General features: G+C 65.9%; 52 protein-coding genes and 1 CRISPR repeat array (1 of these 53 only partly in view). Of the genes, 18 read left to right on the top strand and 34 right to left on the bottom strand.

The genetic code is table 11. From position 1 onward, the window contains the following. Window positions 1-361 precede the first annotated feature (361 nt). From B5G02_RS01430 to B5G02_RS01440, 3 genes are read left to right on the top strand one after another with little or no spacing between them, the layout of a single operon-like run. Window positions 362-673 carry a glutaredoxin family protein gene (locus B5G02_RS01430; protein ID WP_094334896.1) on the top strand — a complete coding sequence of 104 codons (312 nt, stop codon included), beginning with the start codon at window positions 362-364 and terminating at the stop codon, window positions 671-673. Window positions 674-685: 12 nt separating this feature from the next. Then, the gene (locus B5G02_RS01435; RefSeq protein ID WP_094334897.1) at window positions 686-976 is read left to right on the top strand and encodes a GNAT family N-acetyltransferase; all 291 of its coding nucleotides are present in this window, start codon (window positions 686-688) and stop codon (window positions 974-976) included. 48 nt (window positions 977-1,024) lie between these two features. Beyond that, a complete protein-coding gene (locus B5G02_RS01440; protein ID WP_094334898.1) occupies window positions 1,025-1,441 on the top strand; it encodes a holo-ACP synthase in 417 nt (138 codons plus the stop codon). Between the two features lie 135 nt (window positions 1,442-1,576). Next, window positions 1,577-6,344: direct repeats of the CRISPR family, unit length 29 nt; unit sequence GGGATCATCCCCGCGTGTGCGGGGAGCAC. A 68-nt stretch (window positions 6,345-6,412) separates the two neighbouring features. On the opposite strand, the gene cas2e is transcribed toward B5G02_RS01440, so the two are convergent. The 12 genes from cas2e to rplJ form a co-directional block, all read right to left on the bottom strand. After that, complete coding sequence (gene cas2e / locus B5G02_RS01445; RefSeq protein ID WP_019239666.1) at window positions 6,413-6,772, bottom strand: type I-E CRISPR-associated endoribonuclease Cas2e; 360 nt, start codon at window positions 6,770-6,772, stop codon at window positions 6,413-6,415. Continuing rightward, entirely contained in the window at window positions 6,772-7,773 is a 1,002-nt protein-coding gene (cas1e, locus tag B5G02_RS01450) for a type I-E CRISPR-associated endonuclease Cas1e (RefSeq protein WP_019239667.1), read from the bottom strand. The genes cas2e and cas1e overlap by 1 nt, the downstream gene beginning before the upstream one ends. Next, window positions 7,766-8,467: a type I-E CRISPR-associated protein Cas6/Cse3/CasE gene (gene cas6e / locus B5G02_RS01455; protein WP_094334899.1), complete on the bottom strand. Its 702-nt coding sequence runs from the start codon at window positions 8,465-8,467 to the stop codon at window positions 7,766-7,768. Before cas6e ends, cas1e begins: the two co-directional genes overlap by 8 nt. 8 nt (window positions 8,468-8,475) lie before the next feature. Then, a complete protein-coding gene (gene cas5e, locus B5G02_RS01460; protein WP_094334900.1) occupies window positions 8,476-9,216 on the bottom strand; it encodes a type I-E CRISPR-associated protein Cas5/CasD in 741 nt (246 codons plus the stop codon). Window positions 9,217-9,218: 2 nt separating this feature from the next. Then, window positions 9,219-10,352: a type I-E CRISPR-associated protein Cas7/Cse4/CasC gene (gene cas7e, locus B5G02_RS01465; RefSeq protein ID WP_019239670.1), complete on the bottom strand. Its 1,134-nt coding sequence runs from the start codon at window positions 10,350-10,352 to the stop codon at window positions 9,219-9,221. Between the two features lie 10 nt (window positions 10,353-10,362). After that, complete coding sequence (casB, locus tag B5G02_RS01470) at window positions 10,363-11,019, bottom strand: type I-E CRISPR-associated protein Cse2/CasB (RefSeq protein ID WP_019239671.1); 657 nt, start codon at window positions 11,017-11,019, stop codon at window positions 10,363-10,365. Window positions 11,020-11,034: 15 nt separating this feature from the next. Further along, window positions 11,035-12,666, bottom strand: coding sequence for a type I-E CRISPR-associated protein Cse1/CasA (casA, locus tag B5G02_RS01475; RefSeq protein ID WP_019239672.1), 1,632 nt, complete (start codon window positions 12,664-12,666; stop codon window positions 11,035-11,037). Between the two features lie 209 nt (window positions 12,667-12,875). Next, on the bottom strand, window positions 12,876-15,965 hold the full coding sequence (locus B5G02_RS01480; RefSeq protein ID WP_094334901.1) for a CRISPR-associated helicase/endonuclease Cas3: 3,090 nt from the start codon (window positions 15,963-15,965) through the stop codon (window positions 12,876-12,878). A gap of 37 nt (window positions 15,966-16,002) precedes the next feature. Next, on the bottom strand, window positions 16,003-16,629 hold the full coding sequence (locus B5G02_RS01485) for a 3'-5' exonuclease (protein WP_094334902.1): 627 nt from the start codon (window positions 16,627-16,629) through the stop codon (window positions 16,003-16,005). Between the two features lie 338 nt (window positions 16,630-16,967). Continuing rightward, on the bottom strand, window positions 16,968-18,554 hold the full coding sequence (gene guaA / locus B5G02_RS01490) for a glutamine-hydrolyzing GMP synthase (RefSeq protein WP_094334903.1): 1,587 nt from the start codon (window positions 18,552-18,554) through the stop codon (window positions 16,968-16,970). Window positions 18,555-19,095: 541 nt separating this feature from the next. Continuing rightward, window positions 19,096-19,476: a 50S ribosomal protein L7/L12 gene (gene rplL / locus B5G02_RS01495; RefSeq protein WP_019239679.1), complete on the bottom strand. Its 381-nt coding sequence runs from the start codon at window positions 19,474-19,476 to the stop codon at window positions 19,096-19,098. Between the two features lie 102 nt (window positions 19,477-19,578). After that, window positions 19,579-20,100: a 50S ribosomal protein L10 gene (rplJ, locus tag B5G02_RS01500; RefSeq protein ID WP_094334904.1), complete on the bottom strand. Its 522-nt coding sequence runs from the start codon at window positions 20,098-20,100 to the stop codon at window positions 19,579-19,581. A 370-nt stretch (window positions 20,101-20,470) separates the two neighbouring features. Between rplJ and B5G02_RS01505 the strand changes: the two genes are divergently transcribed. The 3 genes from B5G02_RS01505 (at window position 20,471) to B5G02_RS01515 (ending at window position 23,957) form a co-directional block, all read left to right on the top strand. Next, window positions 20,471-22,273, top strand: a complete 1,803-nt coding sequence (locus B5G02_RS01505; protein WP_094334905.1) for an ABC transporter ATP-binding protein — start codon at window positions 20,471-20,473, stop codon at window positions 22,271-22,273. Window positions 22,274-22,503: 230 nt separating this feature from the next. Further along, window positions 22,504-23,229, top strand: a complete 726-nt coding sequence (locus B5G02_RS01510) for a helix-turn-helix transcriptional regulator (protein ID WP_094334906.1) — start codon at window positions 22,504-22,506, stop codon at window positions 23,227-23,229. Continuing rightward, window positions 23,226-23,957, top strand: a complete 732-nt coding sequence (locus B5G02_RS01515; protein ID WP_094334907.1) for a hypothetical protein — start codon at window positions 23,226-23,228, stop codon at window positions 23,955-23,957. The genes B5G02_RS01510 and B5G02_RS01515 overlap by 4 nt, the downstream gene beginning before the upstream one ends. 70 nt (window positions 23,958-24,027) lie before the next feature. Here B5G02_RS01515 and B5G02_RS01520 read toward each other — a convergent pair whose 3' ends face one another. From B5G02_RS01520 to B5G02_RS01530, 3 genes are all read right to left on the bottom strand, one after another. Further along, window positions 24,028-24,453, bottom strand: a complete 426-nt coding sequence (locus B5G02_RS01520) for a type II toxin-antitoxin system VapC family toxin (protein ID WP_094334908.1) — start codon at window positions 24,451-24,453, stop codon at window positions 24,028-24,030. Beyond that, window positions 24,446-24,736: a type II toxin-antitoxin system prevent-host-death family antitoxin gene (locus tag B5G02_RS01525; RefSeq protein WP_094334909.1), complete on the bottom strand. Its 291-nt coding sequence runs from the start codon at window positions 24,734-24,736 to the stop codon at window positions 24,446-24,448. The genes B5G02_RS01520 and B5G02_RS01525 overlap by 8 nt, the downstream gene beginning before the upstream one ends. 106 nt (window positions 24,737-24,842) lie before the next feature. Further along, window positions 24,843-25,394, bottom strand: a complete 552-nt coding sequence (locus B5G02_RS01530) for a uracil-DNA glycosylase family protein (RefSeq protein WP_094334910.1) — start codon at window positions 25,392-25,394, stop codon at window positions 24,843-24,845. A 123-nt stretch (window positions 25,395-25,517) separates the two neighbouring features. Between B5G02_RS01530 and B5G02_RS01535 the strand changes: the two genes are divergently transcribed. Next, a complete protein-coding gene (locus B5G02_RS01535; protein WP_094334911.1) occupies window positions 25,518-26,051 on the top strand; it encodes a cysteine hydrolase family protein in 534 nt (177 codons plus the stop codon). Window positions 26,052-26,106: 55 nt separating this feature from the next. Here B5G02_RS01535 and feoB read toward each other — a convergent pair whose 3' ends face one another. Further along, the gene (feoB, locus tag B5G02_RS01540; protein WP_094334912.1) at window positions 26,107-28,467 is read right to left on the bottom strand and encodes a ferrous iron transport protein B; all 2,361 of its coding nucleotides are present in this window, start codon (window positions 28,465-28,467) and stop codon (window positions 26,107-26,109) included. A gap of 216 nt (window positions 28,468-28,683) precedes the next feature. Here feoB and B5G02_RS01545 point away from each other — a divergent pair, with 216 nt between their 5' ends. The 8 genes from B5G02_RS01545 (at window position 28,684) to B5G02_RS01580 (ending at window position 37,870) form a co-directional block, all read left to right on the top strand. Next, window positions 28,684-30,036, top strand: coding sequence for an FtsX-like permease family protein (locus tag B5G02_RS01545; RefSeq protein WP_094334913.1), 1,353 nt, complete (start codon window positions 28,684-28,686; stop codon window positions 30,034-30,036). Between the two features lie 125 nt (window positions 30,037-30,161). After that, window positions 30,162-31,601, top strand: a complete 1,440-nt coding sequence (asnS, locus tag B5G02_RS01550; protein ID WP_094334914.1) for an asparagine--tRNA ligase — start codon at window positions 30,162-30,164, stop codon at window positions 31,599-31,601. A 174-nt stretch (window positions 31,602-31,775) separates the two neighbouring features. Next, window positions 31,776-32,753 (top strand): helix-turn-helix domain-containing protein, encoded by a 978-nt coding sequence (locus B5G02_RS01555; RefSeq protein WP_241146123.1) that lies wholly within the window; start codon window positions 31,776-31,778, stop codon window positions 32,751-32,753. 132 nt (window positions 32,754-32,885) lie between these two features. After that, window positions 32,886-33,899: an ABC transporter substrate-binding protein gene (locus B5G02_RS01560; protein WP_094334915.1), complete on the top strand. Its 1,014-nt coding sequence runs from the start codon at window positions 32,886-32,888 to the stop codon at window positions 33,897-33,899. 60 nt (window positions 33,900-33,959) lie between these two features. Beyond that, complete coding sequence (locus tag B5G02_RS01565; protein WP_094334916.1) at window positions 33,960-34,985, top strand: ABC transporter substrate-binding protein; 1,026 nt, start codon at window positions 33,960-33,962, stop codon at window positions 34,983-34,985. 304 nt (window positions 34,986-35,289) lie between these two features. Then, entirely contained in the window at window positions 35,290-36,246 is a 957-nt protein-coding gene (locus B5G02_RS01570) for an ABC transporter permease (RefSeq protein WP_019239692.1), read from the top strand. A 3-nt stretch (window positions 36,247-36,249) separates the two neighbouring features. Further along, window positions 36,250-37,044, top strand: coding sequence for an ABC transporter ATP-binding protein (locus tag B5G02_RS01575; protein WP_094334917.1), 795 nt, complete (start codon window positions 36,250-36,252; stop codon window positions 37,042-37,044). A 106-nt stretch (window positions 37,045-37,150) separates the two neighbouring features. Next, window positions 37,151-37,870 (top strand): DNA alkylation repair protein, encoded by a 720-nt coding sequence (locus B5G02_RS01580; RefSeq protein ID WP_094334918.1) that lies wholly within the window; start codon window positions 37,151-37,153, stop codon window positions 37,868-37,870. 37 nt (window positions 37,871-37,907) lie between these two features. Here B5G02_RS01580 and B5G02_RS01585 read toward each other — a convergent pair whose 3' ends face one another. The 5 genes from B5G02_RS01585 to B5G02_RS01605 form a co-directional block, all read right to left on the bottom strand. Further along, on the bottom strand, window positions 37,908-38,201 hold the full coding sequence (locus B5G02_RS01585) for a zf-TFIIB domain-containing protein (protein WP_094334919.1): 294 nt from the start codon (window positions 38,199-38,201) through the stop codon (window positions 37,908-37,910). Window positions 38,202-38,323: 122 nt separating this feature from the next. Further along, on the bottom strand, window positions 38,324-38,920 hold the full coding sequence (locus tag B5G02_RS01590; RefSeq protein ID WP_094334920.1) for a hypothetical protein: 597 nt from the start codon (window positions 38,918-38,920) through the stop codon (window positions 38,324-38,326). 144 nt (window positions 38,921-39,064) lie between these two features. Continuing rightward, complete coding sequence (locus B5G02_RS01595; RefSeq protein ID WP_094334921.1) at window positions 39,065-40,420, bottom strand: M18 family aminopeptidase; 1,356 nt, start codon at window positions 40,418-40,420, stop codon at window positions 39,065-39,067. Between the two features lie 26 nt (window positions 40,421-40,446). Next, a complete protein-coding gene (locus B5G02_RS01600) occupies window positions 40,447-40,863 on the bottom strand; it encodes a peptide deformylase (protein WP_094334922.1) in 417 nt (138 codons plus the stop codon). A gap of 159 nt (window positions 40,864-41,022) precedes the next feature. Next, window positions 41,023-43,590, bottom strand: a complete 2,568-nt coding sequence (locus tag B5G02_RS01605) for an excinuclease ABC subunit A (RefSeq protein WP_094334923.1) — start codon at window positions 43,588-43,590, stop codon at window positions 41,023-41,025. A gap of 186 nt (window positions 43,591-43,776) precedes the next feature. Here B5G02_RS01605 and B5G02_RS01610 point away from each other — a divergent pair, with 186 nt between their 5' ends. The 3 genes from B5G02_RS01610 to B5G02_RS01620 all read left to right on the top strand — a co-directional run bounded on the left by B5G02_RS01610 (window position 43,777) and on the right by B5G02_RS01620 (window position 45,248). Further along, window positions 43,777-44,577 carry a mechanosensitive ion channel family protein gene (locus B5G02_RS01610; RefSeq protein WP_094334924.1) on the top strand — a complete coding sequence of 267 codons (801 nt, stop codon included), beginning with the start codon at window positions 43,777-43,779 and terminating at the stop codon, window positions 44,575-44,577. 87 nt (window positions 44,578-44,664) lie between these two features. Beyond that, window positions 44,665-44,958, top strand: coding sequence for a type II toxin-antitoxin system Phd/YefM family antitoxin (locus B5G02_RS01615; protein WP_094334925.1), 294 nt, complete (start codon window positions 44,665-44,667; stop codon window positions 44,956-44,958). Beyond that, window positions 44,955-45,248, top strand: a complete 294-nt coding sequence (locus B5G02_RS01620) for a hypothetical protein (RefSeq protein ID WP_094334926.1) — start codon at window positions 44,955-44,957, stop codon at window positions 45,246-45,248. Before B5G02_RS01615 ends, B5G02_RS01620 begins: the two co-directional genes overlap by 4 nt. Window positions 45,249-45,527: 279 nt before the next feature. Here B5G02_RS01620 and B5G02_RS01630 read toward each other — a convergent pair whose 3' ends face one another. The 13 genes from B5G02_RS01630 to secE all read right to left on the bottom strand — a co-directional run. Next, the gene (locus B5G02_RS01630; RefSeq protein WP_094334928.1) at window positions 45,528-45,797 is read right to left on the bottom strand and encodes an NADP oxidoreductase; all 270 of its coding nucleotides are present in this window, start codon (window positions 45,795-45,797) and stop codon (window positions 45,528-45,530) included. A 5-nt stretch (window positions 45,798-45,802) separates the two neighbouring features. Continuing rightward, entirely contained in the window at window positions 45,803-46,063 is a 261-nt protein-coding gene (locus B5G02_RS01635; RefSeq protein ID WP_094334929.1) for a hypothetical protein, read from the bottom strand. A 154-nt stretch (window positions 46,064-46,217) separates the two neighbouring features. Further along, on the bottom strand, window positions 46,218-47,327 hold the full coding sequence (gene leuB / locus B5G02_RS01640) for a 3-isopropylmalate dehydrogenase (RefSeq protein ID WP_094334930.1): 1,110 nt from the start codon (window positions 47,325-47,327) through the stop codon (window positions 46,218-46,220). Between the two features lie 88 nt (window positions 47,328-47,415). After that, a complete protein-coding gene (locus B5G02_RS01645; RefSeq protein WP_094334931.1) occupies window positions 47,416-47,925 on the bottom strand; it encodes a 3-isopropylmalate dehydratase small subunit in 510 nt (169 codons plus the stop codon). A 107-nt stretch (window positions 47,926-48,032) separates the two neighbouring features. Next, on the bottom strand, window positions 48,033-49,298 hold the full coding sequence (leuC, locus tag B5G02_RS01650) for a 3-isopropylmalate dehydratase large subunit (protein WP_164476330.1): 1,266 nt from the start codon (window positions 49,296-49,298) through the stop codon (window positions 48,033-48,035). 351 nt (window positions 49,299-49,649) lie between these two features. Then, entirely contained in the window at window positions 49,650-51,173 is a 1,524-nt protein-coding gene (locus B5G02_RS01655) for a 2-isopropylmalate synthase (RefSeq protein ID WP_019239709.1), read from the bottom strand. Between the two features lie 390 nt (window positions 51,174-51,563). Further along, window positions 51,564-52,754: a permease prefix domain 1-containing protein gene (locus tag B5G02_RS01660; protein ID WP_143758268.1), complete on the bottom strand. Its 1,191-nt coding sequence runs from the start codon at window positions 52,752-52,754 to the stop codon at window positions 51,564-51,566. Continuing rightward, a complete protein-coding gene (locus B5G02_RS01665; protein ID WP_094334934.1) occupies window positions 52,751-53,101 on the bottom strand; it encodes a PadR family transcriptional regulator in 351 nt (116 codons plus the stop codon). Before B5G02_RS01665 ends, B5G02_RS01660 begins: the two co-directional genes overlap by 4 nt. Window positions 53,102-53,358: 257 nt before the next feature. Then, on the bottom strand, window positions 53,359-54,237 hold the full coding sequence (locus B5G02_RS01670) for a hypothetical protein (RefSeq protein ID WP_241146124.1): 879 nt from the start codon (window positions 54,235-54,237) through the stop codon (window positions 53,359-53,361). A gap of 568 nt (window positions 54,238-54,805) precedes the next feature. Further along, the gene (gene rplA, locus B5G02_RS01675; RefSeq protein WP_094334936.1) at window positions 54,806-55,513 is read right to left on the bottom strand and encodes a 50S ribosomal protein L1; all 708 of its coding nucleotides are present in this window, start codon (window positions 55,511-55,513) and stop codon (window positions 54,806-54,808) included. Between the two features lie 103 nt (window positions 55,514-55,616). Beyond that, a complete protein-coding gene (gene rplK, locus B5G02_RS01680) occupies window positions 55,617-56,045 on the bottom strand; it encodes a 50S ribosomal protein L11 (RefSeq protein WP_019239713.1) in 429 nt (142 codons plus the stop codon). A gap of 123 nt (window positions 56,046-56,168) precedes the next feature. Beyond that, the gene (nusG, locus tag B5G02_RS01685; RefSeq protein ID WP_094334937.1) at window positions 56,169-56,705 is read right to left on the bottom strand and encodes a transcription termination/antitermination protein NusG; all 537 of its coding nucleotides are present in this window, start codon (window positions 56,703-56,705) and stop codon (window positions 56,169-56,171) included. Between the two features lie 3 nt (window positions 56,706-56,708). Continuing rightward, on the bottom strand, window positions 56,709-57,015 hold the 3' portion of the coding sequence (gene secE, locus B5G02_RS01690) for a preprotein translocase subunit SecE (protein ID WP_094334938.1). 110 nt of this gene lie beyond the right edge of the window; 307 of the gene's 417 nt are visible here — the last part of the coding sequence; its start codon lies beyond the right edge, outside the window; its stop codon occupies window positions 56,709-56,711.

Consider the following 57,015-nt stretch of genomic DNA (forward strand, 5'->3'; position numbering starts at 1 on the left):
GGTTGGGGGCGTGGGGCGGGCGGTGGGCTGCGGCGGCGGTGGGCTGCGGCGGGCGCTTCGCGTGTCGACCGCAATGCCACGCTTCGGGCACAAAACTGTCAACTTTACGCATGAAGCACCCTCGGCAAGGAGCTTCGCGCCTAAAGTTGACAAGTTTAGGCACGTGAATTGGCAGGCGACTCATCCGGAACGGGTTCATCCGCGTTGGAGTGCGACGAATCTCGCAAGCCGCTCAAGCTCGCTGGCAGCAGCCGCCCGTTTCGACGCGCCTCGTGCTTACCAACGGCAGAATTGGGGACAAGAGAGGCAACATATTCTCCAGCGGAGGCGCTCCACGCCCCGCATTCCGAAAGGAGCCGTCATGGCAACCACCTACGAGCTCTATATCATGCCGACCTGCCCCTACTGCCGCAAGGTGCTCCTCTATATGAGCCAGCACGACATCGAGCTGCCGCTGCGCGACATCACGGCCGACGCCGAGGCGCGCGCCACGCTCGAACGCGTGGGCGGCAAGGTGCAGGTGCCGTGCCTGTTCATCGACGGCGCGCCCATGTACGAGTCGGACGACATCATCGCGTACCTGGGCAAGGAGTTCGCCGACGGTGCGGCGCCGAGCGTGTCGCCCGAGGAGCAGGCGGAGCTCGATAACGGCGCGGCCTGCCCCATCTTCTAGAGGAGGACGGTCATGGACGAGCAGCGCGAACCGCAGTTCACCGTCGAGGAGAACGCCATCCGCCTTCTCGGGGATGACGGAAAGGCGATCGCCGAGGTCACCTTCCCCGCGTGCGGCGAGGGCGTCGTAGATATCGACCATACCTTCGTGGACCCGAGCCTGCGCGGGCTGGGCATGGCCGGCAAGCTCATGGACGCGTGCGCGCACGAGCTCGAGCGCACCGGCCGGCGTGCGCGTCCCACCTGCAGCTATGCCGTGCGCTGGTTCGAGAAGCATCCCGAATGGGAGCGCATCCTCGCCTAGGCTGCCCGGATGGCCTCGCTCGCCGTACAATAGCGTCGGAAGTGTTGGATGGCTGAGGCGAGCGAGGTTGTCATGGACGGAGCCGGCACGTCCCGCGGCATCGGGGTCGACGCGGTCACTATCAGCGAGATCGGGCGTCTCGACCGCGAGGCGGACGGATTCACCGCGCGGACGTTCACGGCGCGCGAGCAGGCCGAGGCCGCGGAGCGGGGTGCGGGGCGTGCCTCGTATCTGGCGGGCAGGTTCGCGGCGAAGGAAGCCGTGTTCAAAGCGCTCGCGCATCTGACGGAGGCAGGCACGTTCGATTTGAGACTGGTCGAGACGCTCGCCGCGGACGACGGCAGCCCCCACGTGCAGATGACGCCCGAGCTCGCGCGCATCTGCGAGCAGGCCGGCGTGCGCCATATATTAGTGAGCATCAGCAACGAAGCCGACCTCGCGATTGCGTTTGCGGTGGTGGTTTGAGGATGACGGGGCTGCGATAAGGGGTTGCTCCGTACGCGTGGGCAGTGCTGAAATATAGGAGCGCTCGAACTCCTATCCGAAACGGGAATGGGATTCGAGCGCTTTTTAGATTACATCCCATTTTTTTCTTTTTTACGAACCATCCTCGCGTGCGCGGGGAGCACTCATCGTGCACCTTCTGAATGTCGTAGTCGAAGGGATCATTCCCGCATGCGCGGGGAGCACTCGGCGACCTCCTCAGCCGTCTCGGTGTCGTACGGATCATCCCCGCATACGCGGGGAACACCAAGAGACGAAGCGCAAGGTCTTCTGCAACGTGGGATCATCCCCACGTGCGCGGGGAGCACATGATCTTCTGGTACATGCGCGTCCCCGCGCCAGGATCATCCCCGCATAAGCGGGGAGCACGACTCCTACATCCAGGTGACGGAGATCAACACGGGATCATCCCCGCATACGCGGGGAGCACACCAACCCCAAGAACTCCGGCGTGGCCAAGGCGGGATCATCCCCACGTGCGCGGGGAGCACTCCGCCGCGTACTCGCGGTACGGCATGCGGATGGGATCATCCCCGCGTGCGCGGGGAGCACGACAGCCCGGAGATTACCCAGCTTGACTTCCCGGAATCATCCCCGCGTGCGCGGGGAGCACGGCTCGCCATCCGGGTAGTTCGGGTTCGGCGGGGGATCATCCCCGCGTGAGCGGGAAGCACGCACGACGGCGTATCCCCACGGGGTCGGTACCGGGGTCATCCCCGCGTGTGCGGGGAGCACAGCGTGAGCGTCACCGCCGCCGTGCGCACGTCGGGATCATCCCCGCGTGTGCGGGGAGCACCTGTAGTCTGCGCTGATTGAGTTATCGGTGTAGGGATCATCCCCGCGTGCGCGGGGAGCACCGGGTCTTCCCGGTCACGACCGCGCCGCAAGCGGGATCATCCCCGCGTGTGCGGGGAGCACGGACGCAGGGGCAGAAGCGAAACGACCTCGTCGGGATCATCCCCGCGTGCGCGGGGAGCACCCGTCCGGCGGCGTCTTCGCCATCGACCTAGACGTGGATCATCCCCGCGTGCGCGGGGAGCACGTGTTCACGATGCGACCGCCGCGGTTCCGCACGGGATCATCCCCGCGTGCGCGGGGAGCACAAAGCGGAGACGATGGGGGTGAGCCCGGGTCTGGGATCATCCCCGCGTGCGCGGGGAGCACCTCTCCGCGTACGCGCGTATCTCCGCCGCCGTGGGATCATCCCCTCAAGCAGTCGGGCTCGCCGTCGAACCGGGGATCATCCCCGCGTGCGCGGGGAGCACGAGGAGCCGTATCCCATCGTCTCCGCCACGGCGGGATCATCCCCGCGTGCGCGGGGAGCACCATGATCGCGCGCTTCAGGCTGTCGTGCTGCCGGGATCATCCCCGCGTGCGCGGGGAGCACAAGGCCGTCGGCGGCGACGTGAGGGCGGCTGAGGGATCATCCCCGCGTGCGCGGGGAGCACCTCGTTCGGCATGTCTCGGTCGTTAGAGGTGTGGGATCATCCCCGCGTGCGCGGGGAGCACCCGGCCATCCATGCGCAGAAGCCGGGCATGTAGGGATCATCCCCGCGTGCGCGGGGAGCACTCGACGAAGCACTCGTATCGCGGAGCACCCCTGGGATCATCCCCGCGTGCGCGGGGAGCACTCGAAAACAACGTTATAGCCCACTACCAGCTTGGGATCATCCCCGCGTGTGCGGGGAGCACAGGATGATGGCGTTGTCGTCTTCGACCTTGTAGGGATCATCCCCGCGTGCGCGGGGAGCACGAGTACATCGAGAACGAGGAGCGGCAGGGGCTGGGATCATCCCCGCGTGCGCGGGGAGCACGGTGAGCGAGGACGGCGGCGAGACGTGGGAGCGGGATCATCCCCGCGTGCGCGGGGAGCACATCTAGCAGCGATTTAACGCGTTGCCCTACGTGGGATCATCCCCGCGTGCGCGGGGAGCACGCCATGATGGCCTCGGCCGAGAACGCCTGGTAGGGATCATCCCCGCGTGTGCGGGGAGCACAACTTCATATTGTTCAAGTGCCGTTTTCCTTGAGGATCATCCCCGCGTGTGCGGGGAGCACAAAGCACGAAAGAGCTCATGGGCGTCTGGATTGGGATCATCCCCGCGTGTGCGGGGAGCACTCGGCTTTATCTGGAATCAAATGCGATTGCTCGGGATCATCCCCGCGTGTGCGGGGAGCACTTTCCGGATCCATGCGTTCGATTCCGGTGACCGGGATCATCCCCGCGTGTGCGGGGAGCACTATATCGGAGGGCATGAATTCTTCCTGGCATGGGGATCATCCCCGCGTGTGCGGGGAGCACGTCTGCGAACTGCATGCGACCGACTGCTTATGGGGATCATCCCCGCGTGTGCGGGGAGCACCTCCTTATTGGCCATTTTCATCGCCCGCGTTAAGGATCATCCCCGCGTGTGCGGGGAGCACTTACGGTAGTAATCTTTCAACTCCATTTCGCTGGGATCATCCCCGCGTGTGCGGGGAGCACAATATACGCATCACGACGCGCGGCGGTCGTGTAGGATCATCCCCGCGTGTGCGGGGAGCACGCGTCGCGCTCGTCGATGACACGTGCCTTCATGGGATCATCCCCGCGTGTGCGGGGAGCACTGGAGGCACGGCAAGGTCGAGGTCGGCGTGAAGGGATCATCCCCGCGTGTGCGGGGAGCACCTTGCGCCCCATATCGCGCATACCCGTCTGGGAGGATCATCCCCGCGTGTGCGGGGAGCACGAGCTCCGGCACATCCCGGAGGAGGGCGCGCTGGGATCATCCCCGCGTGTGCGGGGAGCACGCGTGGTATTCGCGCAGTTTTCGCGTGATGGTGGGATCATCCCCGCGTGTGCGGGGAGCACTCACCGAGCGGCCAGTTTCCGCCGAGGATTAGGGGATCATCCCCGCGTGTGCGGGGAGCACGAGCGAGCAGATACGAGGAGGTCGCGCGATCGGGGATCATCCCCGCGTGTGCGGGGAGCACCTCTTGCCCAGGCTTTCACGCTCGTCAAGAAGGGGATCATCCCCGCGTGTGCGGGGAGCACGCGCTCCCAACTGTCGGGGCGCTCGTGGGTGAGGGATCATCCCCGCGTGTGCGGGGAGCACAAGGCGGAGATGATGGGCGCGAGCCCGGGGCTGGGATCATCCCCGCGTGTGCGGGGAGCACAGGGTGGCACCACCGGAGATGAGTCCTAGGATGGGATCATCCCCGCGTGTGCGGGGAGCACGACTTTGCGACTACACCCTCGTGATACTCGTAGGGATCATCCCCGCGTGTGCGGGGAGCACCATTCGTAATACTTACGCCACTCACGGAGGTAGGGATCATCCCCGCGTGTGCGGGGAGCACTTTCGCTTCACGTCTGCATCTCACCTCAACCGGGGATCATCCCCGCGTGTGCGGGGAGCACAAACTGATGAAACGCGCTTAAACTGCTACACTGGGATCATCCCCGCGTGTGCGGGGAGCACGAGATTGATTCAGAAGAGCTTACCGAAGCGGCGGGATCATCCCCGCGTGTGCGGGGAGCACCTGCAGGTGACGGCCTGGGGACTGGAGCCCTTGGGATCATCCCCGCGTGTGCGGGGAGCACGCCTGCGCGTCGCTGGAACGGCTCGCCGAGCAGGGATCATCCCCGCGTGTGCGGGGAGCACTTACCGTGCCTCTCGCTGCGGCAGCTGCCGGAGGGATCATCCCCGCGTGTGCGGGGAGCACGCCATGAGCGGCTGCTCGATGGCGTCGGCGAGGGGATCATCCCCGCGTGTGCGGGGAGCACTGCGTGACGTCGGTGACGACGCGAGAGCGCCAGGGATCATCCCCGCGTGTGCGGGGAGCACGCCATGAGCGGCTGCTCGATGGCGTCGGCGAGGGGATCATCCCCGCGTGTGCGGGGAGCACTACGCCGTCATGGTGACGGTCGCCTGCGTCGCGGGATCATCCCCGCGTGTGCGGGGAGCACCCCCGGTTCACGGTGAAGCTCACCGTGCCCATGGGATCATCCCCGCGTGTGCGGGGAGCACTGCGCCTGCGACTGCTCGCTGCCGTCCGGGTGGGGATCATCCCCGCGTGTGCGGGGAGCACCCGGGCAGATAACCGCCCAGCAGGCGGCGCAGGGGATCATCCCCGCGTGTGCGGGGAGCACACGCTACCCGACTCCTTCAGCTCCGTGTCGAGGGGATCATCCCCGCGTGTGCGGGGAGCACACGGCGAGCTTGGAGCCGGATGCGTCCGCCTCGGGATCATCCCCGCGTGTGCGGGGAGCACATGGGGCTCACCGGAGCCGACGCGAGCGCCGGGGGATCATCCCCGCGTGTGCGGGGAGCACGACATCGCCGACGCGGACGACCTCGTGTGGGAGGGATCATCCCCGCGTGTGCGGGGAGCACCAGGGCGCGGCTACGGCGGCGGTGGCCGATGTGGGATCATCCCCGCGTGTGCGGGGAGCACTACTACATATCCACTGACCGGGCTCTGGTCGGGGGATCATCCCCGCGTGTGCGGGGAGCACGCGGAGTCGAACCCGGCGCGGGCGAGCAGGTCGGGATCATCCCCGCGTGTGCGGGGAGCACCCGAACGACGCGACCTACGTCGGCGTCTTCGAGGGATCATCCCCGCGTGTGCGGGGAGCACGCGTAGCTCGTCGGCTCGACGCCGAGGTACCGGGGATCATCCCCGCGTGTGCGGGGAGCACTCGCGCGTGCCGTCGGCGTAGGAGCCTAGGGTGGGATCATCCCCGCGTGTGCGGGGAGCACCAGGGAACGTCTGCGCGCCGCCAGCCGCTCGTGGGATCATCCCCGCGTGTGCGGGGAGCACGAACACCGCATCGAAGAGCGAGCGCACGAACGGGGATCATCCCCGCGTGTGCGGGGAGCACACTTCGATACCTGCTAACATCGCGGGGCGCCTCAGTATTCCGCTTCATTATATCGAGCGAAGTTTGGGTCAACCGCGATACTTACGCGCCCTCCGATACTTCGAAGCGCTGCTCCAACCCGATGGCAAAGACCCCATCAGCGTCGCATCATCGGTGCCGGCGGGACGTTTGATGAGTCTCACCCCATCGCAATCCACCGGTTTCCAGTCGGGTTGGAACACCTCGAACTCAAGGTGCTGCTCATTACGTGCGCTATAAACCATGATCGCTCTGCCAGATTTCATGAGGGAGCACACACGGAGCCAAAGCCGCGTCCGCACCCGCGCGGACAGCCTCCCTACAAACACCCCGGGAGCAATCTCAAGCAACCATCGAGTCAAATCACCGCGCACGCCCGTCGGACAGGCAGTCAGCACCATCACGACCATCACGCATCACCCTCCGCAGCGTCTGCATATAGCGTGCCCGCCGCAACCTCGCCGAGCTTCTCGTCCCACAACCACAGCTCGTCAGATTCATCGGCATCAGCTTCCCCATCCTCTTCCATGAGCAAATGGGTGATATCAGATACCATGCGCTTCATGATGGAAAGGTCATACAGGGCGTCCCGCATATTCTTTCGCGTCGCCGCACCGATATCATCAGGCTTCGCAGCCGTCGTGCGAAATGCCACGGGAATCGAAAGCTCGGCCTTATATAGGTCTGCGATGTCGTATACAAACGAGCGCTCATGACCCGTATGAACGAATCCCAAACCGGGAGAGCAGCCCAGCGCGACGATGACCGCATGGGTGATTCCATATAAGCATGCGTGGGCGGCAGAAAGCGCCTTGTTGATCTCCGAGCCGGTATCGTAATCGTCGGGATCGAAGTCGCGCCGCTTCCACTCGACACCCGTCTCCTTTGACCAGTGCCCGTACACCTTGCGCACACGCGCTCCTTCGCGGCCGCGTAGCTGCTGCATAGCGAGAGAGCTCACGTCCTCGTCTGGGAAGCGCATCTGATACATCCGTCGCGCGACGGCCAAGCGCGTCCTCGTATTCGAAACAAGACGGGCCTGGCGCACGAGCAGGCGACTCGAATGGGTGAGCGGGCGTCCCGATGCATACATCCTCACACCGCGTTCGCCCACCCATACCACGCTCGCGCCATTCTCCCCTATCGTCGCCATAGCCTTATGAGAGATGGTAGTGCCCGGGCCCAGCATCAATACGCCGAGCGTGGCAACCGGGACGCGTATCGTTCCCTCATCGTCGGTGATGGCGATAGCGTTCTCCGCTTGGTTTACCACGCAGTGCTCGAAATACAGAAACGAAATGCGCTCGTCCGCGCGAACGAGGTCCGCCAGAACGGGAGGGACGGTGGACGGGGTCGCACCGCCCCCTGCGGCAGCGTCACTCAAGCGCGTGTCGTCGGTTCCGTCATGCATGGCAGGATTCCCCCGCGGGCGCGATCGTCATGAGACCGCACCCGAAGCCGCGCGCACGCCCCAGGCCGAACCCGAGCACATGCCGGAACGCCTCGGCATCGGTCACCTCGAGCACGCCATCGAACTGGGCGGTCGTAAGCGTGACCACGCCTTCCTTCCGCTTGAACACCTCGCGTTTCCGATGCGACACGACAAGCCGATCAAAGCCCTCTTCCGTTTGCGCGATGCGGAACCCATGGGCTTCGGCACGGTCGAGCAGCCAGGATCGCTGCTGGGCCTCGGTCACATGGCCTTGGATCGTTCCGACGACGCCTTCGCGGGCGCGCGTCCCCTTATCGACGAACACCTTGCGCGCCGGATTCGCCTTGAGCCTGAACTGCCAAAGCTGCCCGGAGGCGATGCGCTCGAGCACGGGAGCGTACGCCTTGGTAACCCATGAGGGGCTCCCCGGCATCCCCGCCTGCTCGCAGATATGCGTGAGGTCGGGACGGTCCGGGCTCAGCACATAGAGCCACGCCTCGTCCACGGCGCCGGGCACCTCATCCAAGCGCCAGAGGATCCTTCCCCGATCCGTCGTCCGTGCAGCTTCGGGCGGAAAGGCCCGCTCGACCGCGGCATGAATCCGATACGGCGAGCTTGCGAACGCGATGGCATCCATGCGCGATAGGCTCAAGGTAACTCGTGATAGGTACATGGTTCACCTCATTCCATCCATCCCAGCGGATCGTGCTCGGGTACCGGCACGCCACCTCGAGAGCGGGGCGCATCCTCGATAGGCTCCCCGGCATCGGATGCATCCGCATCCGGATTGGGCACCCGCAAGCGGACGACCGGCCGGCACGCATAACGCCGTCCAGAAGCGCTAAAGGTCAGCGGATAGTCCGCCCAGCTCTCACAGAGCTCGCCATCGCGCGCATCCGCAACCACCTCAAGCGAGGCCACACCGGAATGGCGCGCTTTATAGTGCTCGGAAGCCGCCCAAGGTGCCACCGAGAGCACTGCGCGCACGTCATCGGCATCGGAATCGATACCCAGGCACAGCGGCATATCAGCCGGACACGATCGCCTTCCCAGGTATAGGGGGCGACGAGGCAGCCTGAGCGCGGCTTCGATGCGTCGCAGCAGCTCATCCGATCCTCCCAGCGCCGCCAGGAAGCATGCATCCGCTAGGTAGTAGCGATTGGACAGCGGCATGGGCTTGCCCTGCAAAGGCCGCTCCGTTTGGAAATCGCGCATGAGCTGTCCGGGCTGCTCGACGCGGACGGCCAATTCAAGCTGCGCCAAATCATCGACCGGGTCTTCACGCGTCCGGCCGAGCGCGGAGGCGATCAACCCGACGATGCCGCTCTTCGTGGGCTCACGCCTCGTCGTCCTGCGCGCGAAGCGCGAGGAGTCGCCCCACGATTGCATAGGGCCGGCAAGGCGGAGCAGAAGCACCGACATGATCACTCCTTCGGCGCGAGCGCGGCGCCGACGGCTGCGCGCACTGCGTCCATGAGGGCATCGAAGGACACGCCCGCTCCGAAATAATCCAAGCTCGCAGGATCGATGCCGTAGGAAACATGCCAGCTCTGTGCCGCCGGCCGAGCATAGGCCGCCTCAACATCGCGGGCGCACGAGGCGAGGCGATCAGCTGCGATCTGCGTGATGGACCGGTCGCGCTCGGCATACACGGGACACTCGAAAGCAGAGGCGAGGTTGATCGGCTGGTCCTCGCGCAAGGAGACGGCAACCGCATTCGGCAGGGTGCGATTCGCAAACGTGTTTTGCTTGCCCGAAGGCATCGAGGTGACGAACGCCTCGACGAATGCAGCCACGCCGGCCGCTGCGGCCTCGGCGCTCTCGAGCTGCTCCGCAAGCGCATCGATGTTCACGGTCGCATACCGGTAAAGGGTCGAGGAATTGAAGCTCACCGTGCCCAGCATCCCCGCGCCTGCGTTGTCATCGGAAGCGCAATCGTCCACGGCTGTGAAGTAGTCGTACTCCTGCGAGATCTCGTTGACCGAGATGGCATGGGCAACCTGCGCGCACGCATCGACGTTAAGGTCCGTGGCGTCGGCGAGCATACGGCCGAACAGCGCGATGTCCACCGCCTGGATCCCCTTGAACACCTGCTGGACGGCCTTCTTCGCCTTCGCGTCGACCTTCTTGGGGTCAACGCCCTCATCCGCCCAGGCAATCGCGATGTCGGCAAGGTCATCGAGCTCGCGGTTAGCGATGAACACCAGGTAGCTCGTCGCCAGCGTTCCTTCATCGGTGCCCTTGCGGTCGGTCTCGGTAGATTTGATACCCGTGGCATCCAGCACCGCCCGGGCGAAATCCTCCGCTCGATCCGCAAGGTCCTCGCGCTTGGCGGCGATGCGCTCGGCTATAAGCGGAACGACGAACTTGGTGCGGACGCCGAGCTGGCCTTCGGGCAAGAGACTCGGGAACATCTCGCGCATGGCACGCTTCCAAGCCTGGCTCGAGACGCGTGCGCGCAGCGCACCGCCGTACACGGCGGTCTTGGGGCTCCCGGTATCGTCGCGGTTGATGTTGCTGGGCGGAACGCTCTCCAACGCATAGATATCAAGATACATGAAGTACCTCCTAGTTCTGGTTGTTTTCGGATGTGCCGGCCATTGAATCCGCAGGGGCATCGTCGGGTTCTGCGGTGAAATAATCCTTCGACCAGCGCATGAACACGTCGCTGCGGGCGCTTGGGATTTGCAGGAGATACAGGTCGCACGCGAGAAGGAAGTAGTCGACCTGAACGGCTTTATCCCGCATGAGCATGATGAGGGCGCGCATGTGATGCTCGATGCCGTCGAGGTCGCGAGCGCTCTCGATAGCAGCCATCCGACGGCGCACTCCCTTCGCTTTCTCCCTGTCGTATTCAATGCGCCGGCAAGACCAACCAAAAGAACGCCGCCGCTTGCGGGATGCTCCGGGAGCTTCCGTCATTGCCATCGGAACGGTCCGGGACTGCTGATGGTAGGCATAGAGTCGCAGGGACGCCGCGATTGCCCCGAGCGCCCTGGCCTCATCCACCCCGGATAGCCCGAGGTCGCAGATGCCTTCGAACAAATCCTCTCCTACAGAGATCCAAGATGCGCCCCCGGGCATTCCAAGGCGACGCAGGCGCGCGAGCGTAGCGCGAGCCTGCGCGGCACCGGCTCCCTTATTCACATACGCGCGTTGAAGGTTGACGATCTTTCTCTGCACGAACAGCGCTACCTTGTTCGCGCGTTCATAGAGCGATGACATATCCGCCCTCCTTTCTCATGCAAGTGCCTGCGCAAGGTCGCGCTCGAACCACATCAGTGCCCTGCCTGCAGACACCTCATCGCGCTCTGCAAAGTACGAGATATGACGGCGGGAAACGTATGCCTGAGCAAGTTTTCTCAGAATCCCGCGTGCCTCTGCGCGCCACGCCTCGCAATATGCCGCGACATCGCGATCGGGGAAATCCGCGATGCGTCGACGGTACAACGCGTCCAAAGCGTCGTAGGCGCGTTCCCTCATATCGTCTTTGGTTGCCTGGGCGGCGGCGTCTGAGAACGTCTCGTAACGACGCCTGTCGCCCTGGGTGCGTTCGATGTTCTGGGCAAATTTCACGAAGGCGCCGACGGCGATGTCGGTCTGACGAATCAACTCGAGCATGTTGGTCAATGCCTCGGAATCCTTGCGCATGAGCGTCGCGCGCAGGTCGACCGTATCGGTCATGGCGTCGTCGACGACGCTGCTTTGCGTGCCGTATTTGACCCCCTGGCACACGATGCGGAGCTTGAACCGCCAATCATCCGCATGTTGAACGTCCTGCACCTCCCCCATCCAGCGGATGACCCCGGGGCGTAGTCGCTCCTCCTCCGCAACCGCCAACAAGCTCGGCAGGTTGCGCCACAGCGCGCGAGCGGTATCGAGGGCAGCAGGCATGAGCGGAACGGTTGCCGTACCGAGTTTTTTCTGCTGCTGCTTGCTTTCCCGCCAGCCCGTCATCATCTCGAAGCGCTGCTTGTTCGCGGGAACCAGCACGTCACCGTAGCTGATGATGACGCCGCGAACGAATGCCCCGCTCTCGTCTGGCACGAGACGGATTCTGCGACTCTGCCAGGTAAGCAGGTCGATGGGGCCGGTCGGCTCGCGTTGGCATGTATCGGGTGACGGAACCTCACGCTCCCAGGGAGCGAAGTCATCGCTCGCAGTGACGGACACGTTGCTCAGAAACAGCACCCAGTTAAGCACAAGCGTTTCGAAAAGGCTTTTTCCCTCTAGGTAGACGCCGCCCAACGCACCGCACCAGCCCGTGCCCAAAGCGCCCTTGGGGGCATAGGCCTTGCCGCTCTTGGCCGACGTATTGCCCTCGACAGGTGTCTTGATCCCTGCTTTATCGAGCGCCTGAGCCACCACGAGATACCGCGCCGCAAGATCAAACGGAAGGGCATCGAGGTGCTCGGCGCTCCGCATGGAGAATAGGAACTTCTCCGGCTTGGGAACATCGATCATGCATTCGCTCACGGGGTCGCATTCCTTTTTGCCACCCATATAGACAAGGTGGGGAACCTGGTAGAACGGATGCTCGTCATCGAACAGGTCGAACTCATGGGGAAAGTCGACGAGGTACCCATCTATGCGATCTGCCGGAAACGCGCCGCCCTCCCACAACTCTCGCCAGATGCGCCGCTTCTCTTCCTCCCCCATGTGTTCAGGAATCTCGTAGATGCAGTAGACGAGCGCGAGCAGCAGACGGAGAAGCGCTATGTTCTCCCCCGGGATCTCTCCCGAGATACGCCGGATGCGATGCGCTTCGCACAGGGCGTTTCGTATCGATACGGTCGCCTGGGTACCGTCTATGCGTTCGACGGGAATCCATGGCTCGGTTCGTAGGTCGTACTTCGTAGTTATCTGATCCATTCGTTCCTCCTTTCCATACTGACCATAGCTTCATGTTTCGAAACCCCCACATACGTGGGGAACAGCCTTGAGATCTTCTCCTTTCAAGGTCCAACTCGCCGGATGGCGAACACACGCCTGCGGGGCAATTCCGTGATGAACTGAAATTGCATCCGCGGTGCGATTCTAGAATAGAACGATTTTTTAAACTGAAAAGAGAAATAGATAAATCATCGGTGAGCGGTCGATAATCCTTCCTCTCTGGTGTATCTCAACCGCTGATCGAGCAGCGTTGCCTCGAACGCACCCGGCTCGTCATCACGCTCATCCAGAGCCAATACCAGGCGACCCGCGAGTACGGGAACCTCCTGCCAGGCTGCGACCCACCGCTCGCAACCGTCTTCCAGCTCTTCGATGAGCTGATCGAGCTGCTGAGGACGACAGAGCGAGAGCGGCAGCCGCACCGCGCACTGTGCCAGCACGAACGCAAGCGGCCAGTCGGGCTCGTACATCGTGGGCAGCTCCTCGCCACGTGCAACCCCGCTGCGCTCGTCGCCAATCCACGGAAGCAGGCTCACGCCAGCACCCTCACGGCGCACGAGCAGCACCTCGACGGTCTCCTGGGTATCACGAACCGCGCGCTGTCCGACATCCTCGTTCAGCCGATCTTTGGATCCATCCTCGATCGCACGTGCGAAGAGGCTTGTGAGGGTCTTGCCATCGCGGATGAGCTGCTTGGCCGAAGGTAGCAGGTAGATCTCGGCGCGCAGCTTCTTATCCTCGATCATGCGTTGACGTTGGGCGCACGCCTCCTCGTATCGAAGTTGCCAGCTCAGGGGAATCATCGCTGCTACCTTTGGGGAGTAGGCTGTGTGCACCAGCCGCGCGATATCGCCCGGTAGAGAAATCTCTGCCGCTGCTGCCCGGTCGCACAGGTGCATCAACGCCAGTGTTTCCATAAGAGAGGCAGCGTCGTATACGCGCGTGATGCCGGTAGCGAACGCCGGACCCTCCTCGCCTGCGCGCTCGACACCGCGAATGAAACACTGCGCGTGCCGCAAGCGAGCGGGCCGGTCACACTCCCCGGAACCGCGGGCATGCCGGTGAACCCTGCCCAGGCGCTGCAGCAGGAGATCGACGGGGGCGACGTCGGTAACGAGCAGATCGAAATCGATATCGAGCGACTGCTCGAGCACCTGCGTGCCCACCACGATCAGGCGCTTGGGGCGCCGACCGTTGGCGCGTGTCGCATCCGGTCCGAGCATGCTGCGGAGGCGGCTCTCGTTCTCCATCCGGTCGAGATCCATGAAGCGTGCATGGGTGAGCACGACCTCATCCACCCCAAAGCGCTCCTTCACGGCTCGGTACACAGCTTGAGCACGGGTAACGGTATCGCACACAACGCCCGCCACGCCGCCATCGCCGAGTTCTCGTTCAAGCAGCGAGGTGAGCTCTTCGATGTCGTCGGAAAGCAGCGCGACGTCCACCACCGTTTCCCGGGATGAAGGCGAGCAGGCGCGCTGCTCCACCCGCGACGCAGACGCAATCGTGAGAAGCGGGTAGGAATCGTCCCCGGTATGTACAGAAGACACAGGCGCCGCCGATGCCAAGCGCTTTTCACGAGCGCGCGCAGCACGGGAACGCCCTCCACGGGGCAACGAGGCAAGCAGGCTGGCACCGTCCGCAGAAGATGCGAGCGGCACCCGCCGCGCTTCACGGCCATTGCGATACGCTGCAACGAGATCATCGCGCACATGGGGCGGCAGCGTTGCCGAAAGCAGGATGACCGGACAGCCCCATGCGCCGAGCCACTCGAGGACGCGCTGTAGATATTGCTGCATGTAGCTGTCGTATGCGTGGCACTCATCTATAACGACCACCTTGCTCGCCAGGGCGAGGTGCCTCATGGCAAGATGACGCATTTCAAGCGCGCCCATGAGCACCTGGTCGATGGTGCAGACCACGAAGTTCGCCAGCATGCCTTTCTTGCGTCCCTGCATCCAATCGGACACGATGACGAGCCCGTCGCCCGCGGGGCTGTCCTCCGCGGTCAAACACGTGGAGCTCGGTATGTGGCGCATGCGAGAGAAGCGCACGATCCCCTGATACTCCTCATTGAGCCGCGCCTTACCGTGCGCAAGATAGATGCTGGTGGGATCATGCGTCGGCATGCGCTCCAGCCAACGATGGACACGGCCGAACATGGCATCCGTCGTCGCCATGGTGGGAAGTGCCACACATACCCCGCCGCACCCGAAGCGCGCTCCCATGATCTCCGCCGCAGCGAGCGCCGCCTCGGTCTTCCCTTCGCCCATGGGCGCCTCGATCACCAAAAGAGATGGTTCCTCCATCTGCTCGGCAATCTCCATCGCTGCTCGCTGAATGGAGCGCGGATCCGCACCATCCGGCAAACCGAACCGGGTGCGGAACCATTCGTCAGACGCCTTCGGCTGTTCGCCGCCCCAGCTTGGCGAAAGGCACAGTGACCGCCAAGCATGTTCGGCGCGCATTTCGAGTGCCGCATCATCCCAGGCCGCCGGGGCGCCAGCCCGCGCGCCCCCGCTCGAAAGCGATGGGATGAGGGGGAACAGATCCTGGTTGCTCGCTATCCAATCCGCCATGATGACAAGCCCGCATGCCACCGACTCCGTTGGGACGTCCCATGAAAACGTCTTGAGCGCTAAAGCATCCGCTGCGGTGACGCGAGCCATGCTGAGAGCATAATCGAGCAGCTCGGACTGGACGGAACGCCATGCTTGCCCAGATGCGTCGGGTGTATTGCCCATCGCCCGCGTATCGTCAAACGCCTCTCCGACACGCCGTCGCTCAGGCACGTTCCCGTGGTGCGCCCCCACAATCGAGCCCAGGGCATCCGCCGGCTCAAACGGCCAAGCAAACACAGTCTCGAGGTAACGGTCGACGAGCACCTGACCGGCGATGGGGTGGGTGGGTCGACGTGCCGATGATAGGGTTGGGTCGATATAGAGTCCCGCCTTTTCCGGCCTCCACGAGAGGCTCAGGAGCTCCCCATCGTTGCTACGTCCGCAAGGTTTCGCCTGGAAGATAGGGGTCGCCTTCCCGATGTCATGTGCACCAGCAAGAAAGACGAGGCACTTGCGGGCAAGCTCCTCGTTACCGCCGCACCGACGCGCAAAGAGGCTCCGGGCGCTCTTCGACAACCAACCATCCCACAGCCGTGCCATGGTACGCGCTGCATCGCTGGCATGTATGAAGAGCGGCAGCCACGCTTCCTCTTCGTCGGGCGCTGCCTTCGCCCAAAGCGAGTGCGCCCGCCTTGAGAGTTTCGCGACCGCATCCATGGGCTTATCCTTTCCCTGCCATGAAGAAGACATCGCGCTACCTCCGCTTCGCAAATCGCTCGACGATGTTGAGATACGAGCAGGCAGAAGATGAAACCGGCGATCCGCCGCCGCGCTCCAGCATTGACCAGAAACACCACAACGTTGCCTGCGCATCTTCCAGCGCGTCGTGGGCGCGGCCATGGAAGCTGTAATAACGCGCGCAGTATTCGAGGGAGACCCATGCATATCTCCGTCGAACCGGATCCCAACGACCAGCCACGGGAGCGAACTCCCTCATGACATCGAACGTGGGGACAGACTCGTGCAAGATTCCTGCAGCACGCAGAAAGGCGAGGTCGAAGCTGACGTTATATCCGACAACGAGGCGCGCACCCGCAAAATAAGATTGAAGCTTTCGAGCAAAATGCGTCAGAGGCGGGCAACCTGCTACGGTAGCCGGGGTGATGCCATGAACTCTCTGCGCGGCAGGCCAGTCCACATGCCGTTCAGGCCGTATGTAATGGGATGCCAGAACCTCTCCGTCTCCCCGGATGATCCCGATTTGCACGATCTCATCGTGTGAAGGATCGACCCCGGTGGTCTCGACATCGACGCAGAGGATCTTTTCCGGCGGCATCGTACGTAGGCTTGAGATATCCCCTGATTCGTACCATCGCGCCATCGTCTCTCCTCCCGTGTACCCCTGACAGTGCAACCATACCAGTGGGTGCGGACAAAAAGCGACCGGGAATGCTTTTGCGGGAATTTGTCTGCTGAGCAACGGGTTCGTCAAATCCGCGCTGTGGCGCAAGCAGTTCGCAGCAGATGGATTCACCCGACACGCACTCTTTTCGGTGCACAGAGAAGGTGAACAGGTCTCCCATCAGATGCAATGGGAGACCTTGTCACGGTCTTATACATTCTGAGATGCGAGCTTGCCCATCGCCGATCGGTCGGCGGTGAAAATGACACGAATCTTCATTGTACGGAGTGCTTAAGTAGCGGATTCCGCGCGATGATTTACTCCCACTCGATCGTCGCGGGGGGCTTCGACGTTATGTCGTACGCCACGCGGTTCACACCGGGAACCTCCGCCACGATGCGGCCGGAGATGCGCGCCAGCACATCGTACGGCAGCTTCGCCCAGTCGGCGGTCATCGCGTCGCTCGACTCGACGGCGCGCAGGATCACCGGACGCGCGTACGTGCGCTCGTCGCCCATCACGCCCACGCTCTTGATATCCGGCAGCACGGCGAAGTACTGCCAGCAGCTGTGCTCGCTGTTCCGCTCGCCGGTCGCCTCGAACAGGCGCTGGTTGTACGCGTCCAGCTCCTCGCGCACGATCGCGTCGGCGTTCTTCAGGATCTCAAGCTTCTCCGGGCTCACCGCGCCGATGATGCGAATCGCCAGACCCGGGCCCGGGAACGGCTGGCGGTACACGATGTGCTCCGGCAGCCCGAGCGCCAGACCCAGCTCGCGCACCTCGTCCTTGAAGAAGTGGTCGAGCGGCTCGATGAGGTCGAAGTGCACGCCCTCGGGGAACGGGATCAGGTTGTGGTGGCTCTTGATGGTCGACGCCTTGCCGCCCGTCTTGCGCGCGCCGCTCTCGATGATGTCGGGGTAGATCGTGCCCTGCGCCAGGTACTTCACCGGACGGCCGTCGCGCTCGAGCTCCTGCGCGACCGCAAAGAACTCCTTCCAGAACTGCGTGCCGATGATCCGGCGCTTCTCCTCCGGCTCGGTCACGCCGTCGAGCAGCGCGGCATAGCGCTCCTCGGCATGCACGTGCACGAAGTCGACGTCGAACTGCTTGGTGAAGACCTCCTCGACCTGCTCCGGCTCGCCTTTGCGCAGCAGGCCGTGGTTGATGAACACGCAGGTCATCTGCCGCCCGATCGCGCGCGCCCCAAGCGCCGCGACCACGCTCGAATCCACGCCGCCCGAAAGCGCCAGGATCACGCGGTCCTCGCCCACGCGCTCGCGGATCTGCGCGGTCATGGACTCCACGAGGTTGTCCATCGTCCAATCGGGCTCGAGCCCGCAGATGTCGAAGAGGAAGTTCGAGAGGATCTGCTGGCCGTACTCCGTGTGGCGCACCTCGGGATGGAACTGCGTGGAGTAGAGCTTGCGCTCCGGGCACTCCATGCTCGCCACGGGGCAGACCTCGGTGCGCGACGTCACGGTGAAGCCCTCGGGCACGCGGCTCACCGCATCGCGATGGCTCATCCACACCGTCTGCGTGAGCGGCGTGGCGTTGAACAGCGCACTCTCACGTTCGCGCTCGATGGTCGCCGGGCCGTACTCGCCCACCTCGGAGTGAGCCACCTCGCCGCCGAGCGTCACGGCCATGATCTGGTGACCGTAGCAGAAGCCCAGCACGGGGATGCCGAGCTCGAGGACGCCGGGATCGATGGACGGCGCGTCCTCCGCATATACCGACGCCGGGCCGCCGGACAGAATGATCGCCGAGGGCTCGAGCGCGCGCACCTCGTCCGCGGTGATGTCGCACGGGACGATCTCCGAGTAGACGTGCAGGTCACGCACGCGGCGGGCGATGAGCTGGCCGTATTGTGCACCGAAATCGAATACGAGAACCTTCTGCGGCATGGAGCTCCCTCTCTCGTGTACCGGGCAAGCGCTGCGCGGCGCGCCCCGCAAGGCGCCTGCGCGCGGTCGAAACCCACCCCCAGCATCCGTTTTCATCGTTGACCATGATACACACGGATGCGCCCCCGCGTCGCGCGCGCGGGACATTCCCCATAAAGTCCGGCAAGGGGCGTTTTTCGCGCCGCGCGAACACTTTTTCGATGCGCGCAGACAAAAGTGGTGGAGAAATTCAGATATGCACGATTGGAAGCCCCTGAACGGCGGTCATTGAGCGATTGGTACCGCAAAACCAGGCGAGCTTCCCACGTTTTCCCAGGATTCGCTGCGCGACCCAAGTCGTTACACCCGCCATCCGCGGCCGGCATCGTGCATATCTGAATTTTTCCACCACTATCGGGCGAAATCCGATGCAAAACCGCTCCGTCGGGGGACGCGACGCCACCGCGTCCCGCCCGTCAGGCATGAAAAAAGGGCGAGACCCGGAACAGGTCTCGCCCTTCGGCGTCAAGCGCAAGCTCGCAGGCGCGTGGCCTGCAGCGAACTACTTGAGGGAGACGGCAGCGCCGGCCTCCTCGAGCTTCGCCTTGGCGGCCTCGGCGTCCTCCTTCTTGGCACCCTCGAGAATGGGGGTCGGAGCAGCCTCGACCTTGGCCTTGGCGTCCTTGAGGCCGAGGTCGGTGAGCTCACGGACAACCTTGATGACGGCGATCTTGTTGTCGCCGAAGCCCTCGAGCACGACGTCGAACTCAGACTTCTCCTCCTCGGCGGGAGCAGCGCCAGCGGCGGGGCCGGCCACGACGGCGGCGGGGGCGGCGGCGGAGACGCCGAAGGTGTCCTCGATCATCTTGACGAGCTCGGAAGCCTCGAGCAGGGTCATTTCCTTAAGAGCCTCAATGATCTCTTCGTTGGTAAGCTTAGCCATGGTAAGCAATCCTTTCGGTTGCCGTGCCGGTGGGCACGGTAATGAACGTATCAGGCGGCACGCGAGCGCGCCGGGGTGCGCGGCAGAACCGCGCGCGCTGCGCTACGCAGCCTTCTGCTCCGAGATCTGCTGGACGGTACGGGCGAGACCGCTCGAAACGCCGTTGACGCAGACCGCGATATCGCGGGCGAAGCCGTTGATGAGGCCAGCGATCTGACCAAGGAGCTGATCCTTCGTGGGCAGATCGGCGATAGCGTTGACCTCTTCGGCCGAAACCGCCTTGCCCTCGGAGATACCGCCCTTGATCTCGAGGACGCCCTTGGACTTCGTAGCGAACTCCTTGAGCGCCTTCGCGGGCTCCACCGGATCCTGCGAATAGAACACATAGGCGAGCGGGCCGACGAGGATCTCGTCGATCTCCGGCTGCTCCTGGTTCTTAAGCGCAAGACGGGTGAGGTTGTTCTTATAGACCTTCATCTCGGCGCCGACCTCGCGAAGCTGGTGACGCAGCTCCTGCGCCTGCTTCACGGTAAGGCCGTTGTAGCCGACGACGAACACGCCGTTGCTATCTGCGATGTGAGACTCGATCTCGGCAACCTTGTCGATCTTGTACTGCTGTGGCATCTGGTACACCTCCTCGTTGCTTTTCCCAGGCACGACCCGCTTTAAGACCTGCGGGGATGTCTTGGAAAAGAAAACCCCCGCGCTGCTTCGAGCGACGGGGGCGAGAAGACATGAGAGCTATCTGCTCACCACCTCGGCTGGCGGGTTTCCCCATTGAGCCTTGGGCGCGTCTTGCGGCGAGCCCGTGGCACCGGCTGTCTCTGGCAGCGGATTCGTGCGTGAACCAGCGACTAGTATGCCGCGTGACGGTCGGGGCGTCAAGCGCGCACGAAAGCTCCACGTCAAATTACCCCGGGGGTATTTTTACCGCGTATGTAAAATAACCCCTGGGGTAAATTTGCAACGTTGCAGTCATCTGAAAGGAACAGCCGTGGCCTCCCCCTCCTCGCATGGCACACCGTCCGTCACGCACCGCGCGCTCCACTACTTCTGGGGCGTCACGTGCATCCAGCTACCCATGTTCGCGCTCGATGTCGCCGCGACCCTGGGCTATGTGTTCTTCCTCACCTTCGCCAACCCGCTCATCGTCGGCGCGATCGTCGACCGCGTGGGCGCGGGCGGGGTCGCCGCGGAGGACGTGTTGCCCGTGTTTGGCCCCTACATCGCGGCCCTCGTCGCCGTGAACATCGCCGGCCAGGTCTGCAGCAAGCTGCAGGACTACGCCTGCGCGAAGCTCGAGATCCGCGCCGGCTACGAGCTCGGGCGCCTGGCCTTCGACACGCTCTCGAACCAGTCGATGACCTTCCACACCAACCGCTTCGGCGGCGCGCTCGTGAGCTCCACGCAGAAGTTCATCTCCGCCTACAGCCTGCTCATGGACAACTTCACCTACTCGGCGCTGCCCACCGCCTCGACCGCCGTGCTCACCATATGCATGCTCGCGCCGCTCGCCCCCGCCTTCGTGGCCGTCCTCGTCGTGGTGCTCGCCGCCTACGTCGCCATCGTCTTCAAGCTCTACCGCAAGATCCTGCCCATCAACGCGGCGGCGAGCGCGGCGCAGAACCGCCTCTCGGGCGAGCTTTCGGATTCCATCACGAACATCCTCGCCGTGAAGACCGCCGGTCGCGAGGCCTACGAGCAGGGGCTCTTCGAGCAGGCGAACCAGGAGGTGCGCGCGGCGGACAGCAAGCGCATGCGCCGCACGGTGAAGACCGGCGCCGTGACGAGCTCGCTCATCGTGTGCATGATGGGGCTCGCGGCGGTGTTCATCGCCGGCGGCAACGCGTGGTTCGGCATCTCCGCCGGCACGCTCGTCATGATGTTCACCTACACCAATTCGCTCACCGGCCGCTTCAACATGCTCTCCCAGATGTTCCAGCAGATCAACCGCTCCTTCGGCGAGGCGCACGACCTCACCGTCGCGCTCGACGAGCCGCGCCTGGTGGCCGACGACCCCGACGCCCCCGCGCTTGAGGTGCCCGCGGGCGCGATCGACTTCGTGGACGTCGATTTCCACTACGCGGACGCGAGCGCCCAGGACGCGGTGTTCCGCGATTTCAACCTGCACATCCCCGCCGGCCAGCGCGTGGGCCTCGTCGGGCGCTCCGGCAGCGGCAAGACGACGCTCACCACCCTCTTGCTGCGCCTCGCGGACCTCACGGGCGGCAGCATCCTCATCGACGGGCAGGACATCGCCCACGTGAGCCAGGTGAGCCTGCGCCAGCACATCGCGTACGTGCCGCAGGAGCCACTCCTTTTCCACCGCACGGTGCGCGAGAACATCGCCTACGGCCGGCCGGACGCCACCGAAGACGAGATCCTGCGCGCCGCGCGCGAGGCCAACGCGCTCGAGTTCATCGAGCGGCTGCCTCGCGGCCTCGATACGCAGGTGGGCGAGCGCGGCGTGAAGCTCTCCGGCGGGCAGCGCCAGCGCATCGCCATCGCGCGCGCCATCCTCATGGACGCGCCGATCCTCGTGCTCGACGAGGCCACGAGCGCGCTCGACTCCGAGAGCGAGAAGCTCATCCAGGACGCGCTCGAGAACCTCATGCGCGGCCGCACGTCGCTCGTCATCGCGCACCGGCTCTCGACCGTGGCGGCGCTCGACCGCATCGTGGTCATCCGCGACGGCGAGATCGTCGAGGACGGCCGCCACGCGGACCTCGTGGACGCCGGGGGCGAGTACGCGCAGCTGTGGAGCCGGCAGTCCGGCGCGTTTTTGGGCAACGAGTAGCCGAGCACGGGCGGGGTGGACGAACGTCGCGGCGGGCGGGCTCGCCGGCAAGCCTGGTAGCATGCACGGGGCAAGCCACGTGCAGCTGCCGAAATCCGCAGCTCGCAGGCCGTGCAACCGCCGGTTGCGGAATTGCCAGCCGAAGATGGTGGTCGGCACGGCACCAATCGCTAGACTGGGAGCTGCACAATTCCAGGCACACCGCATCCGGCAACGCGAAGGGAGCCGCCATGAGCACCACGATCGCCCAGCGCTTGTATGAGCTCCGCCGCGCGCACGGCATCAGCCAGGAGGATCTCGCCCGCAAGCTCGGCGTGAGCCGGCAGGCGGTGTCGAAATGGGAGTGCGGGGAGTCCGTCCCCGGCACCGACAACCTCATCGCGCTCGCGCGGCTCTACGGCGTGGAGCTCGACGCGCTCCTGGGTATCGGGCGGGATGCTGAATCCGGCGGCGAGGCGCCCGCGCCGGCAGCGTCGAGCTCGGACGACGTTGCGAAGGGGCCGAACGCAGCGGATGGGCCTGCCGAACCTCCCGCGTCGCCCAACCGCCGGCGCGCGCTCATCGCCATCGCCTGCGGGGCGCTCGCGGTGCTCCTCGCCCTGATCCTGCTGTACTGCGTGCGCGCGAACACACCGGACTACATCGTCATCGAGGGAACCGTCGTAGCGAGCGACGGCGTCTTCGGCGATTTCGTCGTCGATATGGGATACACCGAGCAGTTCCCATCGCGCTATATCGTCTGCAGCGCCGACAGCACGACCACCTACGATTACAACGTGCCCGACGAGCCGGTGAATGCGGGCGGTGCGGATGAGTCCGTACCGGCGTCGCGCGAGCCCATTGAGCTGCAGGAGGGCTGGAGGGTGAGCGTATCCTTCGACGTGCGCGGCGGGGTGGAATGGCCCCAGGCACGCAACCTCGCCGACTCAATCCAGATCGAAACGGAGCTAGCATGAGCACGGAGCATGCACGCACGACGGTACGGGCGCCGCAGCGCATCGCGCTCGTGAGCCTCCCGGCAAACGCCTCCGCTGCAGGCCTCGTGCTCGACGATTTCCGGGCGGCGCTCATTGCCTACGCGCGCCTCTCGAGCACGGACCCCCAAGCGGCGGCACACCCTCCCCTCCTGCACGTCGACGTCGCACGCGAGGACGAACGGAACGTGGGAGACGGGGAAGACCCCGTGCACCCAGCCACAGCGCTCGCCACCTGCGACGCCGTCGTCGCGGTGTATGCACCGGGCAATGCGGAACCGCCCCGCAAGCCCGCGGCACAGACGCTCGGAGCCGCGCTCACCCAGCTCGCCGCACGCGGGCGCCTCATGCCGGAGACGCGCATCTACGGCATCGCCTGCGCCGCGCGCGCGGATGGCGCGGACGGCGTGCATGCCCTCGACGACGCAGCTCGCGCCTGCGCCCAGGCATCGCTTGCATGGTGCGGCGGCACCGTCATCACCGACGCCGGGCTCATCCCGCGCCTCATGCGCGCCCCGCGCCTCGGCATGTGGCGAAGACCCGTCTCCCGCGCCATCGACCGCCTCGTCGCTGCCGTGCGCATGGGCTGCGCGCTCGATGAACTCGACACCCTGCTCGGCGTCGACCCGGCACATGCGAGCGGCGACGCCATCACCGTCGCCTCCCCGCACCCGCTCTGGCGCGCCGTGGCACCACACCTCCCGCGGTAATCGCGCCCAAGCGCTGAGCCCCCCCCCCGGCAAAAATGTCAGCGCGCCCCAAGCCGAACAACAGCGGCGGTCACAGCATCCGCTGCAAGAACTCCCGCGCCGTCATGCTCGGCACCGTTGACGAACCATACGCCTCCCGATCACGCGTGACGATGGCCGCTGCCGAGAGCACCTCAGCGGTGGCGCGCACGATGCCGTCCTCCAAATCGGGCTCGTCCGAGGCGAACGCCCGGTCGAGCACCTCTCCGGTGAGCTCGACGACGGTCATGATCTGCCTGAACGCGTCCAACCGATCGCGCGCCTGTTCCTCGCGGCGCGCTCCGAAGTGCCGGCACAGGATGTAGTACGCGTCCTTGATGCTCGCCGCGAGGATGGTTGGCTCGTATACATCGGACTCGAGGAGCTGCTCGAGCAGGTCGACGGCATCGAGATGCCGCTCGTGCGCGGGGCTCAGGTAATCGAGGATGATGTTGGTGTCCAAGACGACGCTAGCCAAAGCGCTTCACCCGCTCCTCCGCCAGCATCTCCGCATCCGAGACGTCCGCATCCCACGCGGAATCTGCCTCCACATCCCGTTCGATGCGCTCCGTGAGCGCCCGGAATCGCGCCAGCCGGTCGCGCCGCGCCATCGCCTCGGCGCTCGCTGGCTGGATGACGACCCATGGCTTGCCGTTCTTCAGCACGGGAAGCGCCGCGCCCGAGCGATTGACCTCCGCGGTCAGCTCGCTGAACCGGTTCTTGGCCTCGCGCGTGCCGACGGGCTCGAGCAACGTATCCATGTCGCCCTCCTTCGTAAAGAGCTACATTGTACCATTTGTAGCTACTTTTTTCTGAAATAGACATCACGAGAGGTATAGGCACCCGTTTAGTCCCGTACTTGTTCGGTCAGAGATACGCCCCCAGCGCCTCGCCCCAACGCGCGGTGAGGCGCTCCAGGCTCCACGCGGCGTTCGCCGGGCTCGTCGAGGGGAGCGCCTGCGCCTCGATGCCCGTGCGCTCCTGCAGGTAGCGCTTGTACAGCCGCGCCGCCGTCCCGCCGTTGCATAGCACCGCGCGCAGCGGGGCGACTGCGGTCACCCGCTCGATGCGAGCGGGAACCACGTTGCGGATGCTCGCGTCGCTCGACCCCTTGATGTCGCAGCTCTCAATCACGTCCCAGAGCGCGATGCCGTGGCGCAGCAGGAGCGCGCGCTTCGCCTCGATCGACGCGGCGAGCGTCGCGCGGCCGCCGTCGCCCGGCAGCGCCTCCCCCTCGTTCGGCGGCACCGGCTCGCCCGTGCACGCCGCGATCACGCGCCAGAAGCGGTTCTGCGGGTTGCCGTAGTAGAACGCGTTCGCGCGCGACAGCACCGACGGGAACGACCCGAGCACAAGCAGGCGCGACCGCTCGTCGAACACCGGCTCGAACCCGTGCGAAATATGCTGGTAACCCGCCATGCCCTCTGCTCCCATCCGATCGGCTCTGATGCATAATCGTGACCAGATTATTATGCGCCGCAGCGAGCCCGCCCGCTACGGGCACGCCCGACGCGCGCACCGCTCAACGGCTTGGGAGGAATCATGGCAAACCGGTATCTCATCGTGATCGATATGCAGAACGACTTCGTCGACGGCGCGCTCGGGACGCCCGAGGCGCAGGCCATCGCGCCCGCGCTCGTGGACGCCGCCCGCGCGTTCGACGGCGAGCTCATCTTCACGCTCGACACGCACGGCGAAAACTACCTTGCCACCCAGGAGGGCGAGCACCTGCCCGTCCCCCATTGCATCAAGGGCACGCCGGGCTGGGAGCTCATCCCCGCGCTCGCCGAGCTCCAGCGCGAGCGGCAGGCGCGCGCCTTCGAGAAGCCCACGTTCGGCTCGACGGCGCTCGCGCACTACCTCGCCCGCCGCAATGCCGAGGAACCCATCGAATCCATCGAGCTCGTGGGCGTGTGCACCGACATCTGCGTGGTGTCGAACGCACTCCTCATCAAGGCCGCGCTGCCCGAGGTGCCCGTCTCCGTCGACCCCGCCCTCTGCGCCGGCGTCACGCCCGAGGCACATGAGGCCGCCCTCGCCACGATGCGCAGCTGCCAGGTGGAGCTGCTCGGCTAGGCCGCCCGCGCCCGTGATAAAAAGGTGTCAGACACCTTTTTATCACACCGTTTTATCAGGCCAAGCCGAACATCAGCCCGATCGCGTGCACGATGAACGCCACGACCCACGCCACGCCGCACTGCATGAGCACCACGGCGAACATCATGCGCGTGCCGAGCTCGTTGCGCACGGCGGAGACGGCCGCCACGCAGGGCGTGTAGAGCAGGACGAACGTGAGGAACGTGTAGGCCGTAAGCGGCGTGAAGAGCGTCGAGAGCGCGGCGACCGAGCCTCCCATGAGCACGGTGAGCGTCGCCGCGACGTTCTCCTTCGCGCCGAAGCCGGCCACGATCGCCGCCGCGGCGATCCAGCTCCCGAACCCGAGCGGCGCGAAGATGGGCGCGATGGCGGTGCCGAGCATCGCGAGCATGCTCTGTGCCTGGTCGGTCACCACGTCGAGGCGGATATCGAACGTCTGCAGGAACCAGATGACCACGCTCGCGGCGAAGATGATGGTGAACGCCTTGGTCACGAAGCCCTTCGCCTTGTCCCACGCGAGCATGATCGTCGTCTTGGCGCTCGGCAGGCGGTAGTTGGGCAGCTCCATGACGAACGGCACGGGGTCGCCCTTGAACGCCGTGCCCTTGAGCACGAGCGCCACGAGCACGCCCACCACCATGCCCATGAGGTAGAGCGAGATCATCACGAGCGCGGCATGGTGGGGGAAGAACGCGGCCGAGAACAGCGCGTACACCGGCAGCTTCGCCGAGCAGCTCATGAACGGCGTGAGCATGACGGTCATCTTGCGGTCGTGCTCGGAGGGCAGCGTCCGCGTGGCCATGATGGCGGGCACGCTGCAGCCGAACCCGATGAGCATGGGCACGAAGCTCCGCCCGGAAAGCCCCAGCTTGCGCAGGATCTTGTCCATCACGAAGGCCACGCGCGCCATGTAGCCGGAGTCCTCGAGGATGGAGAGCAACAGGAACAGCACCACGATGATGGGCAGAAACGAGAGCACGCTGCCCACGCCCGCGAAGATGCCGTCGATCACGAGCGAATGCACCACGGGGTTGAGGCCGAACGCCGTGAGCGCCTGGTCGGCCATGCCGGTGACCGCCTCGATGCCGAGCTCGAGCAGATCGGAGAGGCGCTGCCCCACAGCGTCGAAGGTGATCCAGAACACGAGCGCCATGATGAGGATGAACACCGGGATGGCGGTGTACTTGCCCGTGAGGATGCGGTCGGCGGCCACGGAGCGCAGGTGCTCGCGGCTCTCGTGCGGCTTCACCACGCTCGCGCCGCAGACGCGCTCGATGAAGCTGAAGCGCATGTCGGCGAGGGCCGCCATGCGGTCGGTGCCCGCCTCCTCCTCCATCTGCTGGATGATGTGCTCCACCGCGTCAAGCTCGTTCTGCTCGAGCGCGAGCGCCTCGATGACCAGGTGGTCGCCCTCGATGAGCTTGGTCGCGGCGAAGCGCACGGGAATGTTCGCGGCCTCCGCGTGGTCGCTGATGAGCTCGATGAGGCCGTGGATGCAGCGGTGGAGCGCGCCGCCGTCCGGGCCGTCGGGCGAGCAGAAGTCGACGCGGCCGGGATGCTCGCGATAGCGCGCCACGTGCAGGGCGTGTTCCACGAGCTCGCCGATGCCCTCGTTCTTGGCCGCGGCGATGGGCACCACGGGGATGCCGAGCGCGGCCTCGAGCGCGTTCACGTCGATGGTGCCGCCGTTTTGCGTGAGCTCGTCCATCATGTTGAGCGCGAGCACCATCGGCCGGTCGAGCTCCATGAGCTGGAGCGTGAGGTAGAGGTTGCGCTCGATGTTCGTGGCGTCCACGATGTCGATGATCGCGCTGGGGTCGTTCTGGAGGATGAACTGGCGGCTCACGACCTCCTCGCTCGTGTAGGGGCTGAGCGAGTAGATGCCCGGCAGGTCGGTGATGGTAGCGTTGGGATGGCCCTTGATCTGGCCGTCCTTGCGGTCCACGGTGACGCCGGGGAAGTTGCCCACGTGCTGGTTCGAGCCGGTAAGCTGGTTGAAGAGGGTCGTCTTGCCGCAGTTCTGGTTGCCGGCGAGCGCGAAGAGGATCGGCGCGGACTCCGGCAGCGGCGCGGCGCCCTCGCGGCGCGGGCGGGCGGGTTCCTCGCCGAGCGCCGGGTGCGCGGTCGAGGTGGCCTCGGGGTTCTTGCGCGGGCAGTTGTGCGCGTCGTGCACGTCGGTGACCGCGATGCGTGCCGCGTCGGCGCGGCGCAGGGTGAGCTCGTAGCCGCGCAGGCGGATCTCGAGCGGGTCTCCCATGGGCGCGTACTTCATCATGGTCACTTCGGTGCCGGGCGTGAGCCCCATATCGAAGATGTGCTGGCGCAGCGACGAATCGTCCGACTCGACCGACTCGATGATCGCGTCCTTACCTATCTCAAGCTCGTCGAGCTTCATGCGAAATCTCCTCTGGTGCGCCTCCGGGGCGGTCGAAATGTTGACCGCAGTGAACACAGGCCGTATGAGATTGTAGCGGTATCGGGGCGGCGCGGCAGCGTCGCAGGCGGAAAGCGCACACCCTTACAAAAACGAAACCTTCGCGTAAGCCAAATCGATGGCTCGCCGGGCGCGCGAGGGCGAGAATGGACGCTGCCACCAACCGATGGGAGCATCATGTACCTCAAACTCGCACGCGGGAACGTCCGGCGCAGCCTGCGCGACTACTCGGTCTACTTCGCCACGCTCGCGCTCGCCGCCTGCCTGCTGTATTCGTTCATCGCCTCGGGCGACTACCTCACCGCGCTCGACCTCACGCCCGAGCAGCGCGGCATCTATGGGAGCATGGGCGGCGTCCTCGAGGGCTTCTCCGTCTTCGTCGTCGTGGTGTTCATCTTCCTCGTCGCCTACGCCAACCGCTTCATCGTGCGCCGCCGCAAGCGCGAGTTCGGCATGTACGCGCTGCTGGGCATGGAGCGCCACGGCGTGGCGTGCGTGCTCGCCCTCGAGGGCGGCATCGTGGGCGCGGCGGCGCTCGCGGCGGGCATCCTCGCCGGAGTCGTGCTCTCCCCCGCCTTCGGCCTCATCGCCGCCTTCGTGTTCGACGCGCCCTGGCGGCTACTCCCGGTGTTCTCCACCGACGCCGCCGTCTGGACGGTCGGCAGCTTCGCGGCCATCACCGCGCTCGGCTCCGCCGCCTGCGTGCGCGACGTGGTGCGCCGCCCCCTCATCGAACTCATGAGCGCCGAGCGCGCACCCGAGCGCATGCGCTTCGCGAGCAAGCGCGGGGCGCGCGTGCAGCTCGCCCTCGCCGTGCCGCTCCTCGCCGTCGTGTGGGGGAGCTGCGTCGTGCAGCCGATGTACTTCGTCGCCTTCATCATCCCCATGGGCTTCGCCGCGTTCGGGGCGACCATGCTCGTGATGCGCGCGGGCGCCTGGCAGATGGGCGAGCGCGCCCGGCGGAGGCCCGAGCGCTACTGGGACGGCCTGCGCCCCTTCACCGTGCGGCAGACCGAGGCGCGCATCTCGAGCACCTCGGCCGCGCTCGCCTGCGTGTGCGTGCTCATCGCGGCGGCCGTGTGCATGATCTGCGCGGGCTTCGCGTTCAGCGTCGGCATGCGCGCGCCGGGGGCGGTGGTCGAGAACGCGAGCACGCTCGCGCCCATCGGCTACATCGGGATCTTCTACGGCGCGGCGTTCCTCGTCACCGCCGCGGCGATCCTCGCGCTGCAGCAGCTCTCGGGCGCCGCGGACGCGCGACATGCCTACGAGACCCTGCGCGAGCTGGGCTGCGACCGCGAGCTCGCACGCGACAGCCTGCGCCAGCAGGTGCGCCTGAGCTTCGCCGCCCCGCTCGGATGCGCGCTCGTCCACGATGTGTTCGGCCTCATCCTCGTCGCCTTCCTGGCGCTCGTGCTGGGCAGCGGGTCGTTCGCGCTCGTGGTCGCCGGCACCCTCGCCTTCACCCTCGCCCTCATGGGCGCGTACTACCGCATCACCTGCCGCGCCTGCGAGCGCCTGCTGCTCTGAGTCAATGGGGACGGGTTCAATTGACTCGCTGAGTCAATTGAACCCGTCCCCATTGACTCGTTATCGGCGGTAGCTGCTATTATGAGAAGGTTGCATGTGCACAGAAGGTACCGAGGGAGCACCACATGAACCGCACCAAGATCGCCCAGCTCTACGCGCAGGCCGAGGAGCTGGGGGGCAGCACCGTCACCGTCGCCGGTTGGATCAAGTCCGTCCGCGACATGAAGAACTTCGGCTTCGTCACCGTGAACGACGGCAGCTGCTTCCGCGACCTGCAGATCGTCATGAACCGCGAGACGCTCGCCAACTACGACGACATCGCGCATCAGAACGTCTCGGCCGCCATCACCGCGACGGGCACCCTCAAGCTCACCCCGGACGCGCCGCAGCCCTTCGAGCTCACGGCGGAGACCATCGAGGTCGTGGGCCCCTCCGCGCCGGACTACCCGCTCCAGAAGAAGCGCGCCACGGTCGAGTTCCTGCGCACCCAGCAGCACCTGCGCCCGCGCACGAACCTCTTCCGCGCCGTGTTCCGCATCCGCTCCGTGGCCGCCGCGGCCATCCACCGCTTCTTCCAGGAGCGCGGCTTCGTCTACGTGAACACGCCCATCATCACGACCTCGGACTGCGAGGGCGCCGGCGAGATGTTCCGCGTCACCACCATCGACCCCGCGAACCCACCGCTCGTGAGCGCGGAGCAGGCTGCCGCCTCGGACGGCGCGCTCACCGCCGGTGAGGTGGACTGGAGCCAGGACTTCTTCGGCAAGCCCGCGTCGCTCACCGTCTCGGGGCAGCTCAACGCCGAGAACTTCGCCATGGCCTTCGGCGACGTCTACACCTTCGGCCCGACGTTCCGCGCCGAGAACTCCAACACCACGCGCCACGCCGCCGAGTTCTGGATGATCGAGCCCGAGATCGCCTTCGCCGACCTCGAGGACGACATGAACCTGGCCGAGGCCATGCTGAAATACGTCATCCGCGACGTGCAGGAGCGCTGCCCGGACGAGCTCGGCATGCTCAACAAGTTCGTGGACAAGGGCCTCATCGACCGCCTCGAGCACGTGGCGAGCTCCGACTTCGCCCGCGTGACCTACACCGAGGCGGTCGAGATCCTGGAGCGCGCCGTGGCCGACGGGCACGCCTTCGACTACCCCGTGAGCTGGGGCATCGACCTGCAGACCGAGCATGAGCGCTACCTCACCGAGCAACACTTCAAGCGCCCGACGTTTGTGACGGACTACCCGGCCGAGATCAAGGCCTTCTACATGCGCCTGAACGACGACGGCAAGACCGTCGCCGCCGCCGACTGCCTCGTGCCGGGCATCGGCGAGATCATCGGCGGCAGCCAGCGCGAGGAGCGGCTCGACGTGCTCGAGCGCCGCATCGCCGAGCTGGGCATGGACGCGAGCCAGTACCGGTACTACCTCGACCTGCGCCGCTACGGCACGTGCCCGCACGCGGGCTTCGGCCTGGGCTTCGAGCGCCTTGTGATGTACCTCACGGGCGTGGGCAACATCCGCGACGTCATTCCGCACCCGCGCACGGTGGGGAACGCCGAGTTCTAACCACCCCGCCGACCTTGCACGAATCCGACAGCTGCCAGGGGCATGCGAGATTCGTGCCATGTTGAGAAAAACGGAAGCCGCCCGCCGACGGGAACGCACCGTCCGGCGGGCGGTTTCGGTTTAGGACGCCGCTTCGACTACCCTCGCTGCATCGAGCGCGCGAAAGGGGTCATCATGCGTGAAACCATGGGTCGGACGGTTCCCGAGGACGAAGGTCGCCTGCAGGCGAACGATGCGGAGATTCCCGGCATGGAGCGCGATTCGGCCGAGGCACTCGGCGGCGCGGGCGAGCCTGCGGGCGCAGCCGACGAAACCGCGGGCGAACCGCATGGCCGCGTCTCGATGGGCGTCCTCAGGACGCTTTTCATCCTGAACATCCTCGAGGAGCGCACCGACGCGCACCAGGGCATCACCGCCGACGACATCAAGGCGCTGCTCGCAGCTCCCACCGACCCCGCCACCCCGGCGCTCACGGTGAGCCGCAGCGCGGTGCGCTCCTCCATCGACACGCTGCGCACCGCTGGCTACAAGATCATCACCCGCGGGCGCTGCGGCTACGCCCTCGTGGAGCACCCGCTCGGCGACCGCGACGCGGAGCTCGCCGTGCGCGCCCTCGCGAGCAGCCGCCTGCTGAGCCCCGCCCAGCGTAGGCGCCTCATCGAGCGCATTCTGCGTTTCGCCTCCCCGACCCAGCGCGCCGCGCTCGCGCCGCATGCCCCGGACGATCCCAAGCCCGCGGGCTCCCCCGTGCAAACGCGCGAGGGCACGGCGAAGCGTTTCTTCGTCGACAGCCCCGCGGCGCTCGTGCGGCACGCGCTCGCGGAGGACGTCCCCCTCGCCTTCGAGCTCGCACGCGAGGCGCCCGTGCCGGATCGCGGCGCGCACCACCGCTCGCCTACGCCCGCGGCCGGTCCGCCCCGGGGCTATGGCAAGCGCCAGCGCATGCAGCCGACGAGCCTGTTCGAATCCCACGGCGAGGTGTTCGTCCAAGGCACCGCGCTCGACATGGAAATCGGCTCCGTAGCCGTCGCGCGCACGCTTCGGCTCGACCGCCTGGCGAACCTCTCCTGCATCGACGGCCAAGGCGACCTGCACATCGCGCCCGGCAGGGCGGCCGCGGACGCCGCAGCAGCTCCCTACGTTAAGAGTTAGTGACGTAACCCGCGCCCTCGGGGCACGCGCGGGGCGGTCGTTATGATGGGATAACCTGACCCTATCGGGGCCAATTCCATCATATCGACGGCGGGCAGAAACGTTGCCCGCCCCGCGTTATCGGAGGAAGCCATGTACCAGCCATCAATCAGTCGTCGCGGCCTCATCGCCACCCTCGCCGCCGCCAGCGCGCTGCCGCTCGCCGCATGCGGCAGCGAGGACGCGAAGGAGGGCAGCTCCACGGGCAAGGCGTCCGCCTCGGACGGCAAGACCTACAAGATCGGCGTCCTGCAGCTCACGCAGCACGCGGCGCTCGACCAGACGAACGAGGGCTTCATCAAGGCGCTCGACGAGGCGGGCCTCTCCTATGACGCCGACCAGCAGAACGCCTCGAACGACCAGACGGCCTGCCAGACCATCGCGCAGACGTTCGTGAACGATGGCAGCGACCTCATCTTCGCCATCGGCACCCCCGCCGCCCAGGCCGTCGCCGCCGCGACGAAGGAGATCCCCATCGTGGGCTCGGCCATCACCGACTTCGAGTCCGTGGGCCTCGTGAGCTCGAACGACGCCCCCGGCGGCAACGTCACCGGCAGCTCCGACCTCACCCCTGTCTCCGATCAGATCGACCTGCTCGTCAAGCTCGTCCCCGACTGCAAGACCGCGGGCATCCTCTACTGCACCGCCGAGAGCAACTCCACCATCCAGGTGGACCTCGCGAAGGAGGCGCTCGAGAGCTACGACCTTCCTTACGAGGAGTTCACCGTCTCGAGCTCGAACGAGATCCAGTCCGTCGTCGAGACCGCCGTGGGCAAGGTCGACGCCATCTACGCCCCCACGGATAACACCATCGCGGCCGCCATGGCGCAGGTCTCCTCCATCGCCGACGAGGCGGGCGTGCCCGTGATCGTGGGCTGCGACACCATGGTCGAGGACGGCGGCACCGCTTCCTACAGCATCAACTACGTCGACCTCGGTCACAAGGCGGGCGAGATGGCGGTTCGCATCCTCACCGAGGGCGAGAACCCGGCGGATATGCCCATCGAGTACCTCGACGCGAGCGAGTGCACGCTCATCGCCAACCAGGCATCCGCCGATGCCTGCGGTGTCGACCTCGGCATCCTCGATAACCCGAAGATCGTCTAAGGTAAAGACGATCCGCCCCGTGGCGCCGGGCGAACCCCGACGCCAGATAAGGAGAGCATCATGGGACACATGAACATCAGCCGGCGCAACTTCGCGGCGGGCCTCGCAGGCACGTTCGCGCTCGGCGCGCTCGGCATCGCCGGCTGCTCCGGTGAGGACAACGCTGACGCATCTGGCTCCGGAGCCGCCTCCGGCACGACGTACAAGATCGGCGTCCTGCAGCTCACGCAGCACGCGGCGCTCGACGCGGCCAACGAGGGCTTCATCGCGGCGCTCGACGATTCCGGCATCTCCTACGACGCCGACCAGCAGAACGCCTCGAACGACCAGAACGCCTGCCAGACCATCGCGCAGACGTTCGCGAACGACGGTTGCGACCTCATCCTCGCCATCGGCACCCCGGCCGCCCAGGCCGTGCTCGGCGCCACGACCGACATCCCCGTCATCGGCACCGCCATCACCGACTTCGCCGCGTCCGGTCTCGTCGACTCGAACGACGCGCCCGGCGGCAACCTCACCGGCACCTCCGATATGAACCCCGTGGCGGACCAGATGAAGCTCCTCGAGGAGCTCGTGCCCGACGCGAAGCACGTAGGCCTGCTCTTCTGCACGAGCGAGAGCAACTCCGAGATCCAGGTCTCCATGGCCGAGGAGGAGCTCGACGCGGCGGGCATCGGCCATGAGCGCTACACCGTCTCGAGCTCGAACGAGATCCAGTCCGTCGTGGAGGCGATGGTCGGCCAGGTGGACGCCATCTACGCCCCCACCGACAACACCATCTCCGCCGCCATGGCGCAGGTGGCGAGCATCGCGAACGCCGCCGGCGTGCCCACGATCTGCGGCGAGGTGGGCGAGGTCGAGGCAGGCGGCCTCGCGTCCGTGAGCATCAACTACTACGAGCTGGGCTACAGCGCGGGCGAGATGGCCGTCCAGATCCTCACCGAGGACGCGGACCCCGCCGAGATGCCCATCGTGACCATGAGCGCCGATGAGTGCGACCTCGTGTACAACCAGGAAACGGCCGACGAGCTCGGCATCGACGTCTCCGCGATCGTCGAGCAGGGCGCCGAGGACGTCTCCGCGTGATGTAAAAATACCCCAGCGACTTTTTTACATCCGCCGCGCACGCCCCATCACCCCAGCGACTGTTCACATCGACCGCGCCCGCGCGCAGATGTAAAAAAGTCGTTGGGGTTATTTTACATTGCATTGGCGGGATGTGCCCCTGAGCAGCCCTTGCGCGTTTCTGAACCATTACAGAAGGCGCCTCGGGTGGCATTTCATGCGCAACGTGATACACTTTCGGCATATTTTATGCAGGAAGTACTTGCATCGACCCCGGTGGGCGCGCCCATCGGGGTTCGTTTGGCAATAGAGGAGGGAGAAGCTCATGGGGCTCGCCATGCTTGGTGCCGTCTCGCAAGGCATTCTCTGGGGCGTCATGGTCCTTGGCGTCTATATCACCTATAAGCTGCTCGACATCGCGGACCTCACCGTGGACGGCAGCTTCGCGCTCGGCGGCGCCGTGTGCGCGGTGCTCGTCGTGGGCGGGGTCAACCCCGTCCTCGCCATCTTCGCCGCTATGCTCGCCGGCATGGTGGCGGGCGCCGTGACGGGTTTCCTCCACACGGTGTTCGAGATCCCCGCCATCCTCGCGGGCATCCTCACTCAGATCGCCCTGTGGTCGGTGAACCTGCGCATCATGGGCAAGTCGAACACGCCGCTTCTGCGCGTGGACACGCTCTTCTCCACCGTCACCGACGCCACCGGGCTGCCGCAGAACGTGGCCTCGATCCTCATCGGCCTCGTCTTCGCCGTCATCCTCATCGCCGGCCTCTACTGGTTCTTCGGCACCGAGATCGGCTCGGCGTGCCGCGCCACCGGCAACAACGAGGCCATGGTGCGCGCGCTCGGCGTGAACACCAAGGTCACGAAGATGATCGCCCTCACCCTCTCCAACGGCCTCGTGGGCCTCTCCGGCGGCCTCGTGTGCGAGAGCCAGAGCTACGCGGATATCGGCATGGGCACGGGCGCCATCGTGATCGGCCTCGCCGCCATCGTGATCGGCGAGGTGCTCGGCCGCCTCACCCCCGGCAAGCTCCGCTCCTTCGGCAGCCGCCTCACCGCCGCGGTGGTCGGCTCGATCGTGTACTTCCTTATCCGCGCCATCGTGCTCCAGATGGGCATGGACGCGAACGACATGAAGCTCATCTCGGCCGTCATCGTGGCGCTCGCCCTCTGCATCCCGGTGGTCTGGGAGCGCTACCAGCTCAGACGCTCATACGCGCGCGCCCTCAAGGCGTCGCCCGCGAGCGGCGCGGCCGATTCCTCGAACGGGGGGCGATAACCCATGCTGACCATGAACGGCGTGTCCAAGACGTTCAACGCGGGCACCGTCAACGAGAAGCGCGCGCTCATCGACTGCAACCTGCACCTCGCGGCCGGCGACTTCGTCACCGTCATCGGCGGCAACGGCGCGGGCAAGTCGACGCTCATGAACATGATCGCCGGCGTGTACCCCATCGACGCGGGCACCATCACCCTCGACGGCAAGAACATCTCCCGGCTCTCCGAGCCTGCGCGCGCCCGCTACCTGGGCCGCGTGTTCCAGGATCCCATGATGGGCACGGCCGCCGACATGCAGATCGTCGAGAACCTCGCCATGGCGCGCCGCCGCGGCAAGACCCGCACGCTCGCCTGGGGCGTGACGCGCGCCGAGAAGGAAGAATACGCCGACCGCCTGCGCGAGCTCGGGCTCGGGCTCGAGAAGCGCCTCACGAGCAAGGTCGGCCTACTCTCCGGCGGCCAGCGCCAGGCGCTCACCCTGCTCATGGCGACCCTTGTGGAGCCCAAGCTGCTGCTGCTCGACGAGCACACCGCGGCGCTCGACCCCAAGACCGCCGCGAAGGTGCTCGAGCTCACCGAGAAGATCGTGGCCGAGCACAACCTCACCACGCTCATGGTCACGCACAACATGAACGACGCCATCCGCCTGGGCAACCGCCTCATCATGATGCACGAGGGGCGCATCATCTACGATGTTCGGGGCGCGGAGAAGGCGGCGCTCACCGTGGGCGACCTGCTGCAGAAGTTCGAGGAGGTCTCGGGCGGCGAGCTCGCGAACGACCGCATGCTGCTCAATTAGACCGGATGTAAGGCGCGAGAATTTGGAGGCGCGGGAACGCAACGGGCTGCTGTGCCCCGCGTGCTCCCGCGCCTTTTCTTGTAGCCTCGTCCAGCAAGGAGACACTATGGACGCGCGTGCAGAGCTCGAAGCGATCGCAGACCCCGCATACCGGGATTTCCAGGCGAAGCTCGTGCCCACGGTCGCGCCCGACCGGATCCTCGGCGTGCGCATACCCGAGCTGCGGAAGTTCGCCCGTGCGCTCTGGCGCGAGCGGCGCGCCGAGGCGCTCGCCTTCCTGGACCAGCCGCTTCCCCACGGCACGTACGACGAGATGAACCTCCATGCCGAGCTCATCGGACACGCCGCGGGCACCGTGGAGGAGACGTTCTCGCTGCTCGAGGCGTTCCTGCCCGCCGTCGACAACTGGGCGACCTCAGACCTCATCCGCGTGCCCACGTTCAAGCGCGACCGTCCCCGCGTGCTCGAGCGGCTCCATGCGTGGATGCGCGCGACAGGCGCCGGCACGGAGTACCTCGTGCGCTTCGCCGTGACCCAGCTCATGGAGCTCTACCTCGGCGACGCTTTCGAACCCGAGCAGCTCCGGTGGGTCGCCGCCATCGCGCGGCCGGAATACTACGTCAACATGGCGCGGGCGTGGTACTTCTCCTATGCCCTCATCAAGCAGCCCGAAGCGACCCTGCCGCTCTTCGAGGAACGCCGGGCGGACGGGTCGACCATCATCGACGCATGGACGCACAACGCCTCGCTCCAGAAGGCGCGCGAATCCCGTCGGATCGATCCGGAGCTCAAGGCGCACCTGCAGGCGCTCAAGGTGCGGCGCTGAGTGGGCTCGCGCCCCGCTCCGTCGCCCGGCAGTCCGCCTATTCCCCGCCGAAGATCTCCATGATGTCCCCGAGCGCGGACATGGGGCTCTTCTTTTTCTTGTGCTCGCGATAGCGTTTCTCGTCGTAGCGGCGATCGTCGTAGCGCTCGTCCCGGTACTCGCGGCGATCGTCATCGCGGTAGTCGGCGCGCGCCTCGCGGGCACGGTCGACGATCTTATCGAGCTCGCCACGGTCGAGCCAGATGCCGCGGCACTCCGGGCAGTAGTCGATCTCGACGCCGTTCTTCTCGCTCATGAGCAGCGTGACGTCCTTGCATACAGGGCACTTCATGGGGACTCCCTCCCGGTAGATACCGCCAGGCGGCGGTGCAGCGAATTGGGGGAGTTATACCCTGGAACTGCCGGGGGCCATACAGTCCCGGCACATCGTTTTGTCCGTGTTTACCGACGGCGTTAGAACCACCAGTCGATGTCGTGCCGGAGGTGCACGGCCACCTTGCCGGGCTCGTCCAGATCGGTCACGAGCACGACCGTCCAATTGCCCGGATCGAACACCATTCCGCCGTCATCGGTCACGATCACGAGGTCGGCGAGATCGATGCCGCGCGCCTCGAGGATGCGCTGGGCGTTCGACCACTTCTCGTTCAGGATGTCCGAAAGATCCGCCGCGCGGAGCACGTCCTCACTTGAGCCATCGTCGTCCACAGCGTCATCGTCGTCCACGGCGTCTTCGTCATCCGTGCTCGGCGTGATGGCATCGATCGCATCGTCCTCGCTTGCCTGGCCGCCGGTCGCCTGCTGGCTCTGCTGCGCCGCACTCAGGGCTTCGGATACGAGCGAGCGCTGCGTCACGAGCTCGTTCGCAAACACGACGACGACCACGATGAGCACCACCGCGACGCCCGCGAGCACCGCCGTGGCGATCTTGCCGCGGCGCGCCGTGCGCTCGAGCCGCACGAGCCGCTCCTCGACCGACGAGGGGGCGTCCCCGTGCGCGGAAGGCTGCGGGGTGGGTATGTGCTTCGTCCAACCTACCTGCGTATCGCCCATCGGGCTCGCTCCTTTCCCGCCGCGCGAAGCGGTACCTTCGATCAGGCTGCACCGTGGCGGCACAGCAGGGATACCCCGCGCGCGCAGCCGTTAATCGCCCTCCACGCCGTGCACAGAAGCGGGAGCTTCTCCGCCAAGGCGCAGCTACAGCGCAGCCGCGTGCGCCCCGTCGATGCACAGGTCCGCCTCGAAGAACGCTTGCAGCGCGCGCTCGGCGAGCAGTACATCGCGCGCACCCGCCGTCTCGTAGGCGGAATGCATGGCGAGCTGCGCGCAGCCCACATCCACGCCGTGCATGCTCGCCTGGATGTTCGACAGGTTGCCCAGGGTCGAGCCGCCCGCCATGTCGCTGCGGTTCGCGTAGGCCTGCACGGAGACCCCCGCGCGCTCGCAGATGGCCGTGAACACCGCACGGCTGAACGCATCGGTGCAGTAATGCTGGTTCGCCGCCTCCTTGACGACGATGCCCCCGTTCATGCGGCAGCGGTTCGACGGGTCGCACGCGTCCGGCCGATTGGGATGCACCGCGTGCGCGTTGTCGCAGCTCACGAGCATGGACTTCGAGAGCGCGCGGCGGTACTCCTCGGGCGTGCGGCCGAGCGCCGCGGCGAGGCGCGCAAGCGTGTCCGGCAGGAAGGTCGACATCGCGCCCTGCTTGGTGTTCGACCCCACCTCCTCGTTATCAAAGCAGCACCAGACGCGCACCGCCGCGTCGTTGCGGGCGGCGAGGAAAGCGCGTAGGGAGGTGAAGGCGCACATGAGGTCGTCGATGCGCGGCGCGGAAACGAACTCGTCCGCCGCGCCCCACACGCGCCCGGGCACGCGGTTCACCAAGAAGAGGTCGAAGCCGAGCACATCGGTCGCAGCGACCCCCGCCTCATGAGCGATGAGCTCCACGAACGCGCCCTCGTCGAGCTCGCCCGCCGAGATGAGCGGGAAGAGGTCGCGGGCGCGGTTCGGCGAGAAGGCCTTGTTCTGGCTGTGGTCGAGATGGATGGCGAGGCTCGGGATGAGCGCGAGGTCGCGTTCGGGCGCGATGAGGCGGCTCTCCACGCCCGCGGGGGCGTCCGCGTCCTGGTCGGCGCCCGTGCGCACGAGCACGCGCCCGGCGATGGAGAGCGGCCGATCGAACCAGGTGTAGTCGAGCATGCCGCCGTACGCCTCGACCGAGAGGCGCCGGTAGCCCGCCTCGCCGCCGAGCTCGGGCGCGGCCTTCAGTTTGAACGTGGGCGAATCACCATGTGCGGCGGTGATCTGAAAGTGGAACCGGTCGGGCTCCGCGGCGCGCGCGCCCACCGCGAAGGCGATGACGCTCGAGCCGTTGCGCTCGACGAAGTAGCGGCCGCCGGGCGCGACCCCCCAGGCATCGCCCTCGCGCAGGCGCGTGAAGCCCGCCGCCTCCAGGCGCGCGCATGCCGTCGCCGCCGTGTGGAACGCGCTCGGGCAGGCCTCGATGAACTCGATGAGCTCCTGCGCGGCGCACAGCTCCGCCTCCGTCATCCCGTGCTCCCCTCCCCGCGGCCGTGCTAGACGAGCTTGCCGGCGCAGTGATCGATGCCGTGCTGCACGAGCTCGGCCGTCCAACCGGAGAGGCGCTTCGTGCGGCTCACGAGCTTGCCGTTCGAGATGACCTGGTAGCCCACGGAGATCATCTGGAAGCGCTTCACCTCGCTCACCTCTTCGAGCGAAAGACAGCTCTCCTGCACGCGGTAGGGCTGCGCGGCCATCTTGATCTTGGGGTTGAACATCACGGCGACGCGGCCGTTGTCCTCGTAGGCGATGACCGCCTTGCGCGAGCCGATCTGGTTCGCCGCGAGGCAGACGCAATCCTCGAGCGACTCGATGGTGTCGCGAAGATCCTGCGCGACCTCGGCGTCGTCGGCGGTCGCGGGCTCGGCCGGCTGGCTCAGGAAGTCCCTATCCTTCACGATGTCCTTGATCATGCTTTTCCTTCCTTGGATCTACCATGCATGCAACCTGAACATTGTACCTGTCGGGGGGGGGTTGGTTGGGGACGTGTTCCTTTCAACCCCTTTTTTCGCTGGCCTATGGATAAAGGGGTTGAAAGGAACACGTCCCCAACCAACCCCCCAACCAACCCATCAGCTAAGCTCCTCGGCGATGTAGCGGCCGGTGACGCTCTCCGCGCAGGCGGCGACCTCCTCGGGCGTGCCCGCCGCGACGATGCGCCCGCCCGCTTCCCCGCCGCCGGGGCCCAGGTCGATCACGTAATCCGCGTTGACGATCATGTCCAGGTCGTGCTCGATCACCACCACCGTGGCGCCGTTGTCGATGAGCCGCTGCAGCACCCCGAGCAGCACCTCCACGTCGAGCGGGTGCAGACCGATCGTGGGCTCGTCGAACACGAAGAGCGCGTTCTCCTGGTTGCGCGTGAGCTCGCTCGCGAGCTTGAGGCGTTGTGCCTCGCCGCCGGAGAGCACCGGCGTGGCCTCACCCAGGGTGAGGTAGCCCAGGCCGAGGTCGCGCAGGATGCCGAGCTTCGTCTTCGCGGATGCGAGCCGCGTCTCCCCGAGCGCCTCGAGTGCCTGGTCCACGGTGTAGCCCAGAAGCTCCGGCAGGCTGATGTCACCCGCGAGATGCACCGTGCGCGCTTCCGGGGCGTAGCGCGAACCCCCGCAATCCGGGCACGGGATGTCCACGTCGGGCAGGAACTGCACGTCGAGCGAGATCTGCCCCGTGCCGTCGCAGGTGGGACAACGCAGCGACCCGGTGTTGTAGGAGAACGCGCCCGCCTTGAGGCCGCGCTCTCGCGCGTCGGGGGTCTTCGCGAAGGCGCGGCGCAGGTCGTCCATGACGCCCGAGTACGTCGCCACCGTGGAGCGCACGTTCGCCCCGATGGGGGTCGCGTCGATGAGGTTCACACGCTCAATGCCGCCCGGGTCGCACGAACGCACGTGCGCGGGCATCGGCACCGCCGCGTCCGGGTTCTTCGCATGCTGGCTGGCGCGGAGCGCGGGGATGAGGCTCTCGAGCACGAGCGTGGTCTTGCCCGAGCCCGAGACGCCCGTCACCGCGACGAGCCGTCCGCGCGGGATCTCGACCTCAAGCGGCTTCACGGTGTGGATGGCATCGGTCGCGAGCCGCACCGCACCGCGCGCGAACACCTCGTCCGCCCGGGCGCGCTCGCGCGTGCGCACGCGCCGCGTCCCCGCCAGGAAGGGGCCGATGCGCGTCTCCAGGCTCGCCTCCACGTCCGCGACCGTGCCCTGCGCGATCACGCGGCCACCGTTCGCGCCCGACCCCGGGCCGATCTCGATGAGGTGGTCGGCGCGCCGCAGCACGCGCACGTCGTGGTCCACGAGCACCACCGAGTTGCCGTCGTCCAGAAGATCGTCCACCACACCCAGCAGCCCCTCGACATTCGAGGGATGCAGGCCGATCGACGGCTCGTCCAGCACGTAGAGCACCCCGCAGGTGCGGTTGCGCACCGCGCGCGCGAGCTGCACGCGCTGCCGCTCGCCCGTGGAGAGCGTCGAGCTCGCGCGGTCGAGCGAGAGGTAGCCGAGCCCCAGCTGCTGCAGGCGCTCTATGGGCTCGCGCATCTCCGCCACGATGGACTGCGCCATGGGCTGCATCTCCGCGGGCATGAGGCCGGGCGCGCGCGGCGCCCAGCGAGCAAGCTCATCGAGCGTCATCCGCGTGGCATCGCCCAAGTTCATGCCGTCGACCACCGGCCCGCGCGCCGCCTGCGAGAGCCGCGTGCCACCGCAATCCGGGCAGACGTCCTCGCGCAGGAAGCGGCTCACGCGCGCCAAGCCCTTCTCATCCTTCACCTTGGAAAGCGCGTTCTCCACGGTGTAGACGGCGTTGAAGTACGTGAAATCGAGCTCGGCGAAGTCGTCGCCCTTCTTGGACCGGTACAGGATGTGCTTCTTCACCGCGGGGCCATGGAACACGATGTCGCGCTCCTCGGGCGTGAGCTCGCAAAACGGCGCGTTCGTGCGCACGCCCATAGCGCCGCAGACCTGCTTCATAAGATCCCACATGAGCGAGCCCCACGGAAGCACGGCGCCGTCGTCGATGCTGATGGACTCGTCGGGCACGAGCGACGCCTCGTCCACCGTGCGCACGATGCCCGTGCCGCCGCAGGTGGGGCAGGCGCCCGCGCTGTTGAAGGCGAGGTCCTCCGCCCCCGGTCCCATGAACTCCACGCCGCACACCGGGCAGACGGTCGCCCGGCCGAGCGCCACGTCCATGCTGGGAGGGACGTGGTGGCCGTTGGGGCACACGTGGCTCCCCAGGCGCGAGAACAGAAGCCGCAGGTAGTTGAGGAGCTCCGTCGAGGTGCCGAACGTCGAGTGCACGCCGGGGATGCCCGGGCGCTGGCGCAGGGCGAGGGCGGCGGGCACGTGCAGCACCTCGTCCACCGTGGCGCGGCCGGTCTGCGCGATGCGCCGGCGCGTGTAGGTGGAGAGCGCGTCCAGGTAGCGGCGGGACCCCTCCGCATAGAGCGTGCCGAGCGCGAGCGAGCTCTTGCCAGAGCCGGAGACGCCCGCGATGCCCACGAGCTCGCCGAGCGGGATGTCCACGTCGATGTTCTTGAGGTTGTGCACGCGCGCCCCGCGCACCTCGATACGGTCGGGGCTCATGCGCCCGTGCCGCGCCGTCCCGTCATGAGAGCACATCGCTTCCTGCCGACGCTCACCCATCTTCGTTCCTTCCGTCTTCATCTGCTCGAGCCCAGTATATCCCGCCATGCGGACAAACGTGAGATGGGTAGAATGACCGTTACGGGTGACGAGGACACGCGGTGCGCGGGTGCCGAATGGGCTCATGCGCAGCCGAAGCGGCTGGCGGGAACGCCCCTCGTCGCTCGCGCACGCGAGAGGAGCAGCATGCAGGACATCATCACCGTGGTCAAGAACTTGCTCGAGAGCTCCCTGTTCAGAAGCGTCTTCTGGGCGTGCGTCATCTTCATCGCGACGCTCGTCGCCTCCCGGCTCGCCGTGCGGGCGCTTCGGCACGTCCTGCGCCGCGACGAGAGCCCGCTGCCCACCGTGAGCATCATCGCCAACATCGTGCGCGCGATCATCTGGATCATCGGCGTGAGCATCATCCTCGACTCGTGCTTCGGCATCAACACGAGCTCGGTCATCGCAGCCCTCGGCGTCGGCGGTATCGCCGTCTCCCTCGGCTTCCAGGACACCCTCGCCAACCTCATCGGCGGGCTGCAGGTCACGCTCATGGGCATCGTGAAGCCCGGCGACAACATCGAGGTGGGGAGCGAGAGCGGCGTGGTGCAGGACGTGACGTGGCGGCACACGACCATCCAGGACAGCATGGGGCAGACGGTGATCGTCCCCAACTCCATCATCTCCACGACGGCGCTCGTGCACCTGCTGCCGGCGAACCGCGTGACGGTGCCGTTCACCATCCCGCGCACAAGCACGGGGGACGATGCCGCGAAGCGCGATGCGCAGCTCACGGGCACCGACGCGCTCTCCCAGCGCATCATCGACTGCGCGCGCGAGGCGGCGTCCTCGGTGTCGCCCGTCGTCAGCGGCCCCACCGTCTACTTCGCCGAGATCGCCGAGCTGGGCATCCGCGGCAAGGTTATCCTGCAGGTCAAGGACGCCGCGCAGGTCTCCGCCGCCGCCGACGCCATCGTGCGCGCGCTCGCGACGATGCTGGGGTAGCGAGCGGCAGACAGACATATTATTCTCAGTGAATTTCATGCTATCATGAGCTCGAATCGCTGAACAAGCATATGAAGAGGGGATCGCATGCCAGCCATAGCATCGCTCACCGATTTCAATCGCAATCCGAATGCCATGCTCGAAGAGCTCAGACGCTCTCAGAATCCGATGTATCTCACCAAAAACGGCAAAGCATGCGCGGTGATCATGGACTCGGACGCCTTCGATCGCATGGTCGCAGAACGAGTGGCAACGCGTGAACGCGAGCAACGCGTATACGACGGCATCCTGCGCGGCATCGAGGATTTCCAGAACGGCGATACCACACCTGCAGCCGATGCCTTTGCCGCCGTGCGCGACCGCAAGGGCTGGCACGCATGACGTGCCGCGTAACGCTTGCAAATAGCGTCCTCGACTTTATCGAGGAGCACGTGTATTCCGAACGCGTGCTCAAGCGCATTGAGACATACGTCGAGCTTTTGGAGGATTACCCTTATCTGGGCGCGGTGTATGCCCCCGACTACTCCGCTGCGCGGCCGCCTGTCCCCTGTCGCCACATCGATATTCCCGACACGCCTTTCACGCTGTACTATGCCGTCGATGTAGAGCGGGAAGAGGTTGAGATCTTCTACATCGACTTCTCCGCAGCCGATCCGCGCGGGCGGTTTTAGGCGGAGGCGGACCCGCCCACGTTCGCCACCTTCGCAAACGCCGGGTTCAAGTCCATGTCCCCATCGGTGTCGTACTCGCCTTTCAGGTTCTTCTCGAACACATATGATACCCCTGGTGCCGAGGCCCGCCCTTCATGGAATGCCAGCCGCCGCGTTGCGGAGGTGGACGCATGGGGAAAGAGATTGTTGTTTTTCATCCTGAGCAATTCCTCGAGGGCTTTGCCCATAGGCGAGGCGAAGCAAGGCCCGCCTTGGTTCCTCGGAGGAATCGTCGTGTTCTTAGGCCTGAGCAGCGAGGTAGTAGGCGAGCGCGTCACGATAGACCTCGGAGGTCTTGACACCCCTGCTACGGGCTATCGCGGCAACGCGCTGCGTGTCACGGGCGTCATAGATGACCGTCACACGCCGCTTCCCCACCGCGTCGAGGTGAGAGCCGGTGAAGACTTCACCATCCCCGCTCTGGTAGTCGCCGCTTTCGTAGGGCGCGGCCATCGCATCGAGGTCGGCGTCGGTGAGGCCGTGCTTCTTCATATACTCGGAAACGTTCATGCTTCTCACCTCTCCAATCCTAGCTCGCGGAGCGTCTTGCCGCTCGGCGGGGTCATACCATGGAACACGAAGAAGAAATCGTCCTCTTCGTCGTACTGGTAGACCAGTTCCACAAGCCGCCCCTTGCCGTCGAGGCCGACCGCCAGCCACTCGCCGGTGGGTCGCTGGCGATAGCTGATCATCCCGCGCATCGCGGCGGCGACATCGTCCGGCGTAACCTCCGGATGCCGCTGCGCAATCCTTGGATGAACCCCGATCGTGCTCAAGACGGCCCCCTCTCATCTATATGATATGACATCATATCATACTTACCCATAGGTAGCGCAGATAGCCCATCGCCTCCGTGATGGGGTCATGAAACGGGGCTCCCGCCTGCGCGAGAGCCCCACGTAGAAGCACTATGAGCCGGTGCATGCGCCCTTAGATGCGCTCCACCACGGCATCGCCCATGGCAGCGGTGCCGAGCACGCACTCCATGGGCGTCGCCGCGTCCGCGATGTCCCGCGTGCGCAGCCCCGCATCGAGCACGGACGTCACCGCGGAGCGCACGGCATCGGCCGCGTCGCCCATGTCGAAGCTGTAGCGCAGCATCATCTCCACGGAGAGGATCTGCGCGAGCGGGTTGGCGATCCCCTGGCCGGCGATGTCCGGCGCGCTGCCGTGGCTCGGCTCGTACAGCGCCACGCCGTCGCCCAAGCTCGCGCTCGCAAGCATCCCGAGCGAGCCCGTGATCTGCGCGGCCTCGTCGGAGAGGATGTCGCCGAACATGTTCTCCGTCACCACGACGTCAAACGTGGCAGGACGGTGGATGAGCTGCATGGCGGCGTTGTCCACGAGCACGTCCTCGAGCTCCACGTCCGGGTAGTCCGCGTCGTGCACGCGGTGGACGATCTCGCGCCACATGCGGCTCGTCTCGAGCACGTTGGCCTTGTCCACGCTCGACACCTTGCCGCGGCGCTTGCGCGCAGCCTCGAACGCCTGCCGCGCGATGCGCTCCACCTCGTACTCGCGGTACTCGAGCGTATCGTAGGCGCGCTGGCCGGGCTTGCCGTCCGCGCCCGCCCCCGGCTCGTCATAGAAGCGCTCGCGCCGGCCGAAGTACAGGCCGCCCGTGAGCTCGCGCACGATCATCATGTCCACGCCGTCCACGACCTCCGGGCGCAGCGTCGACGCACCCGCGAGCGCGGAGAAGATCTGCACGGGGCGCAGGTTCGTGTAGAGCCCGAGCTCCTTGCGGATCTTGAGCAGTCCCTGCTCGGGACGGGGCGCCGCGGGGTCGGTCGTGTCCCACTTGGGACCGCCGACGCTCGCGAGCAGCACGGCGTCCGATGCGCGCGCCGCGTCGAGCGTCTCATCGGGCAGCGGGCCGCCCGTCGCGTCGATGGCCGCGCCGCCGATGAGCGCGTCCTCGCAGGCGAACTCCACGCCGAAGCGCTTGCCCACGGCGGCGAGCACCTTCTTGCCCTCTGCCATGATCTCCGGCCCGATGCCGTCTCCCGGCAGCGTGCAGATGCGATAGGTCTTCCTCACGTTACAACTCCAACTTCTCGAGCTTGCTCCAGATGCGAACGGGTTATCGAGCGGCATACGCCCCCTCCATGTAAAAATACCCCTGGGGTTATTCTGCATCGGTGGTCTGCGCGAAGCGCTGCTTCGTGCGCTCCACCAGGCCGCCCGCCTCGATGATCTCGGCGATGAACGGCGGGAAGGGCTCGGCGGTGAAGGTCGCGCCCGTGTCGAGATTCGTGATGGTGCCCGTCTCGGTGTCCACCGCCACGCGCGCGCCGTCCGCGATGGCGTCGACGGCCTCGGGGCACTCCATGATGGCGAGCCCCACGTTGATGGCGTTGCGATAGAAGATGCGCGCGAAGCTCTTGGCGATGACGCAGCTCACGCCCGCCGCCTTGAGCGCCACGGGCGCATGCTCGCGGCTCGACCCGCAGCCGAAGTTCTCCTCGGCCACCACGATGTCGCCCGGCTGGACGCGCTCATGGAACGTGGGGTCGAGGTCCTCCATGGCGTGCGCCGCCAGGTGCGCGTGGTCCGAGCTGTTGAGGTAGCGCGCGGGGATGATGACGTCCGTGTCCACGTCGCGACCGTATTTGAAAACCGTGCCTTCGAAATGCATGGCGAACTCCTTACTTCCTGCTATGAACAAGGGCGAATGGGCGAACATGAGTCAATTGAACCCGTCCCCATTGACTCGGTGAGTCAATTGAACCCGTCCCCAATGACTCAGAGGTCGGAGGGGGCGGCGATGTGGCCGACGACAGCGCTCGCGGCGGCCACGGCCGGGCTCGCGAGGTACACCTCGGAGGTCGGGTCGCCCATGCGCCCCACGAAGTTGCGGTTCGTCGTGGAGATGCAGCGCTCGCCCGCCGCGAGGATGCCCATGTACCCGCCCAGGCACGGCCCGCACGTGGGGGTCGAGAAGACGCAGCCCGCGTCGATGAACACGTCGGCGAGGCCCTCGGCCATGCACTGCTTGAACACCGCCTGCGTCGCCGGGATCACGATGCAGCGCACGCCCTCGGCAACGCGGCGGCCGCGCAGCACCTCGGCGGCGGCGCGCATGTCCTCGATGCGGCCGTTCGTGCAGCTGCCGATGACCGCCTGGTCGATGGTGATGTGCGTGCTCTCGCTCACGGGATGCGTGTTGCTCGGCAGGTGCGGCCAGCTCACGCACGGCTTGATGTCCGCCGCGTCGATGCGCACCACGCGCGCGTACTCGGCATCCGGGTCGGCGTGGTATTCGACCGCCGGGCGCTGGCAGCGGCCCTCGAGCCAGGCGCGCGCCACGTCGTCGACCTCCATGATGCCCGCCTTGCCGCCGGCCTCGATGGCCATGTTCGAGATGGTCATGCGGCCTTCCATGGACATGTTCCGGATGGTGGAGCCGCAGAACTCCATGGCCTGGTAGAGCGCGCCGTCGACGCCGATGAGGCCGATGATGTGGAGGATGACGTCCTTCGCCGTGGCGCCGTCGGTGAGCTCGCCCTCGATTTCGAACTTGATGGTGGGCGGAACCTTGAACCATGCGCGGCCGGTCGCGAGGCCCACGCCGGCATCCGTCGAGCCCACGCCCGTCGAGAACGCGCCGAGCGCGCCGTACGTGCAGGTATGCGAGTCGGCGCCGATCACGAGGTCGCCGGGCACCACGGTGCCGGTCTCGGGCAGCAGCGCGTGCTCAATGCCCGCGCAGCCCTGCTCCCAGTAGTGCGTGATCTTCTGCTCATGGGCGAAGTCGCGCATCTTCTTGGTCTGCTCGGCGCTCTTGATGTCCTTGTTCGGCGCGTAGTGATCCGGCACGAGGCACACGCGGTCGCGGTCGAACACCTCGGTCGCGCCGAGCTCGCGGAACACGTCGATGGCGATGGGCGCCGTGATGTCGTTCGCGAGCACGAGGTCGAGGTCGCACTCGACGAGCTGCCCGGGGCGCACCTCCTCGAGACCCGCGTGAGCGGCCAAGATCTTCTCGGCAACGGTCATCGGTCGTGGCATGGTCAATTCCTCCTGATACTCTCTGCAGAGGGTTTGGGTCGTTCCTGCTTCGCTTGTCCTCGCTCGCTGCGCTCGCTGCGGAATCGCTCAGCAGCAACGACCCAAACCCTCTGACATCGCTTCCAATCCCAATACCCTCGAAGCTCCAGTACAACAAATTATAAATTGGCGTCCACGCGGCCTCTGAACCCGAATTCGGATCAGGCGTCGCGGGTTACGGCCGGCCGGTGCCCGCCATGCGGCGGCGCGGCCTCGCATATCGTCCCGCGTGCAGTTCACGCAGCGCTGTCTGAGCACGGGATGATATGCGGGGCTGCGCCGCCGCCCCGCCGGGCACCGGCCAAAGGAAGGTTACCTCGCCTGATCCGAGATGAGTCGGTTCAGCGCGTTCAGGTAGGCCTTCGTCGACGACACGATGATGTCGCCGTCGGAGCCGCGGCCGATGTACACCTCGCCGTTCTCGGCCGTCACGCGCACCGTCACCTCGCCGAGCGCGTCGATGCCGCGCGTCACGGCCTTCACCGAGAACTCGGCCAGGTCGTTCGCCACGGCGACGATCTGATCGACCGCCTTGTACGCCGCGTCGATGGGGCCGGTGCCGTACGCGCACGCGGTGAACGTCTCGCCGCCCATGTTCGTGAGCGTGATGGTGGCCGTCGGCGTGAGCGGGAAGCCGCAGGAGACCTGCACGGCGTCGAGGTTCCACACGGCGGTGCTCACGCGCTCGCGCTCGTGGACGATCGACTCCAGATCCTCGTCGTACACTTCCTTCTTCTTGTCCGCGACCTCCAGGAACGCCTGGTAGATGTCCTCGAACTCCTCGTCGGTGAAGGTGAAGCCCAGCTCGCCCATGCGATGGCGCAGCGCGGCGTGGCCGGAGCGCGCCGTGAGGATGATCTGCGAGCCGCCGGCGCCCACGTCCGCCGGATCGATGATCTCGTAGGTGTCGCGCGCCTTGAGCACGCCGTCCTGATGGATGCCGGAGGAGTGGGCGAAGGCGTTCGCGCCAACGATGGCCTTGTTCGCCTGCACCGTCATGCCCGTGATGGAGCTCACGAGCTTCGAGGCACGGGTGAGCTCCTGCGTCACGATGTCGGTGTGCGCGTCGAGCTCCTCACCGTGCATGCGGATGGCCATGACCACTTCCTCGAGCGCCGTGTTGCCCGCGCGCTCGCCCAGGCCGTTGATGGTGCACTCAACCTGCGTGGCGCCGTTGCGCACCGCCTCGATGGCGAGCGCCGTGGCCATGCCCAGGTCGTTGTGGGTATGCACGGAGATGGTCACGTCCTCGATGCCGTCCACGCGCTCGCGCAGGTCGGCGATGCGCGCGCCGAAGGCCCACGGCAGGTTGTAGCCCGTGGTGTCCGGGATGTTCACCACCGTGGCGCCCGCCTTCACGGCCGCCTCGACGATCCGCACGAGGAAGTCCTGGTCGGCGCGGCCGGCGTCCTCGGCATAGAACTCGACGTCGTCCACGAAGTTGCGCGCGAGCTTCACTGCGCGGACGGCGCGCTCGATGGCCTCGTCCTCCGTGAGGTGCAACTTGTCGCGCAGGTGGCTCGGGCTCACGCCCAGGCCGGTGTGGATGCGCGGGCGCTTGGCGGTACGCAGCGCCTCGGCCGCGACTTCGATGTCCTTGTCCACCGCGCGCGTGAGGCCGCAGACGGTGCACGCGTCGCCGGCGATGCGGCCGATCTCCTCGACGCTCTTGAAGTCGCCCGGGCTCGAGATGGGGAAGCCCGCCTCGATGACATCCACGTTCATGCGGATGAGCTGCCGCGCGATGATGAGCTTCTCCTCGGTGTTCATGCTCGCGCCGGGCGACTGCTCGCCGTCTCGGAGCGTGGTGTCGAAGATGTTGATCTTGCGGGTCATGGTTCCTCCTGTGGTCGTTGCCGGGCAGATGGCGTGGCAGGAGGCGTATCGCATATGTTCGCTGGATAAGGAGAAGCACCCCGTCGCGATGCGCCCTGCACGTCGGGCTTGATACGCGATGGGGTGCTTCCGATACCGAAAGTGAGAGCGGGACGAAGTACCCTAGCGCGTATCGGCGCCTAGTAGTAGCTCGTCTAGGGTTAGAAGCTGCGCGGCACGGAGCGCCGCCGGGGCGGTGGCGAATCCGATGTAGGCCGAACGCTTCATGTTCCCATCCTCTCTGTGCAGCCGCCGGTTCGCCCGGCCATCACTGCATTAGGATAAAGTGTACCAGAACGCGCGCCGCACGCCACAGGTAAAATTACCCCAGGGGTTATTTTACATGCGCGGCTAGCCGATCTCGGCGATGTCGGCCTGGTGCTCGCAGAACTCGTGGCGGTCGATCTGCTGGCGCACCACGTCCCAGTTCGCCTCAGATTCGAAGAGCGAGCTGTTGAACTGGACGATGGCGTCGCCGCTCACGTTGGCGAACGCGCTCTCGAGGTGGCCGCGCGTGAAGGAGTACGAATCCGCGTCGTAGGGCGCGTCGTACTGCTCCTGCACCGTGATGTTCAGCGTTTCCAGGTTGGGATAGACGCTGAACGCCGCGGCCGCATTGTACACGAGCGCGCGGTCGATCGCGTCGCCGTCGATGTCCTCCGGGACGTTCGCGTAGTACACGGTGAAGCTCGTCGCGTTGATGCTCGCCGTGTCATCCGCCGCCACATAGGTTCCGAGGGGCAGGCTCTCGAAGAACGATGCCGAGGGCTGGCTCTCGCCGCTGTATACCTGGAGCGCCGTGCAGTCGTGCGCGTCGATGGCATCCAGGAGCGCCATCGTCGCCTCGTACTCGCGCTGATCCTCGGGGTCGCCGTACGAGGGCTGGTTGCCCGTCGCGTCGGTCGAGGCGTTGTTGCCGCCCGTCGTCGCGTCCTGTCCGTTGCCCGCGCCGTTACCGTTCTGGCCCGCTCCCGGCGTGCTCACATCCACGATGTCCTCGACCGTGTCCTCGATGTGGTCGCCGCTCGGCTCGATCACGACGTTCCAGAGCACCATCGCGACGAGGATCACGGCGATGACCGCCACCGCGATCGCGAGCACCTTCATCCACGGCGTCTTCTTCTCCGCAGGAGCCTCTGCGGGCTGCGTGGGAGGCACGGCGCCCGCTGCCGTGGCACCCGTCTGCTCGGTCGCGGCGGCCGCATCGTCCGTCGCCGGCATGACGACGGTCGCCGGAGCAGGCTGCTCGGCCGTCGCGTCCGGAGCCGCGACGCTACCCGGCGCGGCCGCAGCTGTCGGCGCCTCCTTCGCAGCGCCCGACGGCTCGCCCGAGGCATCGTCATCCCCCGCGAGCACGTCATCGATGCTCGTGATGCTCGCCTTCGCGCGTTCGAGCGCCTCCGCCTCGCTCATGCCGCTCGCCACGTAATCCTCGTAGCGCGCGACCAGGTTGCCGTAGATCTCTTCCTTCAGCTCGATCATCTCGGCCGTAAGCACCCGGCCCTCGAAGAGATGCTCGACGTACATACGCAATTCGCTCATCGGTCTCCTCCGTCCTGCTTGAGCAGCCTATCGATGATCCGGCGCACGCGCACCCAGCGCTCGGTTGCCTCCTCGAGCTCGACCGCGCCCGCGGGCGTCACGCGGTAGTACTTGCGCCGCGCGCCCTGGCTCTCATCGCCCCAGTAGCTCTCGACGAACCCCTGCCCTTCCAGGCGCTTGAGGCTCGTGTAGAGCGACGGCTCCTTCATCTCGTACTCGCCGTGGCTCGCCGTTGCGATATCCTTCAGGATCTCGTACCCGTAGCTGTCGCCCTCTTTGAGCGTGCACAGGATGATCGCGTCGATGTTTCCCCGGATCAGGTCGCTTACCGCATCTCGTGTGGACATACCGTCACCTCCCTGGTGCCAGCTCTGCGGACGTCATGCCGCCCGTCGTTAGCGCCACTGTAACACATACTACTATGTGTGTCGATATACTTTTTGAGAAATGTATCTTGCGCGCTGCCCCGCCATGTCACGCGGCGCCCCGCCCCCCCCCGCGCTTCGCACACAAACTTGTCAACTTTGTTTACGAAGCCGCCTTCGCATCGCCCTTCGCGCATAAACTTGTCAACTTTACACGCGAACGAATCGTGGCCGGCGCGTCACGGTTTCACAAGCGTCGCGCGCGTGACGCCTGCCGCGCCGAGCATCTGCTCCAAGCGGCCTGGAGTGCGCACGTCGTTCCAGTTGAAGCGCACGATGCGTACATCCATGAGTGTCAAGCGAGATTCCCGCTGCCGCTCCTTCAGCAGCACGTCGATCGTCGACGAGCCCGCTCGCAGCTGCTCATCCTCATATTTCGCCCGGCCATCGAATTCGCCGAGCACCGTCTTGCCGTCAGTGAGTTCGAATACGAAATCGGCGCGATACGACTTCCTGGGTTCGAGCGGGTCGTCAAACGCACGCTGAATATCAGTCGGTGGAAGCCCCGCACGTATCATGACAGCGCGCGCTATGGACTCCCCGCCGCTCTCTGCGCGCCCATCCGCCCATCGTGCAACATCGCGCGCCTTCTCGACTCCCTTGCATCCGTGCGCGAGGCGCTCTACCTCCCGCCGCAAGTAGCTTGCATCCGCGCGCGCGATCCGAAGACAGCCATCCGCAAGAGCTAGCGCATCCTCGAAATCGCAGGCGCAGAGGCAATCAACGGTTGCCTCTACGAGCGATGCGACGGGGACGCCGTCGATTTTCACACATGAAGGATGCTGTCGATACCGCATTTCGACACGCTTCCCTCCGCGCTGGCTCGGCGAAGAGGCATACAGATGCAACGTCCCCAAGAGCGAATAGGTCACTGGAAGGCCGTGCATCACCGCCGCACTCAGCGAGCAGAACATTGCGTTCGGATGCGCCCACGCGTAGCCGCGAATCACATATCGCTCTTGATCGAGACGAGCGAGCTGCTCCCATGCATCACCGGGAGCGAACAACCGAGGAAACGGTTCAACGATGCTCTTATCGCGAATATGCCGACGCAGCATCTGCGCCTCCCCATACGACGCCGGGCTATAGCAGCGCCTCGCACTGAGCGCGTCGGTGACACACGCCAAGAGCTCTCCCCATGCCTTCGTACGCCGTAACGCCATCCCACACCTCCGCCCGCCGGTTGTGGCGCTAGCGTAGCGCGAAAACGTTTTCCCAGCTAGATGGATGATTCTTACACGTTTCTGGCACAAATCTGACCGGGCAGCTCAGGTGGGTTGCGCCTCGTGGAAAACTCGCTGCGGCAAGGCCTCTCAATCGGCAAACGGCCTCAGCGCCGCCGCAAACGGCGAGTGCAACTGACAAACGATCGCATGCAGCAATCTTCCTCGCATCCCGTCGAACCCTTCACGCACAAACTTGACAACTTTGCACACGAAACGTCCTTGTAAGCGCCCTTCATGTGGAAAACCGTCAAGTTTGTCGATGAAGCCGGCGGCTCGAGGGGGACGGTCGCGCGCTGTCACGCGGACGTTGCCCCTGCGCCAAACAAAAAAGCCGGCTCCCGAAGGAACCGGCTTCGCACAACTGAAATGAGCTGCAGAGCAACCTGCAGGCGCTGCGTGCCTACTCGGCCATGAAGTCGCGCGTCACGGACGAATCGACCTTGACGCCGGGGCCCATGGTGGAGGAGAGCGCGATGCTCTTCACGTAACGGCCCTTGGCGGAGGACGGCTTCACGCGCAGGATCTCGGTGTAGAGCGCGGCGTAGTTCTCCACGAGCTTCTGGTCGTCGAAGGAGACCTTGCCCAGCGGCACGTGGCAGATGCCGTAACGGTCGGCGCGGTACTCGACGCGGCCGGCCTTGAGCTCGCCCACCATCTTGGCGACGTCCATGGTCACGGTGCCGAGCTTGGGGTTCGGCATGAGGCCGCGGGGGCCGAGGATCTTACCGATGCGGCCGACCTTGGCCATCATGTTCGGCGTGGCGATCGCGGCGTCGAAGTTGATCTCGCCGCCCTGGATGGCCGCGACGAGCTCGTCGGAGCCGATGATGTCGGCGCCGGCCTCTTCGGCCTCGCGAGCCTTCTCGCCCTCGGCGAACACGGCGACGCGGACGGTCTTACCGGTGCCGTGGGGCAGGGAGATGGAGCCGCGGATGTTCTGATCCGCCTTACGGGTGTCGATGCCCAGACGGAAGTGCGCCTCGACGGTCTCGTCGAACTTGGCGGGCGCGATCTCCTTCACGAGGCGGACGGCCTCGAGCGGGGTGTAAAGCTTGAACTTCTCGACCTTTTCCGCGGCGGCGCGGAAATTCTTTCCATGCTTCGGCATGTGCTACCTCCTGTGGTCACAGGGCGCGTGCCCTCCCACATCGTTGCGCGCCCCATTGCGCGCGAACGGGCGCACCACCTCGGCGCGCCCGCGAAACAACACGTTACTCGGCGATGGTCACGCCCATGGAGCGGGCGGTACCGGCGACGATCTTCTTGGCGGCCTCGATGTCGTTGGCATTGAGGTCGGGCATCTTGATCTCGGCGATCTTCGTGAGCTGCTCCTGGGTGAGCTGGCCCACCTTGTCGCGCTGCGGAACGGCGGAGCCGCTCTTGAGCTTGAGCTCCTTCTTGATGAGGTGCGCCGCAGGCGGGGTGTGGCACTCGAACGCGAAGGTGCGATCCTCGAAGACGGTGATGACGACGGGGATCACGTCGCCCATCTTGTCCTGCGTGGCGGCGTTGAACGCCTGGCAGAACTGCATGATGTTGACCTGGGCAGCACCAAGGGCGGGGCCCACGGGGGGCGCCGGGTTGGCCTGGCCGGCAGGAATCTGGAGCTTGATGACGGTGGCAACCTTCTTCTCAGCCATGTCAAAACCTTCCTGAACCGAAAGCGGGGTGAATCAAACGAATATCGTCAGCGCGCTTGCGTTAGAAGCACCCGACCAGATGAGCGGTCCGGTCGAGAAGCGCCCGCGCGCGAACAACCAGCCTTACAGGGCGACGGTGATCTGGTCGAAGCCGAGCTCGACGGGCGTGTCGCGGCCGAAGATCTGCAGGACGACCTTGACCTTGCCGGACTCGGGGTTGACCTCGGACACCATGCCGTTGAAGTCCGCGAGGGGGCCGGAGGTCACGCGCACCGGCGTGCCGACCTCGAGGTCGACCGTCATGCGCTTGGGCGCCTCGCCCTTCTTGGACTTGCGCATCATCTTGTTGTACTCGTCGCGCGAGAGCGGCGCGGGCTTGCCGTTGCCACCGAGGAAGCCGGTGACGCCCGGCGTGTTGCGCACGCAAGTCCACGCGTCGTCGTCCATCTCCATGCGCACGAGCACGTAGCCCGGGAAGATCTTGACGTCCTTGGTCTCGCGCTTCCCGCCCTCTTTGATCTCGGTCACGCTCTCCATGGGAATCTCGATATCGAAGATGCGATCCTGCATCCCCATGGTCTCGATGCGGTGCTCGAGGTCGCTCTTGACGCTCTTCTCGTAGCCGGAATAGGTGTGGACGACATACCAACGCTTCGACATGGTCTAGCTCCTTAGCCCAGAGATGAGGAAGAGACCCTCGCCGATCACGAAGTCGAGCACGGCGATGACGACGCCCACGACCACGAGGGACGCGATCACCACGAGCGAGTAGTTGACGAGCTCCTTCTTGCTCGGCCAGGTGACGCGGCGCATCTCGGTGCGCACGGCGCGGAAGTAGTTGCGGATGCGGCCGAAGAAGCCGGGCTTCTCGTCCTTCTTCTTCTTGGCCTTCGCCTTCTCCTTGGAGGCCTTCATATCGGCCTTGGCGCGGGCGACGCTCTTCGACGCGCTCTCGGCGTCCTTGGCAGCC

The sequence above is a fragment of the [Collinsella] massiliensis genome (genome assembly GCF_002161605.1).
GTDB lineage: Bacteria > Actinomycetota > Coriobacteriia > Coriobacteriales > Coriobacteriaceae > Enorma.

Coding starts and splice junctions, on each gene's coding strand:
- B5G02_RS01575 (WP_094334917.1), top strand. CDS start 36,250: ATGCTGACCATGAACGGCGTGTCCAAGACGTTCAACGCGGGCACCGTC.
- rplL (WP_019239679.1), bottom strand. CDS start 19,476: ATGGCTAAGCTTACCAACGAAGAGATCATTGAGGCTCTTAAGGAAATG.
- B5G02_RS01570 (WP_019239692.1), top strand. CDS start 35,290: ATGGGGCTCGCCATGCTTGGTGCCGTCTCGCAAGGCATTCTCTGGGGC.
- casB (WP_019239671.1), bottom strand. CDS start 11,019: ATGTCATCGCTCTATGAACGCGCGAACAAGGTAGCGCTGTTCGTGCAG.
- B5G02_RS01665 (WP_094334934.1), bottom strand. CDS start 53,101: ATGTCCACACGAGATGCGGTAAGCGACCTGATCCGGGGAAACATCGAC.
- B5G02_RS01435 (WP_094334897.1), top strand. CDS start 686: ATGGACGAGCAGCGCGAACCGCAGTTCACCGTCGAGGAGAACGCCATC.
- B5G02_RS01530 (WP_094334910.1), bottom strand. CDS start 25,394: ATGGCGGGTTACCAGCATATTTCGCACGGGTTCGAGCCGGTGTTCGAC.
- B5G02_RS01565 (WP_094334916.1), top strand. CDS start 33,960: ATGGGACACATGAACATCAGCCGGCGCAACTTCGCGGCGGGCCTCGCA.
- B5G02_RS01655 (WP_019239709.1), bottom strand. CDS start 51,173: ATGACCCGCAAGATCAACATCTTCGACACCACGCTCCGAGACGGCGAG.
- casA (WP_019239672.1), bottom strand. CDS start 12,666: ATGGATCAGATAACTACGAAGTACGACCTACGAACCGAGCCATGGATT.
- B5G02_RS01670 (WP_241146124.1), bottom strand. CDS start 54,237: ATGCTGCGTCGGCATATTCGCGATAAGAGCATCGTTGAACCGTTTCCT.
- cas6e (WP_094334899.1), bottom strand. CDS start 8,467: ATGTACCTATCACGAGTTACCTTGAGCCTATCGCGCATGGATGCCATC.
- B5G02_RS01610 (WP_094334924.1), top strand. CDS start 43,777: ATGCAGGACATCATCACCGTGGTCAAGAACTTGCTCGAGAGCTCCCTG.
- rplA (WP_094334936.1), bottom strand. CDS start 55,513: ATGCCGAAGCATGGAAAGAATTTCCGCGCCGCCGCGGAAAAGGTCGAG.
- B5G02_RS01595 (WP_094334921.1), bottom strand. CDS start 40,420: ATGACGGAGGCGGAGCTGTGCGCCGCGCAGGAGCTCATCGAGTTCATC.
- cas5e (WP_094334900.1), bottom strand. CDS start 9,216: ATGTCGGTGCTTCTGCTCCGCCTTGCCGGCCCTATGCAATCGTGGGGC.
- B5G02_RS01510 (WP_094334906.1), top strand. CDS start 22,504: ATGAGCACCACGATCGCCCAGCGCTTGTATGAGCTCCGCCGCGCGCAC.
- B5G02_RS01605 (WP_094334923.1), bottom strand. CDS start 43,590: ATGGGTGAGCGTCGGCAGGAAGCGATGTGCTCTCATGACGGGACGGCG.
- nusG (WP_094334937.1), bottom strand. CDS start 56,705: ATGTCGAAGCGTTGGTATGTCGTCCACACCTATTCCGGCTACGAGAAG.
- B5G02_RS01535 (WP_094334911.1), top strand. CDS start 25,518: ATGGCAAACCGGTATCTCATCGTGATCGATATGCAGAACGACTTCGTC.
- rplK (WP_019239713.1), bottom strand. CDS start 56,045: ATGGCTGAGAAGAAGGTTGCCACCGTCATCAAGCTCCAGATTCCTGCC.
- B5G02_RS01630 (WP_094334928.1), bottom strand. CDS start 45,797: ATGAACGTTTCCGAGTATATGAAGAAGCACGGCCTCACCGACGCCGAC.
- rplJ (WP_094334904.1), bottom strand. CDS start 20,100: ATGCCACAGCAGTACAAGATCGACAAGGTTGCCGAGATCGAGTCTCAC.
- B5G02_RS01615 (WP_094334925.1), top strand. CDS start 44,665: ATGCCAGCCATAGCATCGCTCACCGATTTCAATCGCAATCCGAATGCC.
- leuC (WP_164476330.1), bottom strand. CDS start 49,298: ATGCCACGACCGATGACCGTTGCCGAGAAGATCTTGGCCGCTCACGCG.
- B5G02_RS01440 (WP_094334898.1), top strand. CDS start 1,025: ATGGCTGAGGCGAGCGAGGTTGTCATGGACGGAGCCGGCACGTCCCGC.
- B5G02_RS01555 (WP_241146123.1), top strand. CDS start 31,776: ATGCGTGAAACCATGGGTCGGACGGTTCCCGAGGACGAAGGTCGCCTG.
- asnS (WP_094334914.1), top strand. CDS start 30,162: ATGAACCGCACCAAGATCGCCCAGCTCTACGCGCAGGCCGAGGAGCTG.
- cas7e (WP_019239670.1), bottom strand. CDS start 10,352: ATGTATCTTGATATCTATGCGTTGGAGAGCGTTCCGCCCAGCAACATC.
- B5G02_RS01585 (WP_094334919.1), bottom strand. CDS start 38,201: ATGAAGTGCCCTGTATGCAAGGACGTCACGCTGCTCATGAGCGAGAAG.
- guaA (WP_094334903.1), bottom strand. CDS start 18,554: ATGCCGCAGAAGGTTCTCGTATTCGATTTCGGTGCACAATACGGCCAG.
- B5G02_RS01515 (WP_094334907.1), top strand. CDS start 23,226: ATGAGCACGGAGCATGCACGCACGACGGTACGGGCGCCGCAGCGCATC.
- B5G02_RS01645 (WP_094334931.1), bottom strand. CDS start 47,925: ATGCATTTCGAAGGCACGGTTTTCAAATACGGTCGCGACGTGGACACG.
- B5G02_RS01545 (WP_094334913.1), top strand. CDS start 28,684: ATGTACCTCAAACTCGCACGCGGGAACGTCCGGCGCAGCCTGCGCGAC.
- B5G02_RS01600 (WP_094334922.1), bottom strand. CDS start 40,863: ATGATCAAGGACATCGTGAAGGATAGGGACTTCCTGAGCCAGCCGGCC.
- cas2e (WP_019239666.1), bottom strand. CDS start 6,772: ATGGTCGTGATGGTGCTGACTGCCTGTCCGACGGGCGTGCGCGGTGAT.
- B5G02_RS01560 (WP_094334915.1), top strand. CDS start 32,886: ATGTACCAGCCATCAATCAGTCGTCGCGGCCTCATCGCCACCCTCGCC.
- B5G02_RS01525 (WP_094334909.1), bottom strand. CDS start 24,736: ATGGATACGTTGCTCGAGCCCGTCGGCACGCGCGAGGCCAAGAACCGG.
- feoB (WP_094334912.1), bottom strand. CDS start 28,467: ATGAAGCTCGACGAGCTTGAGATAGGTAAGGACGCGATCATCGAGTCG.
- B5G02_RS01480 (WP_094334901.1), bottom strand. CDS start 15,965: ATGGATGCGGTCGCGAAACTCTCAAGGCGGGCGCACTCGCTTTGGGCG.
- B5G02_RS01660 (WP_143758268.1), bottom strand. CDS start 52,754: ATGAGCGAATTGCGTATGTACGTCGAGCATCTCTTCGAGGGCCGGGTG.
- B5G02_RS01620 (WP_094334926.1), top strand. CDS start 44,955: ATGACGTGCCGCGTAACGCTTGCAAATAGCGTCCTCGACTTTATCGAG.
- B5G02_RS01485 (WP_094334902.1), bottom strand. CDS start 16,629: ATGGCGCGATGGTACGAATCAGGGGATATCTCAAGCCTACGTACGATG.
- B5G02_RS01580 (WP_094334918.1), top strand. CDS start 37,151: ATGGACGCGCGTGCAGAGCTCGAAGCGATCGCAGACCCCGCATACCGG.
- cas1e (WP_019239667.1), bottom strand. CDS start 7,773: ATGCATGACGGAACCGACGACACGCGCTTGAGTGACGCTGCCGCAGGG.
- B5G02_RS01430 (WP_094334896.1), top strand. CDS start 362: ATGGCAACCACCTACGAGCTCTATATCATGCCGACCTGCCCCTACTGC.
- B5G02_RS01590 (WP_094334920.1), bottom strand. CDS start 38,920: ATGGGCGATACGCAGGTAGGTTGGACGAAGCACATACCCACCCCGCAG.